This window comes from Variovorax defluvii (assembly GCF_039541515.1).
GTDB lineage: Bacteria > Pseudomonadota > Gammaproteobacteria > Burkholderiales > Burkholderiaceae_C > Variovorax > Variovorax defluvii.
Window position 1 is genome coordinate 1 of sequence record NZ_BAABGJ010000079.1, and the last position, 56402, is coordinate 56402.

General features: G+C 67.7%; 51 protein-coding genes (1 of these 51 running past the window's edge). 21 read left to right on the forward strand and 30 right to left on the reverse strand.

The features are described from left to right. On the reverse strand, positions 1 to 620 hold a 620-nt coding region (locus ABEA07_RS22305; RefSeq protein ID WP_345540615.1), incomplete at its 3' end, for a porin. A gap of 252 nt (positions 621 to 872) precedes the next feature. After that, positions 873 to 1445: a DUF2889 domain-containing protein gene (locus tag ABEA07_RS22310; protein ID WP_345540617.1), complete on the reverse strand. Its 573-nt coding sequence runs from the start codon at positions 1443 to 1445 to the stop codon at positions 873 to 875. Positions 1446 to 1523: 78 nt separating this feature from the next. Between ABEA07_RS22310 and ABEA07_RS22315 the strand changes: the two genes are divergently transcribed. Beyond that, entirely contained in the window at positions 1524 to 2312 is a 789-nt protein-coding gene (locus ABEA07_RS22315; protein ID WP_345540619.1) for an enoyl-CoA hydratase-related protein, read from the forward strand. 45 nt (positions 2313 to 2357) lie between these two features. Here the strand turns inward: ABEA07_RS22315 and ABEA07_RS22320 are convergent, their stop codons facing one another. The 6 genes from ABEA07_RS22320 to ABEA07_RS22345 form a co-directional block, all read right to left on the reverse strand. Beyond that, complete coding sequence (locus ABEA07_RS22320; protein WP_345540621.1) at positions 2358 to 3209, reverse strand: HpcH/HpaI aldolase/citrate lyase family protein; 852 nt, start codon at positions 3207 to 3209, stop codon at positions 2358 to 2360. A gap of 9 nt (positions 3210 to 3218) precedes the next feature. After that, positions 3219 to 4100, reverse strand: a complete 882-nt coding sequence (locus ABEA07_RS22325; protein ID WP_345540622.1) for an HTD2 family dehydratase — start codon at positions 4098 to 4100, stop codon at positions 3219 to 3221. Continuing rightward, positions 4093 to 5274, reverse strand: coding sequence for a CaiB/BaiF CoA transferase family protein (locus ABEA07_RS22330; RefSeq protein WP_345540623.1), 1182 nt, complete (start codon positions 5272 to 5274; stop codon positions 4093 to 4095). Before ABEA07_RS22330 ends, ABEA07_RS22325 begins: the two co-directional genes overlap by 8 nt. 12 nt (positions 5275 to 5286) lie before the next feature. Next, positions 5287 to 6036 (reverse strand): SDR family NAD(P)-dependent oxidoreductase, encoded by a 750-nt coding sequence (locus ABEA07_RS22335; protein ID WP_345540624.1) that lies wholly within the window; start codon positions 6034 to 6036, stop codon positions 5287 to 5289. Between the two features lie 63 nt (positions 6037 to 6099). After that, a complete protein-coding gene (locus ABEA07_RS22340; RefSeq protein ID WP_345540625.1) occupies positions 6100 to 7107 on the reverse strand; it encodes an NADP-dependent oxidoreductase in 1008 nt (335 codons plus the stop codon). A gap of 2 nt (positions 7108 to 7109) precedes the next feature. Continuing rightward, positions 7110 to 8519, reverse strand: a complete 1410-nt coding sequence (locus ABEA07_RS22345) for an MmgE/PrpD family protein (RefSeq protein ID WP_345540626.1) — start codon at positions 8517 to 8519, stop codon at positions 7110 to 7112. Positions 8520 to 8610: 91 nt separating this feature from the next. On the opposite strand from ABEA07_RS22345, the gene ABEA07_RS22350 reads away from it, so the two are divergent. Then, on the forward strand, positions 8611 to 9372 hold the full coding sequence (locus ABEA07_RS22350) for an SDR family NAD(P)-dependent oxidoreductase (protein WP_345540628.1): 762 nt from the start codon (positions 8611 to 8613) through the stop codon (positions 9370 to 9372). Between the two features lie 39 nt (positions 9373 to 9411). On the opposite strand, the gene ABEA07_RS22355 is transcribed toward ABEA07_RS22350, so the two are convergent. After that, positions 9412 to 9933 carry a nuclear transport factor 2 family protein gene (locus ABEA07_RS22355; RefSeq protein WP_345540629.1) on the reverse strand — a complete coding sequence of 174 codons (522 nt, stop codon included), beginning with the start codon at positions 9931 to 9933 and terminating at the stop codon, positions 9412 to 9414. Positions 9934 to 10066: 133 nt separating this feature from the next. On the opposite strand from ABEA07_RS22355, the gene ABEA07_RS22360 reads away from it, so the two are divergent. Beyond that, positions 10067 to 11488, forward strand: a complete 1422-nt coding sequence (locus ABEA07_RS22360; protein ID WP_345540630.1) for an MmgE/PrpD family protein — start codon at positions 10067 to 10069, stop codon at positions 11486 to 11488. 173 nt (positions 11489 to 11661) lie between these two features. On the opposite strand, the gene ABEA07_RS22365 is transcribed toward ABEA07_RS22360, so the two are convergent. Further along, positions 11662 to 12621, reverse strand: a complete 960-nt coding sequence (locus ABEA07_RS22365; protein WP_345540631.1) for a Bug family tripartite tricarboxylate transporter substrate binding protein — start codon at positions 12619 to 12621, stop codon at positions 11662 to 11664. 170 nt (positions 12622 to 12791) lie between these two features. Next, positions 12792 to 14174 (reverse strand): MmgE/PrpD family protein, encoded by a 1383-nt coding sequence (locus tag ABEA07_RS22370; protein ID WP_345540633.1) that lies wholly within the window; start codon positions 14172 to 14174, stop codon positions 12792 to 12794. Positions 14175 to 14374: 200 nt separating this feature from the next. On the opposite strand from ABEA07_RS22370, the gene ABEA07_RS22375 reads away from it, so the two are divergent. From ABEA07_RS22375 to ABEA07_RS22390, 4 genes are all read left to right on the forward strand, one after another. Next, positions 14375 to 15247, forward strand: a complete 873-nt coding sequence (locus ABEA07_RS22375; protein ID WP_345540635.1) for an LLM class flavin-dependent oxidoreductase — start codon at positions 14375 to 14377, stop codon at positions 15245 to 15247. 3 nt (positions 15248 to 15250) lie between these two features. Continuing rightward, positions 15251 to 17653: a 5-amino-6-(D-ribitylamino)uracil--L-tyrosine 4-hydroxyphenyl transferase CofH gene (gene cofH / locus ABEA07_RS22380; protein WP_345540636.1), complete on the forward strand. Its 2403-nt coding sequence runs from the start codon at positions 15251 to 15253 to the stop codon at positions 17651 to 17653. 11 nt (positions 17654 to 17664) lie between these two features. After that, the gene (gene npdG / locus ABEA07_RS22385; protein ID WP_345540637.1) at positions 17665 to 18357 is read left to right on the forward strand and encodes an NADPH-dependent F420 reductase; all 693 of its coding nucleotides are present in this window, start codon (positions 17665 to 17667) and stop codon (positions 18355 to 18357) included. Positions 18358 to 18604: 247 nt separating this feature from the next. Continuing rightward, the gene (locus tag ABEA07_RS22390) at positions 18605 to 19507 is read left to right on the forward strand and encodes a LysR family transcriptional regulator (RefSeq protein ID WP_345540639.1); all 903 of its coding nucleotides are present in this window, start codon (positions 18605 to 18607) and stop codon (positions 19505 to 19507) included. 212 nt (positions 19508 to 19719) lie between these two features. Here the strand turns inward: ABEA07_RS22390 and ABEA07_RS22395 are convergent, their stop codons facing one another. Beyond that, positions 19720 to 20628, reverse strand: a complete 909-nt coding sequence (locus tag ABEA07_RS22395; protein ID WP_345540640.1) for an alpha/beta fold hydrolase — start codon at positions 20626 to 20628, stop codon at positions 19720 to 19722. A 459-nt stretch (positions 20629 to 21087) separates the two neighbouring features. Between ABEA07_RS22395 and ABEA07_RS22400 the strand changes: the two genes are divergently transcribed. The 5 genes from ABEA07_RS22400 to cofC all read left to right on the forward strand — a co-directional run bounded on the left by ABEA07_RS22400 (position 21088) and on the right by cofC (position 25195). Continuing rightward, a complete protein-coding gene (locus ABEA07_RS22400) occupies positions 21088 to 22056 on the forward strand; it encodes a Bug family tripartite tricarboxylate transporter substrate binding protein (protein WP_345540642.1) in 969 nt (322 codons plus the stop codon). Between the two features lie 154 nt (positions 22057 to 22210). Further along, a complete protein-coding gene (cofE, locus tag ABEA07_RS22405) occupies positions 22211 to 22978 on the forward strand; it encodes a coenzyme F420-0:L-glutamate ligase (protein WP_345540644.1) in 768 nt (255 codons plus the stop codon). A 2-nt stretch (positions 22979 to 22980) separates the two neighbouring features. Continuing rightward, on the forward strand, positions 22981 to 23643 hold the full coding sequence (locus tag ABEA07_RS22410) for a nitroreductase family protein (RefSeq protein WP_345540645.1): 663 nt from the start codon (positions 22981 to 22983) through the stop codon (positions 23641 to 23643). Then, positions 23640 to 24605 carry a 2-phospho-L-lactate transferase gene (cofD, locus tag ABEA07_RS22415; protein WP_345540646.1) on the forward strand — a complete coding sequence of 322 codons (966 nt, stop codon included), beginning with the start codon at positions 23640 to 23642 and terminating at the stop codon, positions 24603 to 24605. The genes ABEA07_RS22410 and cofD overlap by 4 nt, the downstream gene beginning before the upstream one ends. Next, positions 24602 to 25195, forward strand: a complete 594-nt coding sequence (gene cofC / locus ABEA07_RS22420; protein ID WP_345540647.1) for a 2-phospho-L-lactate guanylyltransferase — start codon at positions 24602 to 24604, stop codon at positions 25193 to 25195. The genes cofD and cofC overlap by 4 nt, the downstream gene beginning before the upstream one ends. 12 nt (positions 25196 to 25207) lie before the next feature. Here cofC and ABEA07_RS22425 read toward each other — a convergent pair whose 3' ends face one another. The 4 genes from ABEA07_RS22425 to ABEA07_RS22440 form a co-directional block, all read right to left on the reverse strand. Further along, on the reverse strand, positions 25208 to 26023 hold the full coding sequence (locus ABEA07_RS22425; RefSeq protein ID WP_345540648.1) for a GntR family transcriptional regulator: 816 nt from the start codon (positions 26021 to 26023) through the stop codon (positions 25208 to 25210). Positions 26024 to 26102: 79 nt separating this feature from the next. Then, the gene (locus ABEA07_RS22430; protein ID WP_345540650.1) at positions 26103 to 27263 is read right to left on the reverse strand and encodes a CaiB/BaiF CoA transferase family protein; all 1161 of its coding nucleotides are present in this window, start codon (positions 27261 to 27263) and stop codon (positions 26103 to 26105) included. A 20-nt stretch (positions 27264 to 27283) separates the two neighbouring features. Further along, complete coding sequence (locus tag ABEA07_RS22435) at positions 27284 to 28042, reverse strand: SDR family oxidoreductase (RefSeq protein ID WP_345540651.1); 759 nt, start codon at positions 28040 to 28042, stop codon at positions 27284 to 27286. Between the two features lie 13 nt (positions 28043 to 28055). Next, complete coding sequence (locus ABEA07_RS22440; protein ID WP_345540652.1) at positions 28056 to 29246, reverse strand: CaiB/BaiF CoA transferase family protein; 1191 nt, start codon at positions 29244 to 29246, stop codon at positions 28056 to 28058. Between the two features lie 125 nt (positions 29247 to 29371). Between ABEA07_RS22440 and ABEA07_RS22445 the strand changes: the two genes are divergently transcribed. From ABEA07_RS22445 to ABEA07_RS22470, 6 genes are all read left to right on the forward strand, one after another. Continuing rightward, positions 29372 to 30055: a glutathione S-transferase family protein gene (locus tag ABEA07_RS22445; RefSeq protein WP_345540653.1), complete on the forward strand. Its 684-nt coding sequence runs from the start codon at positions 29372 to 29374 to the stop codon at positions 30053 to 30055. Next, on the forward strand, positions 30052 to 31251 hold the full coding sequence (locus ABEA07_RS22450; protein ID WP_345540655.1) for an MFS transporter: 1200 nt from the start codon (positions 30052 to 30054) through the stop codon (positions 31249 to 31251). Before ABEA07_RS22445 ends, ABEA07_RS22450 begins: the two co-directional genes overlap by 4 nt. Before the next feature lie 69 nt (positions 31252 to 31320). Continuing rightward, positions 31321 to 32277: a Bug family tripartite tricarboxylate transporter substrate binding protein gene (locus ABEA07_RS22455; RefSeq protein WP_345540657.1), complete on the forward strand. Its 957-nt coding sequence runs from the start codon at positions 31321 to 31323 to the stop codon at positions 32275 to 32277. A gap of 16 nt (positions 32278 to 32293) precedes the next feature. Then, complete coding sequence (locus tag ABEA07_RS22460; protein ID WP_345540658.1) at positions 32294 to 33730, forward strand: MmgE/PrpD family protein; 1437 nt, start codon at positions 32294 to 32296, stop codon at positions 33728 to 33730. Next, entirely contained in the window at positions 33727 to 34293 is a 567-nt protein-coding gene (locus tag ABEA07_RS22465) for a nuclear transport factor 2 family protein (protein ID WP_345540659.1), read from the forward strand. Before ABEA07_RS22460 ends, ABEA07_RS22465 begins: the two co-directional genes overlap by 4 nt. Beyond that, complete coding sequence (locus ABEA07_RS22470; protein WP_345540660.1) at positions 34290 to 34802, forward strand: nuclear transport factor 2 family protein; 513 nt, start codon at positions 34290 to 34292, stop codon at positions 34800 to 34802. Before ABEA07_RS22465 ends, ABEA07_RS22470 begins: the two co-directional genes overlap by 4 nt. Positions 34803 to 34845: 43 nt before the next feature. Here ABEA07_RS22470 and ABEA07_RS22475 read toward each other — a convergent pair whose 3' ends face one another. The 12 genes from ABEA07_RS22475 to ABEA07_RS22530 form a co-directional block, all read right to left on the reverse strand. After that, entirely contained in the window at positions 34846 to 35805 is a 960-nt protein-coding gene (locus ABEA07_RS22475) for a Bug family tripartite tricarboxylate transporter substrate binding protein (protein ID WP_345540661.1), read from the reverse strand. Between the two features lie 118 nt (positions 35806 to 35923). Beyond that, positions 35924 to 37573: an acyl-CoA dehydrogenase family protein gene (locus ABEA07_RS22480; RefSeq protein WP_345540662.1), complete on the reverse strand. Its 1650-nt coding sequence runs from the start codon at positions 37571 to 37573 to the stop codon at positions 35924 to 35926. A gap of 20 nt (positions 37574 to 37593) precedes the next feature. Beyond that, on the reverse strand, positions 37594 to 38811 hold the full coding sequence (locus tag ABEA07_RS22485) for a CoA transferase (RefSeq protein ID WP_345540664.1): 1218 nt from the start codon (positions 38809 to 38811) through the stop codon (positions 37594 to 37596). A 51-nt stretch (positions 38812 to 38862) separates the two neighbouring features. After that, positions 38863 to 40074 carry an acetyl-CoA C-acetyltransferase gene (locus tag ABEA07_RS22490; protein ID WP_345540665.1) on the reverse strand — a complete coding sequence of 404 codons (1212 nt, stop codon included), beginning with the start codon at positions 40072 to 40074 and terminating at the stop codon, positions 38863 to 38865. Between the two features lie 37 nt (positions 40075 to 40111). Beyond that, positions 40112 to 41986 (reverse strand): AMP-binding protein, encoded by a 1875-nt coding sequence (locus ABEA07_RS22495; protein ID WP_345540667.1) that lies wholly within the window; start codon positions 41984 to 41986, stop codon positions 40112 to 40114. Between the two features lie 93 nt (positions 41987 to 42079). After that, on the reverse strand, positions 42080 to 42607 hold the full coding sequence (locus tag ABEA07_RS22500; protein WP_345540669.1) for a MaoC family dehydratase: 528 nt from the start codon (positions 42605 to 42607) through the stop codon (positions 42080 to 42082). A 34-nt stretch (positions 42608 to 42641) separates the two neighbouring features. After that, positions 42642 to 43529 carry an HpcH/HpaI aldolase/citrate lyase family protein gene (locus tag ABEA07_RS22505; RefSeq protein WP_345540670.1) on the reverse strand — a complete coding sequence of 296 codons (888 nt, stop codon included), beginning with the start codon at positions 43527 to 43529 and terminating at the stop codon, positions 42642 to 42644. 142 nt (positions 43530 to 43671) lie between these two features. Beyond that, complete coding sequence (locus tag ABEA07_RS22510; RefSeq protein WP_345540671.1) at positions 43672 to 44472, reverse strand: GntR family transcriptional regulator; 801 nt, start codon at positions 44470 to 44472, stop codon at positions 43672 to 43674. 47 nt (positions 44473 to 44519) lie between these two features. After that, positions 44520 to 45302, reverse strand: a complete 783-nt coding sequence (locus ABEA07_RS22515; RefSeq protein WP_345540672.1) for an SDR family oxidoreductase — start codon at positions 45300 to 45302, stop codon at positions 44520 to 44522. Positions 45303 to 45947: 645 nt separating this feature from the next. Next, positions 45948 to 47426: an aldehyde dehydrogenase family protein gene (locus tag ABEA07_RS22520; RefSeq protein WP_345540673.1), complete on the reverse strand. Its 1479-nt coding sequence runs from the start codon at positions 47424 to 47426 to the stop codon at positions 45948 to 45950. Positions 47427 to 47473: 47 nt separating this feature from the next. Then, entirely contained in the window at positions 47474 to 48895 is a 1422-nt protein-coding gene (locus ABEA07_RS22525) for an MmgE/PrpD family protein (protein WP_345540674.1), read from the reverse strand. A 61-nt stretch (positions 48896 to 48956) separates the two neighbouring features. Then, positions 48957 to 49943, reverse strand: a complete 987-nt coding sequence (locus ABEA07_RS22530; protein WP_345540675.1) for a Bug family tripartite tricarboxylate transporter substrate binding protein — start codon at positions 49941 to 49943, stop codon at positions 48957 to 48959. A 180-nt stretch (positions 49944 to 50123) separates the two neighbouring features. On the opposite strand from ABEA07_RS22530, the gene ABEA07_RS22535 reads away from it, so the two are divergent. From ABEA07_RS22535 to ABEA07_RS22545, 3 genes are all read left to right on the forward strand, one after another. Further along, positions 50124 to 51158 carry an amidohydrolase family protein gene (locus ABEA07_RS22535; protein WP_345540676.1) on the forward strand — a complete coding sequence of 345 codons (1035 nt, stop codon included), beginning with the start codon at positions 50124 to 50126 and terminating at the stop codon, positions 51156 to 51158. A 120-nt stretch (positions 51159 to 51278) separates the two neighbouring features. Continuing rightward, on the forward strand, positions 51279 to 52013 hold the full coding sequence (locus tag ABEA07_RS22540) for a Crp/Fnr family transcriptional regulator (RefSeq protein ID WP_345540677.1): 735 nt from the start codon (positions 51279 to 51281) through the stop codon (positions 52011 to 52013). Between the two features lie 438 nt (positions 52014 to 52451). Next, a complete protein-coding gene (locus tag ABEA07_RS22545; protein WP_345540679.1) occupies positions 52452 to 53237 on the forward strand; it encodes an SDR family NAD(P)-dependent oxidoreductase in 786 nt (261 codons plus the stop codon). Between the two features lie 2 nt (positions 53238 to 53239). Here ABEA07_RS22545 and ABEA07_RS22550 read toward each other — a convergent pair whose 3' ends face one another. Next, complete coding sequence (locus tag ABEA07_RS22550; protein WP_345540680.1) at positions 53240 to 54502, reverse strand: anaerobic sulfatase maturase; 1263 nt, start codon at positions 54500 to 54502, stop codon at positions 53240 to 53242. A 19-nt stretch (positions 54503 to 54521) separates the two neighbouring features. Continuing rightward, a protein-coding gene (locus ABEA07_RS22555) for an arylsulfatase (protein WP_345540681.1) crosses the window boundary here: on the reverse strand, positions 54522 to 56402 show its 3' portion. 390 nt of this gene lie beyond the right edge of the window; the window shows 1881 of its 2271 coding nt (coding positions 391-2271); its start codon lies beyond the right edge, outside the window; the stop codon is at positions 54522 to 54524.

Here is a 56402-nt window from a genome sequence, read left to right on the forward strand (position 1 = left end):
CCGTAGATGCCGCCGAGGTTGGGCGGCAGGAAGTAGCCGATGGTGTTGCTGGTACGAACGTAGGAGTCGGAGCCGCCCAGGCTGATGGTGCCGGGGTTGGCGGTCGTGGCCGCGCCGCGCACGTTGGCCAGGTTCTGGAAGACCGAGTTGATCAAACTGATGCCGGTGCCCACGCCACCCAGCGGATCGAACACGGTGTCGTTCCAGAACGAAGGGGTGTAGTCGCGTCCGAGCCGAAGCTCACCGAGCGAGTTCGAGGACAGGCTCACGGTGGACCGGCGTGCAAAAGTCTGCACGCCACGCGCGCCGTCGTCCGGCGTGATCGGAGCTTCGAGCCAGAAGCTGGCGGCAAGGCCGCCGCCGAGGTCTTCGGTGCCGCGGAAGCCCACGCGGCTCGGGGCCAGGTTGCCCTGGGACAAGGCGGTCTGGCTTCTCTTGACGCTGTCCGGCTGCCCCACCGGCGGCAGCAGAAAGGGATTGGCAGTGTTGTTGTACCACTCGCTCTTGACGCTGTAACGGCTGACGGCGACGTCGACCACGCCGAACAAGGTGACGGAGGATTGCGCTGATGCTGCGGTGGCCACTGCAGCGGCGGCCATCGCGACCAAGGATCTCTTCATCGATCTCACTCCTTTGTTGACACTTCCGGCGAACCCGAAGGTCCGGGGAAGGCCCCATGTCTGCTTATGTTGAAAGGAAGCGCCGCGGGCATGCGGAATGTCCGGGCATCATATGCAGTATGCAAACTGCATTATGCATTATTTGCGGATACCGATAATGCATTATTTAGGGTTAACCCTTCGGTGTGGCGCTGGGACAACTGCCTTGCCGCGGGGGTGACATGGGTCGCTGCAGCAGCCGCCTGCCGGGGCTCAGGCGCCTGGCGCCTTGTGAAAGCGGGGCCAGCGCTGCAGGACGATCTCGCCATCGGCAGCGTAGGCGTAGCAGCTGTCGATCTGCAGCGGCCGTCCCTGGGCGTCGCACCGCTCCGGCTGCGTCATCCGCAGCGGCCCGAGGGCCTGGAAGGCCGCGGTCGCCATCGGCATCAGGATCTCCATCAGGTGCGTACAGGCGGCGGCGCCACGCAAGCGCGCTCGGACCTCGCGGCTCCAGCCGTCGGCCATCCGAAGACCGTTGATGGATTGCAGCGCGTGCGCCCCTCCCGGGCAGGCCGGGTAGGGAAAACGGTTCGTGAAGGTCTGCACGTCTCGAACCACCATGTCCGCATCGAATACCAGCCTCACGCCCATGTCGTGGACGAATTCACCCGCGGGTACCCTGCGCCCCGGCGCGGGGTGTTCGAAATCGTGGGTCTTCTGGTCCGTGAGGCGTCCTTCGACCTCGAACAGGCCGTCGCCGCGGCGGAAGCCGCGCATGTCGATCCGGCGGAAATGAAGTTCCTCGCGGGTGACCGCGGCGTCGGCGGGGACGGGACCGGTTGCCATTCGACGGCTCTCTCTGCTGGTGCTACATTATGCATTCTACATTCTTCGCCAAGAACCACCAGCCACAGGAGCCAAGCGATGTCCAGCCAACGCAAGTTCGAGACCATCCTCTACCGCGAGGAAGGCCCGGTCGGAATACTCACCCTCAATCGTCCGCACGACGGCAACATGTTCACCGCCACCACCTGCGAAGAGGTGCGCGACTGCATCGAGGACGTCCGCCGCGAGACGCGGACCCGCGTGCTGGTGCTCACGGGTGCCGGCGACAAGTACTTCTGCATCGGCGGGCATCACGAGCCGTCGGACACGCGCCTTTATCCCGCTGCGCCGCGCACCCTGGAGATGTACGACGCCATCGAGCGCCTGCAGAAGCCAGTGATCGCTTCGGTCAACGGCTTCGCCGTCGGCGGCGGCCACGTGCTTCACGTCGTGTGCGACCTCACGATCGCGAAGGAAAGCGCCATCTTCCGCCAGGTCGGCCCCATGGTGGGCAGCTTCGACGCGGGCTACGGCACCTGGTACCTGGAAGACCTGGTCGGCAAGAAGAAGGCCAAGGAGATCTGGTTCCGCAACCCGAAGATCACGGCGCGCGAGGCACTCGAAATGGGCCTGATCAACAAGGTCGTGCCGGACGCCGACCTCGAACGCGCGACCATGGAGATGGCGCTGGAGATCAGCGAACGCGGTTCTGTCGCGCTTGCGGGCATCAAGGCGGCCTTCGGCGCGCGCCACCAGGGTGTCGGCGGCCTCGCTCGTCTCACGCACGACTTCATGCTGCCGCACTACTACGCCTCCGAGGAGGCGAAGGAGCTGGCAGACGCCTTCAAGAACCGCCGCAAGCCCGACACCGACAAGTTCGGGCACTGAACGGCAGGGAGGCCGGCAGGCGCCGGCGCCGCCGGGCGCGTCCGGTCAGCGTGCTGCCCCGGCCTGCCCAAGCATGGTTCGCGCGAGACGGATGACCGGCAGATCCACCATGCGGCCGTCCATGCTGAAGGCCTGGCCCCCGCTCGATCCGGCGCCGGCGAGGACACGGCGCGCCCAGTCGAGCTCGCTCGCCGACGGGGAAAAGGCTTCGTTGACGCCCTGCACCTGCGCCGGATGGATACACAACTTGCCGCGAAATCCCAGCGCGCGCGCACGCTGTGCGTCCTTCAGCAGGCGTTCGCGGCTGCCGGTGTCCGTCGTCACACCATCGACCGGCGCCGGCAGCTGCGCACGGCGCGACGCGGCCACCAGCGCGAATCTTGCTGGCACCAGCTCCGGCTCGTCGGGGGTACAGCGCATGTCGAGATCGAGCTGGAAATCGAGGTGCCCGAACGCGAGGCGCGCCACCTGGGGCGCGCGCGTGATCAGGTCCAGCGCGTCAAGTCCTTCGAGGGATTCGACCAGGGGCACGAGCGCCGCGCCGACGCCCAGCGCCGCCGCCGCCGCATTCAGGACCGATGCAGCCGAGGACTTGGGCACCATCGCACCGGCCAGGCCGCGCGGCGTCCATTCCCCGAGCAGGCGCAGGTCGTCCTCGTGCCACGGCGTGTCCGCGGCATTGATGCGCACCAGGATGCGGGCGAGCTGATCGCGGCCGAAGCCGGGCAATCGCTGCGCAAGGTGGTCGCGCGCCGCGCCCTTCTGCTCCGGTGCGACGGCATCCTCCAGATCGAGGATCACGCAGTCGGCCCCGGCGGACAGCGCCTTCTCGAAGCGCTCGGGGCGCGAGCCGGGAACGAAGAGGAAGCTGCGCGCAGATCCGATGAGAGTGCTCATGTCCTGTTCCTACTGGAATTTCACTTCGGCCTGCATGGCCAGCAGCCCTTCATGGTCCTTGGCCCACAGTTGCGCACTCTTTCCGTCCGCGGCCGGCCTGCCGCAGACGTGAAACGGATGCAGGTCGAACAGCGGTCGCACGGCCCTGAAGCTAAAGGCCGCAAAGCGCTGCCGTGGACACTCGCGGCGGACCAGGTCCGCGAGCAAGGTCGCGATCAGCGGGCCATGCACGACCAGCGCCGGGTAGGACTCCTGCTCGACCGCGTAGCGCCGGTCGTAGTGGATCCGGTGCCCGTTGAAGGTCAATGCCGAATAGCGGAAGAGCAGCACCGGATCGGGCACGATCTCCCGGCTCCATGCTGCATCGCCGGGCGCCTTCTGCGCCGGCAGCGACGGATCGCCGGGCCGCGGCATGGCGCGGTACACGATGTCCTGTTCCTCGCGCAGGTTCACCGGCATACCTTCGCCTGCCTCCCCGGCGGTGAAATCGTGCCGCACCGTCGTGAACACCAGGTCGCCGCTGCGGCCGGCCTTGTGCGTCACCGAGAGGATCTGCGAGGTCTTGCGCACCTCGTCGCCGATCCGCATCGGCTGCATCCACTGAAGGCGTCCACCTGCCCACATGCGGCGCGGCAGCGGCACCGGCGGCAGGAAGCCGCCACGGCGCGGATGACCATCTTCGCCCAGCGCATGCTGCGGGGCCTGCGGCAGGAAGTACAGCCAATGCCACAAGGGCGGAAGTTCATCGCCGGGCGCGGGCGCGCCGTCCGCCCGGTCCAGCGTGGCCGACAAACCGTTTGCCGGCGCGGCCGTGATGGCGTCGTGCAGCGTCTCGCAGCGCCCTTCCCAGCCGCGCAGCTGCGCCAGCAGCAGCGGATCGATCCTAGACAACGCCCTGCTCCCTCAGCTGCGCGATGCGCTCGGGCGAGCATCCGAGCTCGGCCAGCACCTCGTCGGTGTGCTCGCCCGCCCGGGGCGGGCGGCGCCGTATGCTGGCCGGCGTGCGCGACAGGAAGATCGGCGGCTTGACGATCGGCACCGGGCGCTTCACGCCGGGATAGTCCATCGCTTTGAAGGGGTCCGCGGCAAGGATGGCCGGATCCTGCAGCACTTCCCGCGGAGAGTTGACAGCGCCCGCCGGAATGCGTGCTTCCTCGAGCCTGGCGAGCGCCTCGGCGCGAGTCAGCGGGGCGCACCATTCGCTCATCAGGCCGCTCAGTTCCTCGCCGTGCTGCCCGCGCTGCAGGTCGTCCCGGAAGCGCGGATCGTCGACCAGCTCCGGCTTGCCGATCATGCGGGCCCAGCGCTTGAACATGGCCGGCCCGATCACCTGCGTGATGAACCAGCCGTCCCTGGCGCGGAAGATGTCCGAGGGCGCGTACTGCGCCGCGCGATTGAGCGTCGCCTTGCGATCCACCTGGAGCACGGCTTCCTCGATCAGGCTGGCACTGGAAAAGTTGAGCGCCGTCTGCAGGAGCGAAGCACCGACCTCCTGCCCTCGGCCGCTGGCCTTGCGTTCGTAGAGCGCCATCACCGTGCCGAGCGCGCACGAGAGCGCAGTCGCGAAATCGACCACCGGCACCATGGCCTTCATCGGATGGTCCGGCAGTCCTGCCAGGTGCACCGCCCCGCTGATGGCCTGGCCCACGCCGTCGAAGGCCACGCGGTCGCGCACCGCCGGTGCCGTGCCGAAGGCCGAAGACGCGGTGAGCACGATATCGGGGCGGATGCGGCGCAGACTCTCGTAGTCGAGCCCCATCTTCTCCAGCACGCGCGGCGGCATGTTGGCGATGACCACGTCGCTGCGGCGGACCAGCTCGTGCAGGATCTCCTGGCCTTCGGGCTTGTCGATCTCCAGCGTGATGGACCGCTTGTTGCGATTCACCTGGAGGAACTGCGCCCCCTCCCCTTCCTCGGACACGGGCAGGATCAGCCGGTCCTCGCTGCCGCCGACGCGGTCGACGCGGATCACCTCGGCGCCGTAGTCGCCCAGCAGGGCCGCGCAGAAGGGCCCGGCAATGTAGCGGCCCAGGTCCAGGACCTTGATGCCTTCCAGAACGCTCATTCGTTTCCCTCCTCAGCCGTACCGGCCGCCGGTCACGTGCAGGACCTCGCCGCTGATGAAGCTGGCCCGCTCGCTCGCGAGAAAGGCCACGGCGTCCGCGACGTCGTCGGGCCGCCCCGGCCGCTTGACGGGCTGCATGGCCAGCGCGCGCTCCTTGATGACCTCGTAGGTCGGCAGGGCCTGGATCATCTCGGTTTCCATGAAACCCGGTGCGACGCAGTTGACGGTGATGCCGTACTTGCCCTCCTCCATCGACAAGGCCTTGGCCATGCCGATCAGGCCGGCCTTCGCCGCCGAGTAGTTGGCCTGCGTGGGGTTGCCAAAATGCGCGCGCGAGCTGATGTTGATCACGCGGCCCCAGCCCTGTTCGATCATGCGCGGCATGACCGCCTTGGCGGCAAGGAAGGCGCCCTTGAGCATCACGTCCATGACGAAGCTCCAGTCCTCCTCGCTCATCTTCACGAGGTATTTGTCGCGCGGCGATCCGGCGTTGTTCACCAGGATGTGGACGCTGCCGAAGGTGGCGATGGTCTCGTCCACCAGCCGCTGCACGTCGGCCGCCTTCGTGATGTCGCCGACCACGCAGTGCGCGGCGAGGCCCTCGGCGCGCAGCGCGGCAACCGTCTCCGTCGCGCGCTCGGCCATGATGTCGGTGATCACCACCTTGGCGCCCTCCTGGGCAAGCCGCCGCGCGGTCGCGGCTCCGAGGCCCCGCGCCGATCCGGTGACGATGGCCACCTTGTCCTTCAATCCGAGATCCATCTCAATCCTTTCGTGTCAGCGCGTCCGTTTCCGCGCATGGTCTGTGGAGGCGATCGGGGCCGGTCAGGCGCCGTCGCCGTTGAACGTGAGCACGACCCTGCCCCGCAGCCCGCCCTGCCGCACCTGCGCGTAGGCCTCCCGTGCGTGCGCCATGGGCACGCGCGCAGCGACCTGCGGCTGGAGGGTTCCGTCCCGCACCCTGTCCGCCACCCAGGCCAGGGCTTCGGTGTTGGTGGCCTGCTGCATCACGCCGATGTTGGTGACGCGCACCCGCGTGTCCGCGAAAGCCTGGCCCGTGCGCAGCAGCGCCACGGCGCCGCCCTCGCGCACCAGCGCCGCCGCTGCATCGCCGAGCAGGGCCGCATCCACCAAGCCGTCGACACCGCCGGGGAAAGCGGCTCGCACGGCTTCCGCCATGCCCGGCCCGCGGGGAACGACCTGGTCCGCGCCCGACGCCTGGACCCGCGCACGGTCTGCATCCTTGGCATCGGCGATCACGTGCAGCCCGGCGTGCCTGGCCAGCTGGATCACGTAGCTTCCGACCGCGCCGGCGCCGCCGGTGACCAGCAGCACGCCGCCGGCCGGCAGTCCGAGCGCCTGGAGACACATCCAGGCCGTCAACCCGTTCATCGGCACCGTCGCGGCCGCGGCCGCGCCCTCGTTGTCGGGTGCGGGCACCACCGAGGCCGCGGGCACGCAGACGTATTCGGCCTGCGCCCCGCCGCCCGGGCGGCGCGGATTCACCAGTCCCATCACGGCCTGGCCCACCTGCAGGCCGGTGACGCCGGGGCCCACTTCATGCACTGTTCCCGAGAACTCCATGCCGGCCACGTAGGGCGGCACCAGGCCTTGCATCCGCGCAGCCTGGAGCCCTTCGAGCATCAGGATGTCGGTCGGGTTGACCGTTGCCGCGGAGACCTTCACCACCACCTCGCCGCTGCCTGCGACGGGACAGGGCAGTTCGATCACTTCCATCGCCTCGGGTCCGCCGAAGCGGCGGAATCCGGCGGCGCGGATCACGGCCGGGGAAGCGGCGGACGCCGCACCGCCGGTTGCTGTCTGGGAGGACATCTTCAAGTTTCCTTCTTCGGACCGGGCTGGCTGCGCAGCAGCGCGGTGAGTTCACCCACCGGTGTCGATGCGGGCAGGCGATCGACCAGGTCGAACATCCGCCCCGCGCGCTCGGCGCCGACGACGGCATGCGTGAGCTCGTCCAGCTTGGCCTGGTGCTCCTGCGGCGTGAACGGCTTGTCGGGCCGCCCCGTCACCCGGTCGACGAAGATGTCCTGGCTGCTCCCGTCCTTGTAGCGCACCGTCACGTCCGCCACGAACTTGCGCGGGTACTTCTGGTCCAGTTCGGTCGAGCCGCTCAGCTTGATCCGGCGCGCCATGGCCAGCACGTCCGAGTCCGGGCTGAGCCGCAGCCGGTCTTCCAGCACGTCGCGGTGCGTCTGGTAGCCGTTGCCCTTGCCGAGGACCGACAGTGCCATCTGGGCCGGCAGGGAATACTGCAGCTCCTCGATGTTGCGCGGCGCGTAGATGTGGGCGTTGCGCGTGCCGACGATGGCATCCGACATGGTCTGGATCCGCGCCTCGATCGTGTCGATCTCCGGGGCGCGCGAACGCACGCCGGCCAGGGCCTCGATGTAGGCATGGTTGGCGGCGCAGCAGCAGTAGGCCTTGAACGAAAGCTGGCTGATCTGCAGCGGCTCGCCCGGCAGGAAGTCGGCGCGCGCCTCGTCCCCGACCACCTTGCGGATGAAAGTGCGGTACAGGCCCCGGTCTCCGGTGAGAAAGCGCCGAGGCCCCGTGATGCCGGCGCGCGCCAAGTCGACCGACTCGATGCCGTTGCGCGCGGCCACGCCGGCGTGGGCCCGCTTGATCGAGCCGCCCGTGGATGCGTATTCCGTCGTGCCGCTGGCATGGCTGAGCGCGATGGACAGCGCATGCAGCGTGCGCTCCTCGTCCAGCCCGTGCAGCTTGGCCGCGACCGCGGCGGCGCCGAAGTTCGCCAGCACCGCATGCGGCTGCCAGCCGGCGTTCAGCAGGTCGGGCGAGCCGAGCCGGCCGATGCGGACGTAGGTTTCGTAGCCGGCGACCATCGCCACCACCATCTGTTCCAGCGTGGCGCCGACCGACTCGCCGACGGCCAGCGCGACCGGCACCACGCAGCAGCCGGGGTGGGCGTTGCCTGCGTAGTCGTCGTATTCGAAGCCATGGCCGTAGGTGGCGTTGAGATACGCCGCATCGGCTGCGGCGACCCTCTGCTGCTCGCCGACCAAGGTGGAGGTGCCAGGGCGCAGTTCGCGGGCCGCCCGAACCTGGCGCGACCAGGGCAACTGCGACGCGCCGACCTGGATGGCCAACTGGTCCTTGATCAGGCTCTTGGCGCTCGCGAGGCCGCCGGCGTCGATGCCCGATGCATCGAACCCGACCACGAACTGCGCGACGGTGGATTCAAGGGTGGAGGATTCTGCGGTCATGGCGTGCGTGATCTGCCCGATTTGGTGATGTAATGCATTATGCATTATCGGTGATAATCCGCACAACCTTCTACAGATCGGACCGTTCCCAATGGCATCACTCAACCTCGCTTCCGCACTCGTTCCCGTGACCGGCGCCGCATCCGGCATCGGCCTGGCCATCTGCCGCCAGTTGCGCCTCGAAGGCGGCACGCCGCTGCTGCTCGACTTCGACCGGCAGCGGCTCGACGCGGCGCTCGGCGAAGTCTTCGGCACAAGCGTCGCCGAGGCGCAGCGCTTCGGCTACCTGGTGGACGTCCGCGACTCGAAGGCAGTCGATGCCTGCCTGGCGCAGATCCGGCAGGACCATGGCCTGATCACGCACGCGGTGGCCAATGCCGGACGCAGCCTGGCAGCCCACATCCTCGACATGACGGACGAGCAGTGGCACGGCGTCATGGACGTCAACCTGCACGGCATGCTGTACTTCTGCCGCGCGGCCGCCCGGCAGCTGGCCGAGGCGAAGCGCGGCTCCCTGGTCACCATGGCGTCGATCGCCGGCCTCATGGCCAAGGAGAGCCGCGTCGGCTATGCCGCGTCGAAGGCGGCCGTGGTCAACATGACGCGTGCGCTGGCCCTCGACCTGGGTCCCTTCGGCGTTCGCGTCAACGCGGTGGCGCCCGGTGTCATCGACACGCCGCTGCAGACCAACCCCAGCTACCAGGAACCCGTAAAGCAGCGCGCCGCCCTGCGCAGGGTGGGGAATGCGGACGAGATCGCCAGCGTCGTGCTGTTCCTGCTCTCGGACATGTCGAGCTACATGACCGGAGAGACGCTGGTGGTCGACGGCGGCCTGACCGCGCGCTATCTCTGACGGGCACATGGACGGGGCGGGAAGCCTCGTCACCCCGGCTCATCTGCCGAAGATTTCCCGTCGGGCGATGTGCAATGCATCGTCCTCATCGCGTCGGCCCCAGTTGGCCGAGTCGGTGCCTGGCAGCACATTGACCGCTGCCTGCAGCCTCAGATCGACCACGGTGCGCCGATACGCCACGCGCCACTCGGCGCCGCGGCGCTCGAAGCGGTCCACGTAGCGGCCCCACGACAGCACGTAGAAGCCCTCCTGCCCCGACTTGACCTCGCCGCCCTTCGGCGGGCGCGACGCGACGTAGTACGTTTCCACCAGCGCCAGGTTCGCATCGGCGAACTCGATCAGCGAGTTGCCCAGGAAGTGCTGCATCGGCGCATCGTCGGTGAAGCGCTCCTTCAGCCAATGGATGAAGCCGTCCACGCCGCCCTTGTAGGGACCGTGGTCGTCATACCCGTCCGCATGAAAAACGCTGCGCAGCAACTCGAAATCACCGCGGTCGACGGCGCGCGCGTAGCGGCCCATCACGTCGCGGATCGCCACGCGGTCCGAAAGCTCGGTGTCCATCTGCATTTCTCCGAAGGTTGAGGCATCGAAGGACCGCGGAACGATGCCGCGGCAATCCCCAGGCCATGCCTGGGACAAGCGTTGACCTTAGCGCATGCATTATGCATGATCCACTTCTTCAGGAGACCCCTTCATGGCCACGATTGTCGATTCCCTCGCCGCGTTCACCGCGCAACTGCGCTTCGAGCAACTGCCCTCCAACGTCGTGGAGGAAAGCAAGCGCCTGCTGATCGATTCGATCGGCTGCGCGCTGGGTGGCTTGAGCCACTCCAAGGGCACCATCGGCGTCGAGTACGCGCGCCTCATGGGTGCCGGCACGCCGGGCAACCAGGCGAGCATCCTCGGCACGTCCGAGCGCGTCTCGACGGTGGCAGCGGCCTTTGCCAATGGCGAGCTCATCAACGCACTGGACTTCGACTCCATCCTTCCCCCCGGGCATGTCAGTCCCTACGTCATTCCCGGCGCCCTCGCGGTCGGCGAGGCCGGCAAGGTTTCGGGCCAGGAGATGCTCTGCGCAGTGGCGCTCTCGCACGAGATGTCGAACCGGCTGGGCAAGTCGATGGACTACCTGCGCGACATCAAGGACGGCAAGGTGTCGCCGCCGCCGGTGTTCGGCTATGCCTGCACGGTCTTTGGCGCCACCGCGGCGATCGGCCGTCTCAAGGGGCATTCGCAGGCGACGCTGGCGAACGGCCTCGGCCTGGCCGGCAGCATCTCGCCGGTCAACTCTCACTGGACCTGGTCGCAGCACGCCCCGGCCACCACCATCAAGTACACGGCGGCGGGCCCGCTCGCCCAGGCCGCGATGGCTGCGGCGCACCTGGCCGAGCTCGGCCATCGCGGCGACCGGCAGATCCTGGACGACGGCGAGTTCGGCTTCCGCCGCTTCATCGGGAGCAGCCGCTGGGCGCCCGAGAAGATCCTGCCGGACCTGGGCACCGAGTGGTACTTCCCGCCGGAGCAGTCGTACAAGCCGTACCCCCACTGCCGGATCCTGCACGCGCTGCTGGACTGCCTGATCGACATCGTCGAGACCAATGACATCCGTCCGAACGAGATCGAGGCGATCAATGCCTGGGTCGAGGCCTTCGTCATGCAGCCGATCTGGCTGCTGCGCAAGATCGACCACGTCACCGACGCGCAGTTCAGCGTGGCCCACGGCCTGTCCGTCGGCGCCCATCGCATTCCGCCGGGCAAGAAGTGGCAGTCGCCCGAGGTGGTGTTCGATCCGTCGGTGCTGGCGCTGATGGAGAAGGTCAGCTTCGACGTGCATCCGGACTACGAGAAGCTGGTGTCCGGCAACGCCGCCAGCCGCCCGGCGCGCATCGAAGTGCGGGCCCGCGGCAAGTCCTTCATCGGCGAGGCGCGCTACCCGAAGGGCAGCCCGTCGCCCGATCCGAAGAGCACCATGACCACCGAGGAACTGGTCGCCAAGTTCGTGCGAAACGCGGAAGGCGTGCTGTCGGCGGAAAAGACGGACCAGGCCGTGACGCAGCTGCTGAACCTCGACAAGGTCGAGGACTTCGCCAGCGTCATGAAGCTGTTGACGAACTGAACTCGACCTTCTGCAAGAAGACGCCCCGGCGACCCCGGGGATTTTTTTTGCTCGGCGCGCGATCGTCGACGAAGGCAGCGCTGCCTAGCTGCGCCACGGCTCCCTCGCGAGAGAAGGCCCGAGCACCTGCACGCAGGCCGCCACCGCGAGCTTGGGCAAGGGTGCTCGCAACGTCATTGCGGCTCGATGCCCGCCTTGTTCAGCACGCGACGCGTCAGCGACACGTCGTCCGCCAGGTGCCTGGCCATCTCATCGCCGCACAAGGGCAGCAACTGCAGGTCGCGCTTCTCCATGTTCGCCGCGGTCGCGGGCGACAGCAGCGTGCGCTTGAAGGCATCCCGCATTTTCTCGAGCACACCCGGCGGCGTCTTGGCGGAGGCGTAGAAGCCGAACCACGGATGAATGTCGTAGCCAGGCACGCCGGCCTCGCTGGCCGGCGGGACATCCGGAATCGCCTTGTAGCGCTGCTTGCCGGCCACCGCGATCGGGCGGATGCGGCCGTTCTGGTAGGAGGACATGGCGGAGACGTGGTCGATGAAGATCAGGTCCACCTGCCCGCCGGCCACTTCGGTGAGCGCCACCAGGCTCGAGCGGTAGGGCACCGCCGTCAGCTTGATGCCGGCCGCCTGCTGGAACAGCTCGCCCGCCAGGCGCTGGACCGCGCTCGCATAGCCGAAGGTGAACTTGCCGGGCTGGGCCTTGGCGGCCGCGATGAAATCGCCCACCGTCTTGTAGGGGCTCGACGCGGTGATGTTCATCACGTTGCTGGTGCTCGCGAAGGCACAGATGGGTGCGAAATCCTTGATGGGGTTGTAGGGCAGGCCCTTCTTCATCAATGGATCGAGCACGGGCAGCGAGTTGCTGGTGAACATGACCATGTGCCCGTCGGGAGGTGCGTTGAGCACCGAGGACGCACCGATCTGCCCCTCCGCGCCCACCTTGTTGTCGACGACGACGGGCTGCTTCACGATCTCGGAGAGCACCTGGGCGAACTCGCGCGCGTTCACGTCGGTGGTGGTGCCCGGGCTGAAGGGCACCTGGATGGTGATGGCCTTGTCGGGGAAGGCGTGGCTTGCACCGGCGACGGCAATCAGCATGCCGGCGCAGAGCCGGGCAAATGCATTCTTCAACATGTCTGTCTCCTGATGTGAGGTGGGTAAAGGGCTGCATCGACCGACGGTCGTAATGCATCATGCATTATGTTGTATGTCCGCCTTCAATCCAACCATTTCGCCACGCCGGTCGCTTCGCGCCGCGGTCTCGCGTCCAGCAGCACCCACGATTCCCGCCTTTGGCGGGAAGGTCAGTGCCGTATGAGCGCGGCCAGCTCGTGCACCGGAAGCGCCGGGTCGAGTTCGTCGATCAAGGCGAAGAGACGCCGCGCCCGCGCTTCGCCCAGCGGGCCGAAGCTCAGTTCCTCCAGCTTGGCCTGGTGCTGTTCGGACGTGAAGGGCCTGCCCGGCATCCCGAGCGCGTGCTCGACGAACAGGGTCTCGCTGCTGCCGTCCCGATAGCGCACCGTCACGTCGGCCACGAAGTTGCGGGGAAAGCGCTGGTCGAGCTCGGGCGCGTGCTGCAGTTGGATGCGCCGCGCGAGCTGCACGACTTCGCCATCCGGCGACAGCGTCAAGCGCCCGGCGAGAAAGTCCATGTGCGTGGCGTATCCGTTGCCCAGGCCCAGGGCCGAAAACGCCATCTGCAGCTGCGGCGAGAACTGCAGCTCCTCGATCGTCCGGGGGCCATTCATGGCCACCTCGGGGCGCGCGGCGAGGTTCTGGGTCATCGCCTGGACCTTCGCGTCGATCGCCTCCACTTCGCCGGCGCGCGGCCGGATCTGCGCCATGGCGTCGATGTACGGGTGGTGCGCGCCACACGCGCAGTAGGCCTTGAACCATGCCTGTTTCAGCAGGAGCGGCGCATCGGGCCCGAAGGCGGTGGCGGCGGCCTCGGCATCCACAGCGCGTCCGATGAAGGTCCGGTAGAAGCCCTTCTTTCCAGTCAGCCACTGGCGCGGGCCGGTGATGCCGCCGCGCGCGAGCTCCGCCGAGGCGATGCCATTGCGCGCCGCGATGCCCGCATGCACCCGCTTGATCGACCCGCCGGTGGATGTGTATTCCGTGGTTCCGCAGGCGTGGCTGAGGGCGATGCCGAGCGCGTTGAAGATCGTGTTGGGCGCGCAGCGATGCAGCTTGGCCGCCACCGCGGCGGCACCGAAGTGCGCCAGCACCGAATGCGGGTGCCAGCCGCGGTTGACGAGGTCGGGCGAGGCGAGGCGGCCGATGCGCACATAGGCCTCGTAGCCCGCCACCATCGCCTCCAGCACCTCGCCCAGCGTGGCACCCAGTTCTTCGCCGACCGCCAGCGCCACCGGGACCACGCAGCAGCCGGGATGGCCGTTGCCCGCGACATCGTCGTATTCGAATCCACCGCCATACACGGCGTTGAGGTAGGCGGCATCGCCGGCATCCATGCGCTGCGCGTCGGCCACCACGCTCGCCTCCCCAGGCCTCGGCTTCGCCAGGCAGCGGCGCACATCGCGCGACCAGGGCAACTGCGAGGCGCCGGCCTGGACGGCGATCTGGTCCTTCAGCAGGGTCTTCGCGAAGCGCAGCCCCTCCGCGTCGATGTGCTCGCGGCGAAAGCCATACACGTACTGCACGACTGCGCGTTCAAGGGATTCTTCCACGGTATCCGGAGGTTGCTGGGTGATCATGGCGGGCAGTATGCGAGCCCCCCGCGCGGCGCGCCAAGTTGATTCTGGCCTTCGATGGCGCTCATTCGAAATCGCCATTGGACGGGACCTGCAGCCTTTCCTAAGCTGCCGCCCTATGTGAAGGGACGCGCGAACCGCCGCCCGAATCCACGCCAAACCGCAAAGGCCTTCTGATGAAATTTGGTATCGCCACCTACGGCTTCCGTCCCGCCGACATCGTTCCGCTCGCACGCCACGCCGACGATCTCGGCTTCGACGGCATCTGGCTCGGCGAACACATCCTGGAGCCGAAGGAATTCGAGTCCGTCCATCCGCACGACGAGGGCAAGAAGTTCGTGCCGGTGCACACGATCGCACGCAAGATGTACGACATGTGGACCATGGTCGGCGGCATCCTGGGTGCAACCCGCCGCCTGCACGTGACCACCGGCATCTACCTGGTCTCGCTGCGGCATCCGGTCGCGACGGCGCGCGCTGCCATCACGGCGCAGCAGATCGGCAACGGCCGCTTCAGCCTGGGCATGGGCGCCGGTTGGTGGAAGGAAGAATCCGAGAGCCTGGGATACCCCTTCGAGGACCGCATGAAGCGCTACAACGAGGCGCTGCGCGTGCTGCCACGGCTCTTCGACGGCGAGTGGGTGGAGAACGCCGGCCCGGCTTTCCCGTTCAAGGCGCTGCGCGTCACCGAAGAGCCGGTGCGCATCCCGCTCGTGTTCGGCGGCACGGCACCCAAGGCGCTCGAGCGCGCGGCCAAGGTGGGCGATGGCTGGTATGGCCCCATGGTGAAGCCCGAAGAGGCGATCGGCCTGATGCAGCAGGTACGCAAGCTTCGATCGGACATGAGCCTGACGACGCCCTACACCTACCAGGCCCGCGTCTGGGGCGAGCCCACGCTCGAAGGACTGCAGCCCTACATCGACGCAGGCTTCGACACGCTGGTGGTGCCCTCCGAAACCTTCCAGGGCGAACTGGACTGGGGCATGACGCTGGACCAGAAGTTGCGCCGCCTCGAGCAGATCGCCAGGAACCTGCGCATCGGCCGCTGAACCATGCTGCCCATCGACATCCCGGCCGCGACCGCCTCCGAGCTCCTTCAGGCCTTCGAGTCGACTGCGCATGGCGAGTTGCTGGCACGCGGCCGCGCGACCGCCGAAGCCCGGCACGGGGAGCGCATCAGCTATTCGCGCAAGGTGTTCATTCCGCTGACCCGGCTGTGCAGGGACACCTGTGCCTACTGCACCTTCGCCACCACGCCGTCGCGCCTGAAGCAGGCGTACATGAGCCCCGACGAGGTGCTGGCCACCGCGCGGGCCGGCGAGCGCGCCGGCTGCCGCGAGGCGCTGTTCACGCTGGGCGACAAGCCAGAGCTGCGCTACGACGCTGCCCGCGAGGACCTGGCCCGCCTCGGCTACGCGAGCACCGTCGACTACCTGGAGGCCATGTGCGAACTCGTGCTGGCCGAGACCCGCTTGTACCCGCATGTGAACGCGGGCGTGATGACGGCGGAAGAGATCGCGCGGCTGCGCCGCGTCAGCGTGTCGCAGGGCCTGATGCTCGAAAGCGTGTCGCCGCGCCTGTGCGAGCGCGGCGGCCCGCACTTCGGCTCGCCGGACAAGGACCCGCAGCGGCGGCTGGCCATGATCGAGGCGGCGGGCGAGCTCGCCGTTCCGTTCACGACCGGCATCCTGATCGGCATCGGCGAGACGCGCCTGGAGCGCATCGAATCGCTGCTGGCCATCCGGTCCGCGCATGAACGCCACGGGCACATCCAGGAAGTCATCGTGCAGAACTTCCGGGCCAAGGAAAGCACCCGGATGGCCGCGTCGCCCGAGCCCACGCTGGACGACCTGCTGTGGACAGCGGCAGTGGCGCGCCTCCTTTTGCCTCCGGAGGTGCACGTGCAGGTGCCGCCCAACCTCAGCGACAGCCATCACCCGCGCCTGCTGGAGGCGGGCATCAGCGACTGGGGCGGCATCTCGCCGGTCACGCCGGACTTCGTGAACCCGGAGGCACCCTGGCCGGCGATCCGCAAGCTCGAAGAAGCGACCCGTGCCGCCGGCGGCGAACTCGTCGAGCGGCTCGCCATCTACCCGGCCCATGCGCAGGAGGCATCGCGCTGGCTGCACGAGGCACTGGCGCCGCGCGTGCGGCGCGATGTCGATGCCGACGGCTACCTGCGCGTCGACGGCTGGTCGCCCGGCACGATCGCAGCGCCTCCGGCCGTGCTGCCCCGACATGCACAAATGCCGCTGCGGCACGGATTGCAGAGCGCCATCGACAAGGCCCGCGACGGCACCCCACTCGACGAGCAGGAAATCGTCACGCTCTTCTCGGCCCGCGGCGCCGGCTTCGAGGCCGTCTGCCAGGCGGCCGACGACATGCGCCGCGCGACGGTCGGGGACGTGGTGCGCTTCGCCGTCAACCGCAACATCAACTACACCAACGTCTGCCAGCACCGTTGCCGCTTCTGCGCCTTCGCCAAGGGACAGGGACGCAACAGCCAGCGCGGCACGCCCTACGACCTGGAGGGGGGCGAGATCGCGCGCCGCGTCGCCGAAGCCTGGGCACGCGGCGCCACCGAGGTCTGCATGCAGGGCGGCATTCATCCGGACTACGGCGCCGAGACCTACCTGGCACTGTGCCGCACGGTCAAGGAAGCCGAGCCCCGCATGCACATCCACGCGTTCTCGCCGCTGGAGATCCGGCACGGTGCGCAATCGGCAGGACTCGGACTGGAGGACTATCTGCGAAGGCTGAAGCAGGCCGGTCTCGGCACCCTGCCGGGCACGGCCGCCGAGATCCTGGACGACGAGGTGCGCCACCAGATCTGTCCCGACAAGCTGACGACGGACGAATGGCTCCAGGTGATGGAAGCGGCGCACCGGGCCGGCCTGCGCAGCACCGCCACGATCATGTTCGGCCACGTCGAGCGCCCGGTGCACTGGGCCCGCCACCTGATGCGCATCCGCGGCCTGCAGGAGCGCACCGGCGGCTTCACCGAGTTCGTGCCCTTGCCGTATGTGCACATGGAAGCCCCCATGCACCGGCAGGGCCTGTCCCGATGCGGCCCGACCTTCCGGGAAGCCGTGCTGATGCACGCGGTGGCACGCTTGGCACTGCATCCGGTGCTGCCCAACATCCAGGTGTCGTGGGTGAAGATGGGGCCCGAAGGCGTGCGTGCCTGCCTGGCCGCCGGTGCCAACGACCTCGGCGGCACGCTCATGAACGAGAGCATCTCGCGCGCTGCCGGCACCGTGCACGGCCAGGAGCTTCCGCCGCAGCAGATGGAAGCGCTGATCCGCGCGGCCGGCCGCGAGCCGCGCCAGCGCACCACCCTCTACCAGGACGTTCCGCAGGAGCGGCAATGCGCGGCACGTGCTGCAGCGCCGCTCGCGCCCGTGCTGTTGACGCCCGCCGGCCGGCGCGCGCGCCTGCCGGCCCTTGCCACCTGAAAGACATTCGAATGGATCGCCAGAAATACACCATCGCCCTACTCGGAGGCACCGGCGCCGAGGGCAGCGGCATCGCGCTGCGCCTGGCGCGCGCCGGCCACCGCGTCATCATCGGTTCGCGCGACGCCGACAAGGCGGCACGCGCCTGCAGCGAACTGGCCGGGCTCGCGCCCGGCGCGGCCTTGTCGCACGACGCCAACCCCGAGGCAGCCGCGGCGGCGCAGATCGTCATCATGACCGTGCCGCACGCCGGCCAGCAGAAGACGGTCCAGGAAGTTCGGGAGCAGCTCGCCGGCAAGATCCTGGTCGACGCCACCGTGCCGCTCGTGCCGCCCAAGGTGGCACGCGTCCAGCTGCCCGAAGGCGGCTCGGCCGTCGCCGCCGTGCAGCGGCTGCTGGGCGATGCGGTGCGCGTCGTCTCGGCGTTCCAGAACGTCTCGGCCCACCACCTGCGCGACCTCGCCCATGTGCCGGATTGCGACGTGCTGGTCTGCGGCGACGACCCGGAGGCGCGCGAGACCGTCGTCGGCCTGGCGGCCGACATGGGCCTGCGCGCCTGGCACGCCGGCGCGATCGCCAACTCCGCGGCGACCGAGGCGCTCACCTCGCTGTTGATCGCCATGAACATGCGCTACAAGGTGCCCGGCGGGACCGGCATCCGCATCACCGGGCTGGAGGAGACTGCCGAGGCGCGACGCACATGAGACATCCTGTGCCGACCTTTGTCTTGGTGAGGGCGCTGGGCGCTTGATTAAGGCGTTGCGCTTGTTGTGGCGCAGGAGCAAGGCCGCCGGGCCATGACGGCGGTGCACCGGCAGTGGAGCTTCTCGCCGGACGAACGCGAGAGACTCAGGTCCTCCGTCGCCGTCCACTGAGGGAAGTCGATGCCCCAGGGGGGCGGCGATCCTGGCTATTCTTGCCGCCTCACTGCTCTTGGTGCAAACAGCGCCCATGTACGACCTTACCCAACTGAAGACCTTCATCGCCGTGGTGCAGGAGCAGCATCTCACGCGCGCCTCGGAGCGTCTGCACATCAGCCAGCCCACGGCCAGCCATCACATCCGTGCACTCGAAGAACACTTCGGCGTGCCCCTGTTCCGGCGAACCGCCCGCGGACTCGAAGTGACCTCGCACGGCGAGCGCATCGCAGAGTGGGCCGGCAATGTGGTCCAGGCGTCTCATGAGCTCGACCAGCGCGCGCGCGACCTTGCGGGCCTGCCCTCCGGCCGCCTGGCCATCGGCACGATCAGCCACGAGCAGCTCATGGAGCCGCTCTCGGCCGCCGCCCGGGCCGTGCGCGAACGCTTCACGCTGACCGAGCTCGCCATCGAGGCCGGCAACACCTGGACGATCCGGCAGGCGATCAAGAGCGGCGAGCTCGATGCCGGTGTCGTGGTCGGCACCGTGCGCAACGACGAACTCAAGTGCTATCCCCTCGGCACGCTGGACTACGTGCTGACCGGGCCCAGCGCCTGGCGCGATCGGCTCGAGAAAGCCCGTGCGACGCAGATCGCGTCGATGCCCTGGATCGTGACCGGCCGCGGCACGCCCAGCCACGAGCTCATCGAGGGCCTCTTCACGGCGGAGGGACTCGACGTGAAGGTCGCCGTGGAGGTGAACAACGCCGCGCTGCTGCGCGGGCTGGTCGCGGGAGAAGTCGGCATCGGCTTCATGCGCCACGACGAGGCCCTGGCCGGCGTGGAGGATGGCCGCTACTGCATGCTGCCGCGCTTCAGGGCCTCGCTGCCCCTGACCTTCGTGCATCAGCAGTCACGCAGCTCGGACACGGTGCTGTGCGCATTCGTGGAAACGCTCACGGCGCGCTGGGCACAAGCCTGCCGCACGCCGGCCTGAGGCCGCAGCCCGCGCAGGTCAGTGGTCCTGCAGCCGATAACAGACCCGGTACTCCGGCGCGAACCACCCTTGCGCGACCATGCGATCACGCCATGGCGTGTCAAGCGCCGCATCGCGTGCCGGCGACAGGAGCGCGCGCAGGTCGGCCAGGTAGTGCAGGGCCAGGTGCGTGAAGTCATTGCCACGCTCTGCGCGCGGGAAGCCGCGCGTCTTCAGCGCGCCAGGAACGGCCGCACGTGTCCGATAAATTCCTCCAGCTTGTCGTGGAAGACCCAGTGGCCGGCGCCCTGGATGGTGACCGACCGCGCATCGCGAAAGTGCGCGATCGATCCATCCGTTTCCGGGTCGCCGACGAAGGACTCGCCGCCGCGGATCAGCAAGGTCGGGCAGGCGATGTTGGACCACAGTGCGGCGATGTCTTCGCTGCGCAGGGGCAGCGCCTCGCGCAAGGCCTTCGAGGCGACGATGTAGGGGTCGAACTTCCAGCTGAAGCTCCCGTCCTCGTTCTGGTTCATGCCATGGACGGTGAGGTGCCGGGCCTGGTGCTCGCTCAGCCTCGGATTTTCCGAGCGCATGCGCCCGATGGCATCTTCGAGCGCGGCGTAGCGCCTGATGCCGCGCGCCGACAGCGTGTGCAGTTCCTTCACCCAATCGGTCAGGCGCGCCTGGGGCGCAATGGCCTCGCGCCGTTTCATGTCCTGCGGCGGCATGAGGAGGCCTTCCACCACCACGAGCCGATCGACCGTCTCCGGATAGGCGCCTGCGTACAGGAGGCTGCCGACACCACCCATCGAATGGGCCATCAGGGAGAAGCGCTCGAGCTTCTCCTGGCGTGCCAGCTGCGCGATGTCATAGACGAAATCGCTGACCGGGTAGCTCCCACCGGTGGCCCAGGCCGAATCGCCCGAGCCGCGCAGATCGACCGCGATGACGTGGAAGTCGTGCCGCAGGGCCTGGGCGACCCAGTCCCAGCTGCGGCAATGGTCGCGGCCGCCGTGCACGAGAAGCAGCGCAGGAGCGCCCGCATTGCCCCAGTCCACGTAGTGGAGCCGCAGGCGCTGCGAAAAGTAGTAGCGGGAAACGGGCCCGAGGGATTCCAACGCAGTTCCTTGTGAACTCATGGCGATTCTGCGGCAAGCGCGGCGGCATCCGCCTGTGCCGCGCCGGTCGTCGCCGGGATGTGAAGCGGCGAATCGTAGGTACGTCGCCACTCGCCGTCCAATCGGCTTCTCGCATCCGAGGCATCGACATTCGGAATATCGCCGTGCGCCGCGCCGGGTGATCGTCATCTCGAATGCCCGCCATCGAGACGTCGAATCCACTTGGGGCCCTGCGTGGCGCGCCGCATACTCCGCGCGTCCCCGAGCCCTGCAAGACGGCGCGCCAAGGAGTGCTTTCGGGCAAACAGCGAGGAGCGGAAGAAGTTTGCTGGTCGAGCCCCCTGGGGCAAACACAAGCCTCCGCGTGGATTGACGCTTGCTGAGCATTATGCATAATGCATTAAAAGCTATGTCTTTCACGGCTGGCCGCGTCGGCGCGGCCAGCGCTCCTCCATTCCTGACTCCTTTTCCGGTAGCTCCATGCGCAAATTGTTCGCAGCCCTCGTGTCGACCTCCATGATGCTTCCCTGCACCCCTTCAGCCCACGCGCAGCAGCCGCCGGTGCCGCCGCTGATCAAGATCATCGTTCCGTTCGCGCCGGGTGCGAGCACCGACGTGATCGCCCGGCTGGTCGCGAGCCAGCTCGGTCCGCGGCTCCAGACCAATGTCATCGTGGAGAACCGGGCAGGCGGCTCCGGCATGATCGGCGGCAGCGTCGTGGCGAAGGGGCCGAAGGACGGCTCGACACTGCTGTTCACCTCGGTCAGCATGGTGAGCACGGCCGCCACCACCCGCAATGCGCCCTTCGACGTGACGACCGACCTGGTGCCGATCGCGATGCCGGGCGTCGGGCCGCTGGTGATCGCCGTCTCGACCAAGACCGACATCAAGACGCCGGCCGAGTTCGTGGCGGCGGCCCGCGCGAAGCCCGACCAGCTCACGCATGGCACGAGCGGGGTCGGCACCATCGCCCACCTGGCGGCCGAACTGCTGAACGATGCCGCCAAGATCCAGATCAAGCACATCCCATACAAGGGCGCCTCGCTCGCGGTGACCGACACGGCCGGCGGCATCATCGATGCCATGATCGCGGTGAACACGACCTTCGCGTCGCAGATCCAGGCCGGCCGGATGCGGCCAATCGCCATCACCTCGGAGAAACCGAGCCCCGCATTCCCCAACCTGCCGCCCATGGCCACCGTGGCACCCGGCTATTCGGTCGAGCTGTGGACCGCGCTGTTCGCGCCGGCCGGCACGCCGCCCGCACTGGTGAAGCGCATCAACCACGAGGTCAACGAGATCGCCAACTCCAAGGAGATGGTGGAACTGATGCGGGGCGACGGCGCCACGCCGCTGAACGTCACGCCCGAGGAGGCGGCCAAGCGCGTGCGCGACAGCTACGCCACCTGGAAGCGCGTCGCGACCGCGAAGAACATCGTGCTGGAATGAGCTTTCCCCCGGGCTCCCCCACTTCGTGTGGTCCGCCAACCCTCTCTCCGGCGGCAACACCAGCGGCCCGGCAAGGCCGGCTCCGCGGTGTTTTCGAACGGTCCCGGCTTCGCCGGCCGCGCGGCATCGGGCGCGAAGCGCGTCGAGCGACTGAATGAGAAGCGACGAGCTGCGGCTGCGTGCCCTGCCCGGCCTGCCCGAGATCGGGCCCGGCGCGGACCTCTGCACGCTCATCCTCGACGGCCTGGCCGCCTGCAGCGAAACCCTGCAGTCCGGCGACGTGCTCGTCCTGGCGCAGAAGATCGTCTCCAAGGCCGAGGGACGGCTGATCGACTTGCGCGACGTTGCGCCCTCGGCGCAGGCCCACGCGCTGGCCGCCAAGGCCGGCAAGGACCCGCGCCTGGTCGAGCTGATCCTGCGGGAGTCGCACGAGGTGCTGCGTTGCCGCCCGGGCGTGATCATCGTCGAACACCGCCTGGGCTTCGTGATGGCGAATGCCGGCATCGATCAGTCGAACGTCGAGCAGCATGGCGATGGCATGGCGCTGCTGCTGCCGCTGGACCCGGATGCCAGCTGTGCCGCGCTGCGGCAGCAACTCTCGGCCCGCGCGGCCGCAACCCCCGCCGTCGTGATCATCGACAGCCACGGCCGTGCATGGCGGCAGGGAACCGTCGGTGTCGCGATCGGCGTATCGGGCCTGCCGGCCCTGCAGGACCTGCGCGGACAACCGGACCGGCACGGGCGGCCGCTGGAGGTCACCGAGGTCGGCCTGGCGGACGAATTGGCCGCGGCCGCATCCCTGCTCATGGGCCAGGCCCGCGAGGGCCGGCCAGTGGTGCTGGCGCGCGGCGTGCCCGGCGTCCCGGGCACCGGCTGCGCGCGCGACCTCGTGCGCCCGCGCGCGCTCGACCTCTTCCGCTGACCATGAGCATCGTGCTGGAACACCCCGACACGGCGGCCGTGGACCGCGCAGGGCTGGCACGCGCCGTGCAGTTGATCGAGGCGCGGCAGTCCGTGCGGCGCTACGCCGAGCAAGACATCGATGACGACGTGCTCGCGCAGCTGCTCCACTGCGCCACGCGGGCACCCTCCGCCCACAACCGCCAGCCCTGGCGATTCGCCGTGCTGCGCCATGACGGCGCCAAGGCGACGCTCGCCGCGGCGATGGGCGATCGCCTGCGACGCGACCGGCTCGCCGATGGCGACGGTCACGCCGAGATCGACGCGGACGTCGCGCGCTCGGCGGCGCGCATCACCGGCGCGCCGGTGGTCATCCTGGTCGCCTCCTCGCTGGCGGACATGGATGCCTACCCCGACGAGCGGCGCCGAACGGCCGAGGCGGCCATGGCCATGCAGAGCACGGCGATGGCGGTGCAGAACCTGCTGCTCGCGGCCAGCGCCGCAGGCCTGGGCGCCTGCTGGATGTGCGCCCCGCTGTTCTGCCCCGACACCGCGCGCAGGGCGCTCGCCATTCCGCTCGACTGGCAACCGCAGGCCCTGGTGACCCTGGGCATCCCGCACGGCCCGGTGAAGCGGCGGCCCCGGCGTGGCATGCGCGAGGTGGTGCGCCAGGAGGTGAAGCCATGATCCTGGCCCTGGCCGGCGGTGTCGGCGGCGCGAAACTGGTGCACGGCTTCGCGCAGGTGCTGCAGCCGCAGGCGCTGGTGGCAGCCGTCAACACCGGCGACGACTTCGAGCACCTGGGCTGGCACATCTGCCCCGACCTCGACACCGTGATGTACACGCTGGCGGGTGTCGCCAATCCGCAGACGGGCTGGGGTCTCGCCGGCGAGAGCTGGCGCTTCATGGACACGCTCGAGAAGCTCGGCGGCGAGACCTGGTTCCGCCTGGGCGACCAGGACCTGGCGACCCATGTCCGGCGCACCGGGCTGCTGCGCGGAGGTGCCACGCTGTCGGAAGTTACGGCGACGCTGTGCATGGCGCAGGGCATCGGCGTGCGCGTCGTGCCCATGTCGGATGCGCCTGTGCGAACGATGGTGGACACCGATGAGGGCGAACTGCCATTCCAGTCCTACTTCGTGCGGCGGCGCTGCGAACCCGTGCTGCGCGGGCTGCACTTCGCGGGCGCGACGGAGGCGTCGCCCTCCCCCGCCTTTCGAGCCGCTCTGGACGATCCCGGTCTGCAGGCCATCGTCCTGTGCCCCTCCAATCCCTACCTGAGCATCGACCCGACGCTGGCGCTGCCGGGCGTGCGCGACGCGCTGCGTTCGGCCAGCGTGCCGGTCGTGGCGGTGTCGCCCATCGTGGGCGGCCAGGCGATCAAGGGGCCGGCGGCGAAGATCATGCGCGAACTCGGAAAGACCCCTTCCGCGCTGGAAGTGGCGCGGCACTACGGGCCGCTGCTCGACGGCTTCGTGCTGGACCACGCCGATGCCGATGCCGCACGCGCCGTCGCCGCCCTCGGCATCACGCCGCTGGTGACTGCGACCGTGATGAAGGATGCAGGAGATCGCGCCCAACTCGCGCGCGAACTGCTGGACTTCGTCGACCGTCTTGCGAGAACTGCCGGCGCCGGGGCCGCGGCATGACCTGGCTCGTGCTGCCGGTCAAATCGATCGCCGAAGGCAAGAGCCGCCTCGCGCCGGACCTGGCGCCCGATCGTCGCCGGCAGCTCAACCTCGAGCTGCTGGAACGCGCACTCGCGCTGGCGGCGCGCTATCCGGGCGCGGTCCGCACCCTTGTCGCAAGCCGCTGCCCGGAAGTCCTCGCGCTCGCAAGGCGACAAGGCGCTGGCTGGATCGCGGAGAAGCAGCCAGGCTTGAATGAAGCCGTCGCCCAGGCATTCGCCAGCCTCGCCACTCGGGCGGGCGAACAAGTCCTGGTGATGTCGTGCGACCTGCCCCTGGCACGGGAAGACGACCTGCGCATGCTCGTGCGGCCTGGCGAAGCCACGATCGCCAGCGACCGCACCGGCACCGGTACGAACGTGTTATGCCTGCCGGCTGGCGCGCCCTTCCGGTTCCACTACGGGCCGATGAGCCGCGAGCGGCACGCCGCTCAGGCGCTCCGGCTCGGATTGCCGTGCAGGGTGGTGCAAACGCCGTCGCTGGCCTTCGATCTGGACACCCTGGACGACTACCGGGAATGGCAGAAGCGTGAAGCCACAGTCCCTGCCTGAGCCGGCGGCCGCTCAGCGCCGTGCGGCGCGGGCGGGCTTGGCTTTGCGCGAGCTCTTCGCCGCTGCCGTCCGCGCGACGCGAGGTACCTTGGGCTCGGCGACCTCTTCCGTCTCGGGCTCCGCAACAGGTGCGTTGGCCGCCTCCGTCGGCGGGCCCCAGGTGCCGGCGCGCTCGAGCGACTGGATGAGGTGCTCCGCCCCATGCATGATGTGCCGGAACATCAGCGAACGCACGGCCTCCGCATCCTTCATGCGGATCGCATCGATGATGATCGGGTGGTACTTGAGCGTGTCCGTGACCTGGCCCTCGATGCTGGCGTAGAACCTGTTGGGCAGTTGCCTGGACAGGCTGCCGAGCAGCAGCGCCAGGCGCGGCGAGCCGGCGGCGAGGTTGAGGAAGCGGTGGAATTCGTAGCCAAGCTGCACGTGCCGCTCGTCACCGGCCTTGAACGCTTTTTCATGCTCGGTATCGAGCTGCTGAAGTTTCGCGAGGTCTTCCTTGGTTATCTTGAGCGCGGCGCGCGCCGCGAGCTCGGCACCGACGATGGCCTGTGCCCAGAAGATGTCCCGCAGGTCGTCCTTGCTGAAGCTGTTGACGACGAAGCCGCGCCGCGGCAGCAGGCGGACGAAGGACTCGCTTTGCAGGAGCAGAAGGCCTTCCCGCACCGGCGTCGTGCTCACGCCAAGGTCACTGGCGATGGAGTCGATGCGCAGGAACTCGCCCGATTTGAGCTTGCCGGAGATGATCTGCTCACGCAGGTGCGAGGCGACCGAACCGGACAGCTGCAGCCCTACATCCTTGGGCCGAAGGAAAGCTTCAAATTCCAAGAGGTATCGCTCCAGAAAATACAATGGATGATATCTCAAGAATCTGGTAGAAGCCCCCCCTCCTTGCGCCGCCGTTCGTTCAGATCGCGCCCGAACGCTGCAATTGCGCGACATCCTCCTCGCTGAATCCCCAGTCGGCGAGCACCTCGCGGTTGTGCTCGCCGGGCTGCGGGGGAGGACTTTGCACGGCCGGCCGGCTGCGGCTGAAGCGCGGCGCCGGCGCCGGCTGGACGACCCCGGCGCATTCGACGAAGTTGCCGCGGGCGACCTGGTGCGGGTCCCGCGGTGCCTCTGCCAATGACAGGACGGGGGAAAAGCAGGTCTCGGTTCCCTCAAATGCCTTGCACCATCCGTCGCGGGTGCGGCTGCGAAACTTGCGCGAGAACGCCTCCTTCATCGCCGGCCAGCCGTCGCGATCGTGCTGCTCGCCGAAGTCCTCCTCGCGCAGGCCGATCACCTTCATTGTGTTGCGGAAGAAGGTTGCCTCCGTGGCACCGATGGCCACGTGGCGGCCGTCCTTCGTCTCGTACACGTCGTACCAGGGCGCGCCGGAGTCCAGCCGGTTCGAGCCCCGCTCGTCCTTCCAGTAGCCTGCGGCGAAGAGGCCGTAGATCATCGCCATCAGCGAGGTCGCGCCATCGACCATGCCGGCGTCCACCACCTGTCCCCGGCCCGAGGTCTTCGCCTCGTGCAGCGCGCACAGGATGCCGAAGGCCAGGTACATGGAGCCGCCGCCGAAGTCGCCAATCAGGTTCAGGGGGATCGAAGGCGCTCCGCCCTTGGGCCCGATGGCATGCAGCGCGCCGCTCAGCGCGATGTAGTTGAGGTCGTGGCCGGGCTTACTCGCCATCGGCCCGGTCTGGCCCCAGCCCGTCATGCGGCCGTAGATCAGCTTCGGGTTCAGGTCCATGCAGACCTCGGGCCCCAGGCCCAGGCGCTCCATGACGCCAGGGCGGAATCCCTCGATCATCACGTCGGCGTCGCGCAGCATGCGGCGCACGGCTTGCACCGCCTCCGGCTTCTTGAGGTCCAGTGCAAGCGAACGGCGCCCGCGGTACATCACGTCGAAGCGGCGGTCCACCGGCAGGCCGCTCTCGGAGGCATGCTTGCGGTCGATGCGCACGACCTCGGCGCCCATGTCCGACAGCAGCATCGCGCAGAAGGGGCCGGGGCCGACGCCGCCGACCTCTACCACCTTCAGTCCAGCCAGCGGGCCCTTGGCTTTGTTGGCGCTTGTCATTGCTGCTCCTTTGTTCGTCGTCAGCACAGCGCCAGGGTCTGTCCGCCGTCGAGCTGGATCGTCTCCCCGGTGATGAATCCTGCGTGCGCCGAGGCCAGGAAGGCCACCGTGGCCGACAGCTCCTCGGGTTGGCCCACCCGCTTCATCGGCACGGACTGGATCCGCGCCTCGAGGTTGTGGAAGGTCGAGAAGGTGGGCGTGATGACCGTCGCCGGCGCCACCGCGTTGACCGTCACACCCCTGGGGGCAAGCTCCATGGCGAGATGCTTCAGCGCGGCCTGGACGCCGGCACGGAAGATGGTCGACAGCGCGTGCCGCGGCATCGGCTGCTTGATGGATGCGGAGGTAATGGCGACCACGCGTCCCCAGCCGCTCTCCGCGACCAGCGGCACCAGCTTGCGCAGCACGAGCAGCGCCCCGTGCAGTTGCTGCTGGTAGGCCTGCTCCCAGCGCGCATCCTCGTTCTCCTGCAGGAAGTCGCGCATCGGGCTCGGCGGCCGCGGCGTGTTCAGCACGAGGATGTGGACGCCGCCGTTGCCGGCGGCCTGGGCGGCCACCCGGTCGATGTCCTCGGCGCGGGTGATGTCGCCCGCGCACGCGTCGACTTGCACGCCGTGCGCGCTCCTGAGCTGCCCGCAGGCCTCGTCCAGCTTTTTCGAATCGCGCGCGAACAGCAGCAGGTTCACGCCCTCCGCGGCAAGGCGCTCGCAAACGGCCAGGCCCAGGCCCTGGCTTCCGCCGATGACCACGGCACGCTTGCCGGAAATTCCGAGATCCATGGGACTTCCTCCTTCAGTTGCTCGCCGCAGCGATCACGATGTCGCCGGCGGCCGCCAGCGCCTTGAGCTCGCTTTCGGAGCACACCTCGCGCAGCACCTCGTGCGTGTGCTCGCCGACCTCCGCACGCAGCTCGCTCCGCGCGGGACGCGCACCGTCGAAGCGCCAGGGCGGCCGCACCATCGGCAAGCCGCACACCGTGGGCCCCATCAGCTCCAGCCAGCGCGTCTGCTCGTGCTCGGCGACCTCGTGCATGGTCAGTACGGGCGCGAAGGGCACGTCCTCCTCGGTCAGCAACCGTTCCCATTCGCTGCGCGGGCGCTTGGCGAAGGCTTCCTTCACGATGCGCACCAACTCTTCATAGTGCGCAGGGACACGCCTGTCGTCGTAAGTGCGGTAACGCGGATCGTCGATCAGGTCCTCCCGGCCGATCACCCGCGCCAGGGCCCGCCAGAACTTCTGCGACACGGACAGGTGCATCGTGATGCCGCCCCCGTCCGCCGTCTCCAGGCAGAAGTTCTGCGCCTGCGGATGCCGGGAATTGCGCACCGGGTCGGTGTCGGTCTCGTAGGCCTGGGTCATGGCGTCGATCGTAAGTGTCGACATGGCCTCCAGCAGGGAGGTTTCCATCAGCGTTCCCGTGCGGTCCGGGCTGCGCTCGCGGCCCAGCAGTGCCGCGAGAACGCCCATGGCGCTGCTGATGCCCGTGATCAGATCGGCGATGCAGGTCCCGGTGAGGCGCCGGTCATGGGCGTCGTTCATGATCGAGTAGATGCCGCCGATGCTCTGGCCGATGGTGTCGTACGCGGGGCGATCCACCCACGGCCCGCCGCTGCCGAAGCCGGAAATGGAGGCGTAGATCAGTCCGGGGTTGAGCTCGCGGCAGGCCGCTTCGCCGAGCCCGAGCGCGGCCATCTTGCCGGGACGCATGTTCTCAATGAGCACGTCGAAGCGCGGCACCAGCGATTTCACGAGCGACACGCCCGCTTTCGACTTCAGGTTGACCGCGACGCTCTTCTTGCCGCTGTTGTACTGGATGAAGTAGGCGCTGCGGTTGCCCTCGCCGCGGCGGAAGGCTTCGCCTTCGGGCGGCTCCACCTTCACGACTTCGGCGCCGAGCGACGCGAGGATCACGCCGGCATAGGGCGCCGAGATATAGGCACCGACTTCGAGGACCCGGATGCCGGCAAGGGGCTGGGCTTTCATGGGCAGACAGTCTCCTGGGGGGAAGGAAGTTGTTAAACTATCGTGGATAATGCATTATGCATTGACATGCTCGCGGAGTCCAGTCATCCTGTTCTGAACCGTGCGCAGCATGCCCGGAGACATCGATGCTGAAGTTCTACTACACGCTCGCGCCGAACCCACGGAAAGTGGCCCTGTTCCTCGAGGAGGCCGGCCTGCCCTACGACGCCATCCCTGTGGATACCCGCAAGGGCGAGCAGCACACGCCTGAATACCTCGCGATCAATCCGAATGCCAAGGTGCCGGCGATCGTGGACGACGACGGAACGCAGGTCTTCGACAGCAGCGCCGTCCTGTTGTACCTGGCAGAGAAGACCGGCCGCTTCCTCCCGGCGCCGCCGATGCGTGGGGAGCTGCTGTCGTGGCTGATGTTCACCGCCTCGGGCATCGGCCCCTACACCGGCCAGGCCATCCACTTCACGAAGTACGCGCCCGAACGCATCGCCTACGCCGTGCAGCGCTACGAATTCGAGGCCTGGCGCCACTGGCGCATCATCGATGCGCGGCTGGCCGATCGAAGGTGGATGATGGGCGACGACTACACGATCGTCGACATGGCGGTCTGGGGCTGGGGCAAATCGGCTTCGACCGCCCTGGGCGAGAACTGCTGGGAACGCCTGCCGAACCTGAAGCGCCTGCTCGATGCCATCGACGAACGCCCCGCAGCCGCACGCGCAATGGCGCTGAAGGAGCGCTACAGCTTCAAGAGCGAGATGGACGCGCAGGCGCGCGAGGCCATGTTCCCGCACATGAGATCCAAAGCCGCATGACGGCTGGTGGCCGCGGCCCCACCCTGCTGATGCTTCTTGCGACGGCAGGCTTCGTCAGCCTGGCCTCCACGCGCGTGTGCGACGGCATGCTGCCCGCACTGGCGCAGGATTTTGCGACCACCACGACCGAGGCCGCCGCGGCCATCTCCGCCTATGCCGTCGCCTACGGCCTGATGCAACTGGTCTACGGCCCGATCGGCGACCGCTACGGCAAGGCGCGGGTCATCATGCTGGCCACCGCCTGGTGTGCCTTGAGCACCCTGGCCGCCGCTGCTGCGCGATCGCTCGATGCGCTGGTCTGGGCGCGTGCTGCCATGGGCGCCGGCACCGCGGCCATCGTGCCGCTGAGCGTGGCGTGGATCGGCGACACCGTGCCGCTCGCGCAGCGCCAGCAGGTGCTGGCGCGCTACTCCGGCGTGACGGTCTTCGGCCTCATGCTCGGACCGCTGGTGGGTGGCTTCCTGTCCGATGCCTGGAACTGGCGCGCAGCCTTCGTGCTGCTCGCGGCGCTGTTCGCGGCCGTCACTGCGGCTCTGTGGCTGAGTACGCGCAGGGCGACCGATGCGCGCCGCGGCGAAGATGCCGCGCCAGCCCGCCTTCCCTATCTGCGCCAGCTGCGCACCTTGCTGGCGGACCGCTGGGCGCGACGCGTGATGGCCGCCAGTTGCGTCGAGGCCGGGCTGGGCATCGGCTGCCTGGCCTTCGTGCCGACCGTGCTGCACACGCGTTTCGGGCTCTCGCTGCTGGAGAGCGGCGCCGTCGCCGCCGCCTTCGGATTGGGCGGCTTCGCCTTCACGCGCACCGCCGCGCCGCTTCTGCGCCGGCTGCGGCCGACCGCGATGCCGCTGGTGGCGGGCGGCGCCCTCGCCGCGGCTTTCGGCATGCTGGCGCTCATGCCACGATGGGAATGGGGTGCAGCGGGCTGCGTGCTGGGGGGCTTCGGCTTCTACATGATGCACAACGTGCTCAACTGCAGGCCACGCAGCTCGCGGCGGGCGCCACGGGTCTGGCGGTTTCATTGTTTTCCTGCACCATCTTCATCGGCCAGAGCGCGGGCGTCCTGCTCGGCGCACAGGTCGTGGCACGGGCTGGCCCGTCGGTCCTGTTCGCCACGGCTTCGGCAGGACTTCTCGCGTTGGGGATCTGGCTCGCGCGCGCCCTGCGACTGCAAACGGGGGTCGGTTGCCGCTCGGTAGAACCCTGGGCTTGACTCCGCACTCAGCTCCAAAATATTGCATGATGTACCATGCATTAGGAGACACCCCTTGAACAGGCTCATCCGCCCCCTCGCGGCCACCCTTCTCTCGCTGGCGACCTCCGGCGCACTGGCGTTCCCCGACCGCCCCATCACGATCATCGTTCCGTTCAACGCCGGCACGACCAATGACATCAACGCCCGCGACCTCGCGCAGGTGCTGTCCGCCGTTGCGAAACAGCCGGTGTTGGTCGACAACCGCGCCGGGGCCGAAGGCACCCTGGGCGGACAGGCCCTCGTGAACGGCCCGGCCGACGGGCACACGCTGATGTTCAGCAGCAACTCGCTGACCGTCTTCGACCCGCTCCTGAAAAAGAACATCCCTTACGACCCGAACAAGGACATCGTGCCGATCTGCGCCGCCGGCCGCACGAACAACCTGGTGAACGTCTCCGCCACGGGCCCCTACAAGTCGCTCGCCGACCTGATCGCCGCCGCCAAGAGCCAGCCTGGCAAGCTGACCTTCGGATACACCAGCACCTCGATGCGGCTCGCGGGCGAGTTGTTCCAGCAAGCCTCGGGGACCAAGTTGACCGGCGTGCCCTACCGCTCCAGCGTCACCGGGCTGACGGACGTGAGCAGCGGCCAGGTGGACATCACCTTCATCGACCGCGTCTCGGCCCAGGCCTTCTACGACTCCGGCAAGATCCGCCCCCTGGCGGTGTCAGGCCCGAGCCGACTGTCGGCATTGCCCGACGTTCCTTCCGCCAAGGAGCTCGGCCTGCCCGCCTACTCCGTCTTCCCGTGGTTCGGCGTCTACGCCTCGGGCAAGACGCCGCCCGACGTGCTGGCGCAGGTGCGCGAGCTCGTCGCCCGCGCCGTCACGACACCGGAGATGGCGGCGAATATGGAGAAGCGTGGCCTCGAGCCCTTCACGGCCTGCGGCGATGCGCTCGTCAAGCACAAGCAGCAGGAGACCGAGCAGTGGCGCGAGGTGATCCGCAAGGCCGGCATCGAGCCGCAATGACAAGGACCGCCACCGAATGACCCTCATCGAACACCTGGCGGAATTCGCCACCCACACCCGCTACGCCGAACTGCCGCCTCGCGTCGTCGAGGAATGCAAGCGTGACATCCTCGACTCGATCGGCTGCGCGCTTGCCGCTCCCGGCCAGCCCAAGGCCGACATGGGCATCGAATGCGCGATCCGGATAGGAGGCAATGATGGCCCGGCCACCATCATCGGCACCGGCCAGCGCTCTTCCATCTTCGGCGCCGCCTTCGCCAACGGGGAGCTGATCAGCACCCTCGATGCGGATTCGGTCCTGCTGCCGGGGCACGTCAGCCCCTACGTGCTGCCGGGCGCCTTCGCGGTCGCGGAGGTCGCCCGCCGCAGCGGCAAGGAGCTGATCGAAGCCGTCGCCGTGTCCCACGAGATGTCCTACCGCTTCGGCGCGGCCATGAGCCAGAACCGCGACTACAAGGACGGCAAGGCAGCCACCGCGCCCGTGCTCGGGTACAGCAGCACGGTCTTCGGCGCCACCGCATCGGCCGCCAGGCTGAAGCGGCTGACGGCCGACCAGGTGGCCAACGCATTCGGGATCGCCGCCGCGATCACCCCGGTCAACGCGCACCGGGCCTCGCTCAACCACGCGCCACCCGCCACCATCAAGTACCTCATGGCCGGCGCGCTCACGCAATCGGCGCTGACGGCGGCGGAAATGGGCGAGCTCGGCCACCGCGGCGACCTGCAGATGCTCGACGATGCCGAGTTCGGCTATCCCCGCTTCATCGGCACCGTCCGATGGGAGCCCAAGGCCCTCACCGAAGGCCTCGGCGTCGAATGGCGCTTCCCGGACTTCCAGATGTACAAGCCCTACCCGCATTGCCGGGTCATGCACGCACCGCTGGACATCCTCATCGGGCTGGTGCACGAGCACGATCTGCGCCCCGACGAGATCGAGGGCATCACCGCCTATGGCGAAGGTTGGGCCTATGTGCTGCCGAGCTTCATGTTCCGCGAGATCCGACACGTCCAGGATGCGCAGTTCTGCTTCGCGCATGGCCTCGCGCTGGCGGCACACCGGATCGTGCCCGGCCCGAAATGGCAGGACCCGAAGAACGTCTTCGACCCTTCCGTGATGAAGCTGATGGACAAGGTGAAGCTGGAGATCCATCCGACCTACTTCGACGAGATCGCCAAGCATCCGTCCAGCCGGCCCTCGCGTGTGGAGATCCGCGCCCGCGGGCAGACCTTCCGGGGAGAGCGCCTGTTCCCCAAGGGCACCCCCTCCTCCGACCCGGAAAGCTTCCTCACCACCGAAGCACTGGCGCACAAGTTCCGCACCTTCGTCGACGGCCTGATGCCAGCGGCGGCCGCCGAGGAGGTGATCGACGCCGTGCTCCACCTCGAGCAGGTGGACGACTTCTCCACGCTCATGCGCAAACTCGTGAACCAGCCCAAGAAGCGCCGCTCATGACTCTCGACGCACGGACCGAAGCCAGGCTGCTCGCGCTGCTGGACGAACGCGACATCCGCGATGTGCTGCTGCGCTACTGCCGCGGCGTGGACCGCTGCGACACCGAGCTGATCGCAAGCTGCTACCACGACGATGCCATCGACGACCATGGAAACTGGGTCGCCCATGGCCGCGATGCCGCCCGCGGCATCGTCGAGCGTGTCAAGCCCGGCACCGACCCGGCCATGCATTTCCTCGGCAACGTCCGCATCGAGGTGGACGGCGACACCGCCTTCACCGAGTCCTACCTGCTCGCCTTCCGGGCCTTCGGCCGTGACGACAAACGCTACACGCGCACCCGCGCGCTGCGCTTCGTGGACCGCTTCACGCGGCGCAACGGCGAATGGCGCATCAGCGAACGGATGGTGACCGACGATTGGAACCGGATCGACGAAGTCATCGAGGCCATGCAGGAGGCCGACCAGTTCCGCTACGGCTCCAAGGACCGGGACGACCCGGTCTATGCCATTCGCCGCGGGCGCGTCGCGCGCGAGCCGGGCGGCAACGCGGGTGGCACCGCGTGACGCTGCCGCCCGAACTGCAGGCGCTCGTGGATCGCGCGGCGATCCATGACGTGCTCATGCGCTACTTCCACGCGGCCGACAGCGCCGACAAGGCTCTCGTGCGCACCTGCTTCACCGACGACGTGAAGGCCCGGTACCACGGCCGCGCGCCTGTCGAGGGCGCGGATGCGCTGATCGGACAGATCGCGCTCTTCGATGCCTTTGGCTCCGGTGCCTGCAAGATCGCCACGCACTTCGTCGGCAACGTGCAATACAAGCTGATCGGCACGGCGCACGCCGAAACGGAGACCAATGCCTTCGCCTTCCTGGTGCGCCCGGCCCAGCCGTCGGACCAGGTCGCCATGCGCAGCCTGCGCTACCTCGACCGGTGGGTGCGCCAGGCCGGGCTGTGGAAGATCGCCGAGCGCATCCACACACTTGATTGGCATGGCGAGGTGCCGGCCAGCGCAGCCGCCACGCTCGCGCAGCGTGTGAACGCGTTTCCTGCGCCGCCTACCTTGAGCATCTGAATCGCATCGGGACGGTCAGGCATCGGCACCGTCCCTGCATGCATCATTGCGGCTCGATGCCCGCCTTGTTGAGCACGCCGCGCCAAAGCTCGATGTCATCCTTCTGGAACTTCACAAAAGCATCGCCGCAGATGGCCATCGGCTCGAGCCCGCGCTTTTCCAGGTTGCTCGCCACGCCCGGCGACGCCATTGCCTTGCCGACCGCGTCGCGCACCTGCGCGAGGACGGCCGGCGGCGTCTTGGCGGACGCATAGACCGCGAACCACGGCAGGATGTTGTAGCCGGGCACGCCCGCCTCGGTCGCCGAGGGAACGTTCGGCAGCGCCTTGATGCGCTGTGCGCCAGCGGCCGCCAGCGGGCGCACCTTCGAGGTTTCGTAGAAAGGTTGCGCCGATACGTGATCGATGAACATCAGGTCCACCTGGCCGGAGGCAACCTCGGTCAATGCCGTGACGCTCGAGCGGTAGGGCACCCCGCGCAGCTTGACGCCCGTGGTCTGCTGGAAGAGCTCGGCGGCTAGGCGCGTGGTGGCGCTGGAGTAGGCGAAGGTGAGCTTCTCCGGCTGCGCCTTCGCCGCCGCAACGACCTCCGCAGCAGTCTTCAGGGGGCTGCCGGCCGTGATGTTCATGACATTGCTGGTCCGCGCGACGGTGCACACCGGCGCGAACACCTTGACCGGATCGTAGGGCATGGCCTTCTTCATCAGCGGGTCGAGCACCGGCAACGAGCTGCTGGTGAACAGCAGCATGTGGCCATCGGCCGGCGCATTGACCAGTGCCTGCCCCGCGATGGCGCCTTCCGCACCGGTCCGGTTCTCCAGGACGATCGGCTGCTTCACGACGTTGCCGAGGATCTGCGCGAAATCACGCGCATTCACGTCCGTGGTCGAGCCGGCCGCGAAAGGCACGATGAGTGTGATGGGCTTGTCCGGAAAGGCCTGGGTAGCGCCGGCCACGGCGCAGAGCAGGCCGGTGACAACCCAGCGGGTCGATCTCTTGATCATGTTGACTCCAAGTAGTTGCGAAACGGCGGCATGACGAGCGCGACTTCCGTGGCACACGCCGGGACATTCAAGGGTCCCGAACGTCTTGAGCCGCGATCGCGGAGGTTTGCGCGTGCGGCTAGCGCGAGCCGGCCAGCAGCCCGCGCCCGATCACCTGCGCCTGGATCTCCGCCGCGCCTTCGAAGATGTTGAGGATGCGCGCGTCGCACAGCACACGGCTGATCTCGAACTCCAGGGCATAGCCATTGCCGCCGTGGATCTGCAAGGCATTGTCGGCATTGCTCCAGGCCACGCGCGCGGCCAGCAGCTTGGCCATGCCCGCTTCGACGTCGCAGCGGATGCCCTTGTCCTTCTCCTCCGCCGCGAAGTGCGACAGCTCGCGCACCAGCACGGTCTCGGCGATCATGAGCGCCAGCTTGTCGGACACGCGAGGGAACTCGATGATGGGAGCGCCGAATTGCTTGCGATCGCTGGCGTAACGCCAGCCCAGGTCGAAGGCGCGCCAAGCCACGCCGACGGCGCGCGCGGCGGTCTGGATGCGAGCGCCTTCGAAGGTCTGCATGAGCTGCCGGAAGCCCTGCCCGCGCACGCCGCCCAGCAGGCCCTCGGCGCCGATCTCGAAGTCTTCGAAGGCAATGTCGTATTCCTTCATGCCGCGATAGCCCAGCACCGGGATCTCGCCGCCGCTCATGCCCGCCGCCGGGAAGGGCTGCTCCTTCGTGCCGCGCGGCTTGGGCGCGAGGAACATGCTCAGGCCGTTGTGGTCGGAGGTACCGGGTTCGGTCCGCGCCAGCAGCGTCATGAGGTCGCTGCGGGAGGCGTGGGTGATCCAGGTCTTGTTGCCGTCGATGCGCCAGCCGCTGTTGGTGGGCGTGGCGCGCGTGCGCAGCGAACCGAGGTCCGAGCCCGTGTCCGGTTCGGTGAACACCGCCGTCGGCAGCACCTCGCCCGAGGCGATCTTGGGCAGCCACTCGCTCTTCTGCGCGTCCGTGCCGCCGCAGGCAATGAGCTCCGCGGCGATCTCCGAGCGCGTGCCCAGCGAGCCGGCCGCGATCCATCCGCGGCTCAGCTCCTCGGTGACGATGCACATCGCGCGCTTGCCCAGGCCCATGCCGCCGTGGTCGCCCGAGATGCTGACGCCGAAGACGCCCAGCTCGCCGAGCTGTGCGACCACGTCGTCGGGAATCAGTTCGTCGGCCAGGTGCCAGGCGTGGGCGCGCGGAATGATCTCCTTGTCCGCGAAGCGGCGGAACTGGTCGCGGATGACGTCCAGGTCTTCGTCGAAGGCGGTCTCGGTCACGCCGCGGCCGCCGCGGAAGTGCTCGACCAGCGCGCGGCGGGTCTCGGGAGCCGCGGCACGCGTCATCAGCGCCCGCGCACCGCCCTGGCCGGCGAGCGCGGCTGCGGCCTCCTCCAGGCCGAGCTCGGCGGGCCGGAAGGTCTCCGTCTGCGACATCGGGATGCCGTGCGCCAGTTGCGCGAGGTATTCGCCCACGCCCACCGTCAGCACCAGTTCCTCGCCTTCATGGAGCTGGCCGCGCTCCACGAGGCGCTCGCTCCACGAGGCCGCACACGCGACGGCCTCGACCGTGGTGGCGATCCAGGCCAGGCCGTGCAAGGCCCGCTGGTGCTGCTGCAGCAGCCTGGACTCCGCACGGCCGGCGGGTGCGCAGCGCTGCGACACCACGCGCCGCGCCTCGGCCAGGTATTCACGGGCCACCGAGGTGGCGCCCTGCAGGTGCTGGATCAGTTGGGAAGCGTCGCTCATGAAAGTTCTTTCCTTGGGAATCAGGCCGACGCGATCAATCCGGCGTCGTGCAGTTGTCCGATGCGTGTGGGCGACAGGGCCAGCACTTCGGCCAGCACCTCGTCGGTGTGCTCGCCCAGGCGCGGCGCGCGCCGCACGGGCGTGCGTTCGGCGCCGCCGAAGGTGGCGGCTGCGCCGGGCGCCGGATAGCGCAGGCCGCTCGGGTGGTCAAGCATGGCGAAGAGCGGCGTGTCCAGCGACAAACGCGGGTCCTGCGCGATCGCCGCGCTCAGCGTCTGGTAGGTGCTCCAGAGCACGCCGCGCGCTTCGAAGCGGGCGCGCAGCTCCGGCAGCGGCAACGCACCGACCGCGCGCTCGAACAGGGGAAACAACGCCTCCCGATGAATGAAGCGCTGTCCTTCGTCAGCCTTGAACGAGACGCCCAGCGTGGCCTCCAGCGCGGCCACCGGCGCCTGCAGGTCGAGCGATTCGACCAGCCCGGTCCATTGCCGCGACGTGATGGCCACGAGCATCACGTGTTCGCCGTCGGCGCTTCGGAAGTCGCGCCCGAAGGCGCCGAAGAGCGCGTTGCCGTAGCGCGGCCGGTCGCCCGACTGCAGCACCTCCGCGATCTGGCCCATGTGGCCGAGGGAGGCCAGCGCCACGTCGGACAACGCCAGGCTCACCTCCTGCCCCTGCCCGGTGCGGGTGCGGCGGCGTTCGGCGGCCAGCAGCGCGAAGGCGGCATAGGCGCCCGTCAGCAGATCCCAGGCCGGCAGCACGTGGTTGACTGGCGCTTCGCCCTGGTCGGCCGACCCGGTCATGAAGGGCAGGCCGATGGCGGCGTTGACGGTGTAGTCGACCGCCGGTGCGCCGCTGCGCCAGCCGAGCACGCGCACGGTCACCAGGTCGGGCCGGTGGGCGCTCAGGGCTTCATGCGAAAGAAAGCCCTGCTGCGGGTAGTTGGTGACGAACAGGCCTGCATCCGGGCCCGGCGCCGTGATGAGCTCGACGGCAAGCTGCCGGCCCTCCGGGCGCGACAGGTCGATGGCGACCGAGCGCTTGCCCTTGTTCAGGCCTTCCCAGTAGAGGCTGCGCCCGTCGCCTGCGACGGGCCAGCGCGCATGGTCCATGCCGCCGCCGATCGGGTCGATGCGGATCACCTCGGCGCCGAGTTGCTGCAGGTGCAGCGCACACGAGGGCGCGGCGATGAAGGAGGCGCATTCGACGATGCGCAGGTCCTCGAGGATCGGGTACATCTTCGAATGGCTGGGCTGTGGCCGGCGGCTTGCGCGCCTTGGCGAGTCGAGTTACTGCAGGCGCTCGAACACGGCGGCCAGACCCTGGCCACCGCCGATGCACATGGTCTCCAGCGCGTAGCGGCCGCCGCGGCGGTCCAGCTCGCGCAGCATGGTCGACAGGATGCGCACGCCGGTGGCGCCGACCGGGTGGCCCAGCGAGATGCCGGAGCCGTTGACGTTCAGGCGCTCGTAGTCGCCGGGCTGGAACTTCAGGCCGTAGGTGCAGGCGAGCACCTGCGCGGCGAAGGCCTCGTTGAGCTCGATCAGGTCCATGTCCTTGATGGCGAGGCCGGTGCGGCGCATGAGCGCCTCGACCGCCGGCACCGGGCCGATGCCCATGCGCTCCGGTTCGACGCCGGCAACGGCCCAGTTCACCAGCCGGCCCAGAGGCTTCAGGCCCAGGCCGGCCGCCTTTTCGGGCGTGGTCACGATGCAGGCCGCGGCACCGTCGTTCTGCCCGCTGGCATTGCCGGCGGTCACGGTCGATTCGGCGTCGAGCTTGAGGCGCACCGGCGACAGGCCCGCCAGCATTTCCATGGTGGTATCGGCGCGCGGATGCTCGTCCTGGCTGACCTCCTGCACGCCCTTGCGACCCTTCACGGGGACCGGGACGATCTCGTCGGCAAAGCGGCCCTCCTGCTGCGCCTTCGCCGCGTTCTGCTGCGAGCGCAGGGCCAGCTCGTCCTGCGCCTGTCGCGTGACTTTGTACTCGCGGCGCAGGTTCTCGGCCGTCTCCAGCATGCCGCCGGCCACCGGGTGATGCCGGCCGCCCGAGGTGATGCGGCCGCGCGCGATGCGGTCCCAGAAGGGCTGCGAATCGCCCTTGATGCCGAAGCGCCCGCCCAGTACGTAGTGCTCGGACTGGCTCATGCTCTCGGCGCCGCCGGCGATCACCAGTTCGGCCGCGCCGGTCTGCACGCGCATCGCGGCGTCGATCACCGCCTGCAGGCCGGAGCCGCAGCGGCGGTCGATCTGCAAGCCGGGGATGTGCACGCCCAGCCCGGCATCGAGCGCGGCGATGCGGCCGATCGCCGGCGCCTCGCCGTTGGGATAGCACTGCCCGAAGATGACGTCGTCGATGTCCTTGCCCTGGATGCCGGTGCGCTGCACCAGCGCACGCAGCACGGTCTCGGCCAGCGTGGCGGCGGCGATGTCCTTGAAGACGCCGCCGTAGCGGCCGACCGGGGTGCGCAGCGGTTCGCAGATGACTGCCTGTTTCATGTGAAGATGTCCTGTCGGTGATGAATCGCGTCGGTGATCAGGCCCGCGGCGGGATCATGTCGAGCGGGGTCAGCGGATCGTGCGCCGAAAGGTCGCCCAGCTTTTCACCGAGGTAGCGCGCACGGATGGCGCGCCGCATGATCTTGCCGTTCTTGGTCTTGGGCAGGCCTTCTACCACGTGCACGCAGGCGGGCGCCATGGCCTTCCCCAGCATCTTCGTGACGGCGGCCACCAGCGCCTCGGGCTGCGGCAGCTCGGCCTGAGGACGGGCCACGACGAAGGCGACCACCTGCTGGCCCTTCATCTCGTCCGGCACGCCGATCACGGCGGCTTCGGCGATGCCGGGTTGCGCCACGAGTGCCGACTCGATCTCGGACGGGCCCACGCGGCGGCCGCCGATCTTGAGCGTGTCGTCCGAACGGCCGTGAATGTGCCAGAAGCCGTTCGCGTCGACGCTGGCCAGGTCCCCATGCACCCAGGTGTCGGGCCAGCGGCTCCAATAGGTGTCGAGGTAGCGTGCATCGTCGCGCCAGAAGCTGTGCGTCATGCCGATCCAGGTGTTGCGCACGACCAGCTCGCCGATCTCCGAGGTGGATCGGCCTTCGGCATCGGCCACATCGACGTCCATCCCCGGCAGCGGTCCGCAGAAGGACGCCGGCGACTGCGGCGCGATGGTGTAGCACGACAGGATGCCGCCGCCCGTCTCGGTGCCGCCGGAGTAGTTGAGAATGGGCAGCCGCTTCTCGCCGATGGTCTCGAAGAGCCAGCGCCAGGTGGGCTCGTCCCAGGCCTCGCCGGTGGAAGCGAACGCGCGCAGACTCGACAAATCTGCTGCGGGGCGGCCACCTTCCGAACGGGCGCGCAGGCCGCGTGCGGCCGAGGGCGCGATGCCCAGCACGGTGACGCGGTTGCGTTCGACGATCTGCCACATGCGGTCCGGCGTCGGGTGGTCCGGCAGGCCTTCCACCATCGTGATCCCCGACCCGCATTGCAGGCCGCCGAAGATCATCAGCGGACCGAGCATCCAGCCCATGTCGGCGATCCACCCGAGCATGTCGCCGGGCTGGAGGTCGAAGGCGTAGCCGAAATCGATGGCGGACTTCAGCAGGTAGCCGATGTGCGAGTGCACGATGCCCTTGGGCAGCCCGGTGGTGCCCGAGGTGTAGATGATCAGCAGCGGGTGGTTCGGGTCCAGCGCCTCGGGCGGCTCGGGCTCCACGCCCGCGGGCAGCGCCACGGCCACGTCCTGCCACCAGTGGTCGCGGCCCTTCTCCATCGGCACCGGCACGCCGCTCGAGCGGATCACCACGAGGTGCTGAACCGAGGGCGAGGACGCGGCCGCACCGTCGGCGATCGACTTCATCGGCACCGGCTTGCCCCGGCGCGTCGTGGAGTCGACGGTGACCAGCACCTTGGCCTCGGCCGCCTGCAGCCGTGTGGCCAGCGACTCGCTGCCGTAGCCCGAGAAGGCCGGCACGCCGACGGCGCCGATCTTCGCGCAGGCCATCAGGGTCACCGCCGCCTCCGGCAGCGGCGGCATGAACAGGGCCACCCGGTCGCCCTTGCCCACGCCCAGCCGCCGCAGGCCGGCGGCGAAGCGGTCCACCTCGCGCTTGAGTTCGCCGAAGCTCAGGCTGCGGCGCTGGCCCGAATCGCCTTCGTAGACGACGGCCGTCTGCTGCGCCTGCACCGGGTCGGACGCGTGGCGGTCGACGCAGCTCTCCACCGCATTGAGCGTGGCCCCCTTGAACCACTGGGGGAAGACGCGACCACGGGCCTCGTCTCGCACCGTCTCGACCTTTCCGCGCAGCGGGATGCCGAGGTCCTCGGCCGCGGCCGGCCAGAACCATTCCGGGCGGTCCACCGATGCACGGTGGAATTCCTCCAGCGTGGCGAAGCCCCAGCGCTTCATCGCGGCAGCGAGCCTGCTGCGCGCGAGGTGCCCGGCCTCAGGGCGCCACACCGCGGCGTCCGCATTCCCGAAACTTGCGCGGCCCTTCATCGCTCAGGCCGCCTGCTTCTCGGCCGCGGCCTTGCGCTTGGCGGCGGCCTCGGTCTTGATCTTGGCCTGCAGGGCCTCGTAGTCGGCGCGCTTGAGCATCAGGCCGGCGCGCTTGCATTCGCAGACGACCTCGTCGCGCTGGTTGTAGCCGATGTGGCGGAAGAACACGATGCCCGAGTCCGAGCGCTTTTTGGACTCGCGGCGGTCCAGCACCTCGGTCACGACATGGATCGTGTCGCCGTGGAACACCGGGTTCACGAACTTCACGTCCTCGTAGCCGAGGTTGCCGAGCGTTGTGCCGATCGTGGTGTCGATGACGATGACGCCGTTGATCAGCGCGAACAGGAACATGCTGTTCACCAGGGGCTTGCCGAAGATCGTGCTCTTGCAATACTCGTGGTCGATGTGCAGCGGCGCGCAGTTGTAGGTCAGCGCGGAGAACAGGATGTTGTCCGACTCCGTGCAGGTGCGGCGGATGGCGTGCTCGATCGTGAGCCCGGGCGTGAAGTCTTCGTAGCAAAGGCCGGCCATTGTCTGTGCCCTCTCAGGGTTCTCTTGGATGGGATCAGGATGCGTTCTGGGTCAGCAGGCGGTGCAGTTCGACCACCTGGCGCGCCGTCTTGACGTGGGCATAGTCGATGTGCTGCCCCTCGTAGAGGACAGCGGCGTTGCCCTCGGCCTCGCCCTTCTCGAGGGCCTCGATCATTCCCTTGTAGAAGATCACCTCCTGCTCGGAGGGGGTGAAGACCTCGTTGGCGATCGCGATGTGCGAGGGATGGATCATCACCATCGAGGTGAAGCCCAGTTGGCGGTTCTGGATCGCGAAGGCCTTCGCGCCTTCCGGGTCCTTCAAGTCCTGCCAGAGCCCGACCCACGAGAACTGCCGGCCCGCGGCGCGGGTGGCCAGCAGGGCGCGGCTGCGCAGGTACAGGGTCTCGTGCCCGCCCGGCGTGAACTGGAAGCCGATGGAGCGAGACACGTCTGCATCCTTGGCCGTGCCGGCGAAAAGCGTGGCAACGCGCGGCGATGCCTCGAGAATCTTCTCGCAGCTCGCGTAGGCCTGTGCGGTCTCGAGCGAGCAGACGATCTCCACCGTGCCGGGCTTCACGCCATTGCGGCGCTCGAAGTGGGTGATCAAGGCATCGCAGGCGACGAAGTCGCGCGGACCGTAGTTCTTGGGCAGCAGCACGCCATCCAGGCCGGGAATGACGATCTTCTCGAGGTCGTCGCCGGTCAGGCCCGTTTCCAGCGCGTTCAGGCGGACGTACACGCCCACCTTGCGGCTGCCTGCGGCCAGCTTGCGGATCGACTGGGCCACGACCTCGCGCGCCTGCGCCTTCATCGCGGTGGGCACGGCGTCCTCCAGGTCGAGGATCACCCCGTCGGCACCGGCGGCCACGGCCTTGTCAGGCCAGCCTTCCTTGTGCCCGGGAACGAAGAGGATGGAGCGCATCGGTCGCATCTGAGTGGGTCCTTGTCTGCTGGGGTCTGGCTTCGATCGGCGGCCTTCGCCGGCTTCCAAATAATACACAATATATTATCGATGGTCAACGCGGGGCGGCAACACCGCGGATGCGGGCACGGCACTGGTTTCTCTATGCGCGGCCTGCGTCCGCCTGCGCGGCCTCGGTGCCCTCGGCCCATTCCGCTTCGCGACCGTCGGCAGCCGCCCAGACGCCTTGGCGCTCAAGCATCGTGATCAGGTGTTCGGCGCCGCTCACGATGTGGCGGTACATCAGCGAGCGCGCCGCGTCCGCGTCATGCACGCGGATGGCGTTCATGATGATCGGGTGGTAGGCCACCGCGTCCTGCAGTTGCCCTTCGATGCTGGCGTAGAAGCGGTTCGGCAATTGCTTGGTCAGGCTGCCGAGCAAGAGCGCAAGGCGCGGCGCCTGCGCCGCCAGGTTGATGGTGCGGTGGAACTGGTGGCCCAGCCGTGCCGCGGCATCGTTGTCCCCACCCGCCACGGCGGCCTCGTGGCGCGCGTGGATGTCGCCCAGACGCTCGACGTCCGCGCCGGACATGCGCGTGGTGGCCCGCTCCGCGAGCTTGGCCGCGATCGTGGCCTGCGCCCAGAACAGGTCGCGCAGGTCACCCTTGGTGAAGCTGTTGACCACGAAGCCGCGACGCGGAATCAGGCGCACGAAGGACTCGCTCTGCAGCAGCAGCAGTCCCTCGCGCACGGGTGTCGTGCTGACGTCGAGCTGGCGCGCGATTGTGTCGATGCGCAGGAAGGCGCCGGGCTGCAGCTGGCCCGAGATGATCTGCTCGCGCAGGTGCGTGGCCACCGAGGCCGACAGCTGCTGCCGGCCGAAGCTCGCATCCTCCGCGCGCCGGCCGTGCCCCGCCAAACGCTCGAATCCACCGGCCGCGACGGAGAGATTGACTTCTTCCATGCTGACTCCTTCGGATGCTCATCGAAGGCCGTGGCGGTCGGAACGGTTCACAGCAAGGTGGCGTAGCCTCCGTCCACCGGCAGCACGGCGCCCGTCACATAGGCGGCCGCTTTCGAGGCGAGGTAAATGGCGGCACCGGCCATGTCCGGATCGCTCGTGAGGCGCTTCAGGGGGATCGGCTCGACCATGGCCTCCAGGCCCTTGCGCTCGAGCGTGCCCGCGAGCATCTTGCTGGGGAACATGCCCGGCGCGATCACGTTGGCGGCGATGTGCCGCGGCGCGAGCTGCGCGGCGAGGTGCTTGGTGAGCTGATGCAGCGCCGCCTTGCTCGCGCTGTAGGCGTAGGTTTCATGGCCTGGGACGTGGAAGGCATCGATCGAACCCACGTTGATGATGCGCGCCGGGTCGCCATGTTTGCCGCCCGCCTCGAGCAGCGGCAGCAGTTCCTTGATCAGGAAGAAGGTGCCCTTGACGTTGAGGTCGAACACCTTGTCCCAGCCCGACTCCGGGTACTCGGCGATCGGCGCGGCCCACAGGGCGCCGGCGTTGTTGATCATCACATGCAGCGACTTCACCTGCTTCTTCAGTTCGCCGGCGAATCGTTGGCGATCTTCGTCCTTCGCCACGTTGCAGGCCAGTGCGGTGCAGTCGCCAAACTCCGCCAGTTCCTTCGCGAGCGCTTCGCCGCTCTCCAGGTCGCGCGAGCAGATGATCACCTTCGCACCCGCCCTGACAAAGGCCTCGGTGATAGCGCGGCCGATGCCTTTACTGCCGCCCGTCACGAGCACGGTCTTGCCTGCCACGCCAAACAGATCCTTGATCACGTCCATCTCAGTTTCTCCATCTCTTGTGGCTCCCGACACAATCGCCGGAAGCACACGATATTATGCATGATATTGTTTCTAGGCATCGAGAATGGTAGACGGCTGGAGGTGCGGGAGCCGGGCTCCTCCAACGCTGACGGTGCCAACAGATGTTGCATCGTCTCTGGTGCAGCCCTTCGCCTTCCTCCGACATTCCCAAGGAGTGTTGAGAGGAGAAAGGGACAGATCAGTGTTTCTATGCAGGTCAGATTTCCCCGCAATCCGAGGCGGTCGATTTTCGTTGGAATCGACAGGCCCGGCCGTTGCGGCCGCCTCCCCCGCCATAGCGTCATCTGCGACCCCACCAGCCGTCTACTACGCCGACTCACCCGCCCGCAGGCCGAGGCCGGCCAAGGTCGATCTGATACAGCGCGATACGCGCCGGAACGCGCGCGTAGCTGTGAGCGCCGGCAAGTTCGAGGCGGGCGCGCCGAGCACGAGTTTGGGCGGCCGTCCAATCAGGGGGACATGTTCGCTGACAAACTCAAATATGCCCGGGATCTCGGCGCGGTGTCAGAGGCGCGGCGGCTCGCACCAGCCGTGCAGTTCACGCTGCAGCCACCCGACGCAGCCCGAATTCATCGGCCGGCGAAGCCCGGCAGCTGATCACCATTACGCGTTAATGTAGACCGCCTTCTGGTAGAGGAAGCCCTCTGTTTGAGAGGGGCCGCCCTTCCAGCCGTAGCCGCTGTGCTTGAAGCCGCCGAAACCCACGGCTGCGTCGAGCAAGCCATAGCAGTTGACCCAGACTGTGCCCGCCTGGATGCCGTGCATCATGCGGTTCACAGTCGTCACATTGCTGCTCCACACGCCGCTGCCCAGACCGTAGTCGGTCGCATTCGCCAAGGCCAGAGCCTCTTCGATGGTGTCAAAGGGAATCACCGATGCCACCGGGCCGAAGATTTCCTCACGGGCGATCGTCATGCTGTTGTCGACGCTGGCGAAGACCGTCGGCTCAATGAAGTAGCCGTTCGCCAGCTCGCCGCCCAGGCGCTGTCCGCCTGCCACGAGCTTCGCGCCTTCGCGCGCGCCGACTTCAACGTAGCCCAGCACTTGATCGAGTTGGCGTTGCGAGATCACTGGGCCCAGGCGCGTGTCTTTGGCGAGAGGATCGCCCACCTTCAGAGTGCGGCTGAAAGTGGCCAGGCGTTCCACGAATTCGTCCTCGATGGCGCGTTGCACGAAGATGCGGGTGCCGGCAAAGCAAATCTGCCCCGTGTTGTTGAACACGCCCATGGCAACGCCGGGAACAGCCTTGTCCAGGTCCGCGTCCGCGAACACGATATCCGGCGACTTGCCGCCTAGTTCCAGCTGCAGGCGTTTCATATTTCCAGCAGACGCTCGAATGATGGCGCGGCCCGTTGCTGTCGATCCGGTAAAGGCGATGCGGTTGACATCGCCATGCGAACAGAGCGCTTCTCCCGCTTCAGATCCGAGACCCGTCACCACGTTCACGACGCCAGGCGGAAGGCCCGCTTCCATCAGAAGCTCCGCCGTACGCAGCACGGCGAGCGATGCATCTTCCGCAGGTTTGAGCACCACGGTGCAGCCGGTCGCGAGCGCCGGCCCGATGACGTTGAGCTGCGCGAACATGGGGCCGTTCCACGCCAGCACCCCACCGACAACGCCGACGGGTGCCTTGATGATCATGCTGGTGACATTGCCCGGCAGCGAGTTTGGGATGGTCTCTCCGCTGATGTTCCGGGCCTGGCTGCCGTAGTAGAGGAGGTTCTGCACCGCGCCGTTTTTCGCCGGGCGAAGCCGCGTGTGTAAGGGCGAGCCCATGTCAAGCGATTCAAGCAGCGCGAGTTCCTCGAAATGCTTTTCGAACAACTCGGCGAACCGCATGATCACCTGCTGGCGCTGCGCGGGGTTGAAGCGGCTCCACGGACCCTCGAACGCGCGTCGCGCCGCCGTTACCGCCCGGTCGACGTCAGCATGGTTGCCGCGGGCCAGCGTGGCCAGGCGCTGGCCGTCGGCGGGGTTGAAGGTGTCGACCCGGGCGCCCGAATCCCCGCCGCACCATTGGCCGTCGATGAAGTGCTGCTTGTGCGGATCGGACAGAAACGAAGGTGTAGGAATGGATGTCATGGAAGTCCCCGGTTTAGGTGTTCGTAGCGTTGAGCGAACGCGTGCATTCAGGGGCTCAGCAGTTTGATCACACTGGCGACGTCCGACACCTGCTCGAGGTTCAGCAACTGCATGATCGCTTCGTCGGCGGCGCGCGGCGAGAGCACCCCCTCGGCGTTGCGCACGAACTTGGCCACCAGCTCGCTGTCGCTCATCGTGGTGCTAGGGTCTGGCGAGGGGCTGCCGTGCGGATAGCGCTTCTCGCCCACCCAGCTTTGGCCGCGCGCGCGCACCTCTATGCGCGCCGGGCGGCTGGCCGCGTGGCCCGACAGCAGCTTCTCGTAGTCCGGATGAACCTCGAAGTGGATCTTGTCCATCAGCGCCAACACTGAAGGGTCGAATACCACGTCGGGCGATTGCCACTGCTTACCTGGCGGAACGCGGTGCGCGCCGACCGACAGGCCGTGCACCACGCTGAACTGCGCATCGGTCACATGCTCGATCTGGCGCAGCAGCCACAGCGGCTGCATCACAAAGCCCTCGACCCACGCGGTGATGCTCTCGATCTCGCCCGGCTTGATGTCGTTGGCCTCGGTGATCTGGTACAGGCAATCGAGCAGCGCGTGCAGGATGCGGCAGTGTGGATAAGGCTTGTAGGACTGCTCGGCCGGAAAACCCCAGCTGCTGCCCAGGCCGTCGGTGATGTGCTGGGGCTCCCAGCGAGTGCTGCCGATGATCTTGCGAAAGCCGAACTCGGCATCGTCCAGGATCATGCGGTCCCCCCGGTGGCCGAACTCGGCAAGGTGCGCGGCGGCCATGGCCGCCTGCACCATGGGGCCGGCGGCGGTGTACTTGATGGTGGTGGCCGGCGCGTGCTGCGACCAGGCCCAGTGCGAGTTGACCGGCACCGTGCAGCCGGCAATCCCCAGGCCATGGGCGATGGTTTCGCGGCTGTGGCCCTTCAGGCGCCCGATGGCAGCGGTGGCGCCAAACACGGTGCTTGCGTAGCCGTACACGGGCGGAGGCGAGACCTTGCCGTCCTTGATGTCGCGCAGGTAGTCCATCGACTTGCCGAGCCGGTTGGACATCTCGTGCGAGACGGCGGTGGCCACCAGCAGTTCCTTGCCACTGGCGCCGGCGGCTTCTGCCACCGCCAGCGCACCGGGCAGCACGTAGGGGCTCACGTGGCCGGGCGGCAGGATGGAGTCGAAGTCCAATGCGTTCATCAGCTCCCCGTTGGCAAAACCGGCCGCGACGGTGGAGACCTTCTCGCCGGTTCCCAGGATGCTGGCCTGCGCGCCGGCGGCGCCGGCACCCATCAGGCGCGCGTACTGCACGCCGATGGTGCCTTTGGGATGGCTCAGGCCGCCCAGGGCGCAGCCGATGGAGTCGATCAGGAGGCGCTTGCTCTCTTGCACGACGTTGGCGGGCAGTTGCTCGAACTGCGTGTTTGCGCTGAAGTCAGCGAGGGCGTCGACGATGTTGGCCACGGATCTATGTCTCCAGAGTTAAAGTGCAGTTCAAGGGCGTTTGAAAGCCGTGCACCCGTATTTATTGAAACTTGACGCCGGACTTTTGCAGCACCGGCGTCCACAGCTTCACTTCGGAATCGATCATGCTCACGATCTGCTTTGGCGACATGTTGTTTCCGAGATCAGTCATGTTGACCTCGCCCAGCCTGCGGCGCACGACAGGAGACTGCATGGCCTGGTTGAATGCGCTGTTGATTCGCGCGACCACGTCGGCGGGCGTTCCGGGCGGGGCCAGCAGGGTGAACCAGGCCGCCACGTCGACGTCGTAGCCGAGTTCCTTGAGTGTAGGCACTGCGGGGAACGCGCTCCAGCGATTCGCGATCGTCACGGCCAGCGCGTTCAGCTTGCCGGACTCCACTGAAGTCTTGACGGTGGCGCCCGAGATGGTCAGGTCGACGCGGCCCGACATCAGGTCAGGCAGGCTCGAAGCCTGGTCCTTGTACGGCACGATCGACATGTTGGTGCCTGTGATTTCCTGCAGCAGCAACGCGGCGAAGTGGGCGGTCGAACCGGTGGGCACGGCAAAGTTGATCTTGCCTGGATTCGCCTTCGCGTAGGCCACCAGGCCCTTGATGTCGCGGAAGGATACGGACGGGTTAGAGACGATCACCAGGGGCAGCGAGATCAGCGCAGCCACGGGTTCGAAATCCTTGTTGGGCCGCATCGTGAAAGTCGGGTCGATCACCGGCTGCGCCACGTGCACGCTGTCTGTGCCAACGCCCAGCGTGTAGCCGTCAGGCGTGGCGCGCCGCACGGCCAGGGCCGGAAGCCGCTGCAAGGCGCCGGAGCGGTTCTCCACCACGACCGGCTGACCCAGGATCTTGCCGGCTTCCTCGCAGACCATCCGGATCGTCACCTCGATCGCGACGCCCGCACCGAATGGCAGGGATACGGTGATCGGTCTTTCCGGGTAGGCTGCGAAGGCGATGCGCGCGGCACCCAACGCCGCCACGGCGGCGAAAGCGCGCCGGGTGAGCCGGCTGGCGGACAGGCTGGGGACACTCATTGAACGCTCCTGATATTGCTTAGGGCAATTGCACTGCCATAGCTGAAAGCCAACTGTCCGAATCTGGACTAATTCAGGGTTTCCACCAGCCAATCAGGGCCAACGCGCAGGACCGAATGTCAGATTCCTGACCTTCAACCACTTCATCGCCATGTCCAATAAGACGCGAACAAAGCCATCATGAACAAAGCCACGCTCACCACGGTTCCGATGACCCACAAGCTGCACGAAGGTCGCAACGAGCCGATCCTGGATCCGGACCTCGCAGTGCTCGATGCGCATCACCATCTGTTCGATCGCCCCGCGCTTAAGTACCTCATGGAGGACTACTTGCGGGACGCAGGTAGCGGCCATCGCGTGGTGGCCTCCGTGTACGTCGAAACGCGCGCTTTCGCTTGGACCCATGGGCCTGACGTACTGCGGCCACTTGGCGAGGTGGAGTTCGCCAACGCCGTCGGAACCCTTTGCGCGACCGGGGCTTACGGTCCCGCTCGGGTTTGCGCAGCGATTGTCGGCTACGCTGACCTGCGCGAAGGCGATGCGGTGGCCGCCCTGCTCGACCGTGCAATGGCCATGGCACCCGACCGGTTTCGCGGTGTGCGCCAGCCATGCCTGGAATTTCGCAACCCTGACGGTTTGCGCTACGCGCCCAACCCACCCTCTCCCGGAACGCTGGACAGTACGGGCTTCCGGCAGGCTTTCCGGCACCTTGGGATGCGGGGGCTCAGCTTCGATGCGGCCGTGCTGCATCATCAACTGCCGCAGATCGCCGTCTTGGCCGATGCGTTCCCAAACACCACCATCGTCCTGAACCACATCGGCATTGCCGAGGGCATAGGGCTTCACGCCACGGGCCGCGCCGAAGCCATGCGCGAGTGGCGCAAGGAGTTGCAGGACCTGGCCCGGCGTCCGAACGTCATGTGCAAGCTCGGTGGGTTGGGGATGCCCTTCTGGGGTCTGGGGCTGGAGGACCGTACGGAACCGACGAGCTATCTCGATCTCGCCGCAGCATGGAAGCCTTACGTGGAAGCCGGCATCGAATTTTTTGGCCCGGCGCGCTGCATGATGTCCAGCAACTATCCGGTGGACGGACGCAGCTGCGGCTTCGTGCCTCTGTGGAACGCGCTCAAACACATCGTGGCCGGCTGCTCTTTCGAAGAAAAGGCCGCGCTGTTCCATGGCACCGCGGCGCGGGTTTACAGGATCGCACTGTGATCCGATAAGCCGTGCGGCCGCCTTCGAGCTACTGGCTTCCTGCACGAGCCCAAGCCACAATCAGGCTCACGACATCTTGGCTCGCGACGCCGGCGCGCTCGACCGGGGGTCCGGAGACGCATGGAAAAAATTCCACTCGAAACGGGAAGTGGCAATGGCGCAGCTGCCGGAACTGGTGCGCCCGACATGTTGCGCCCGTACGCCCTGGGCCCGCGTACGCGTGCCTGCCTGGAGCGCATTTCCCATGAGCGCAAGTGGCATGACGGCGATGTGCTGCTGCACGCCGGGGATGTACCGCGCTGGGTCATCGGCCTGCAGGAAGGCAGGCTGCGCGTCTCGCGCGTTCGGCCTAACGGCGTCGAGGATTTACGCAAGGGGGCGCGGCCGGGCGGTACCCTTGGTTTGGTGTCCGTAGTGGCGCAGCGGCCTTTCCCCTTCTCCGTCACGGCTACCGGGCCTTGCACGACGCGGCTTTACGATGCTCAGCAGCTCCTGGCGCTTATGCACTCCGACGGTGAAGTGGCGCTGGACCTGGCGCGCATCTTGGCGCTGCGCGCCGCCGAGCTGGAAGAGGCAACGATGGATGATCGCGACGAGAGCCTGCTTGAGCGCGTGCAGGCCGCGCTGCTGCGCCTGCACGCGCTAGGCGCTGGGCGCCCGGTCTTGGGCGGCTTTGCGCTGCGCGTTTCACAATACGACCTGGCGTGCATGGTGGGCAGTTCCCGCCAGTACGTGAACCTGCAGCTGCGGCATTTGCAGGAGCTCGGCATGGTCCGCCTGGGCTATCGCAGCATCGTGCTGCTGCAACCACCCGTGGATAACCCGCAATCAACCCAGGGATTTCCCCTTAAATAGTCAAGATCTCGACTTTCGAGGTGCTGCGCACCTGCTGCAATCTCGCTGGAATCAGAACCAAGAATTCCAGCGAGGCCACACCCCCATGAGCACCCAAGAGGACATCCTTCCGCCGGCGGACCGAAACCTCGGCGGCGGCCCATTCGCCCGGTGGCCGCTCGGCTTGGGCTTTGAACGCTCAAAGCCTTGCATGGATCGCTACCGAGGTAAGTTCGACCAGGGTTGGGACGTGGTGCGAGAGCAAACCCTCGCGCGCCAAACCACACTGGGCATCGTCCCTCAGGAATCGAAGCTGCCAGCGCGCAACCCAGGCATCAAGGCTTGGGCCGAGTTGAGCTTGGCCCTACGACGTAGCCTTCACATTCACCGGCTTGCTGCACGACATCGTGGCGGACGTGCAGCCGGGGCCCCCTATCAACTGATCTGGAGGAACGGAAGATGACAGCAACGGAAATTTCCTTGGCGGTAGTGACCGGCGGAGCCGGCGGGATCGGCAACGCGGTGGCGCGACGCTTGCTCGAAGGTGGTAGCAGCGTGGTGATAATCGATTCGAATCAGGCCGCACTGGACAAGGCGCTCGCCGCGTTCTCCGCTTTCGAGGATCGCGTTCACGCCCGCTGCGTCGATGTGCGCGACCCGACCGCAGTGCAGCAGTGCGCCGATGACGTTGAGGCCAGCATTGGTCCTGTCGACGCCCTGGCCACCTGCGCCGGCGTGACGCGCTCCGGCCCCGCCGAAGCCATGAGCTTCGCCAACTGGAAGCTGGTGCTCGATGTCAACCTGGACGGCACCTTCCTGTGCTGCCAGGCCTTCGGCAAGGGCATGCTGGCTCGCGGCCGCGGGGCCATTGTGACGATCAGCTCCACCGCGGGGCTGGGGGGTGCATCGGGCCGCGCCAACTACAGCGCATCCAAGCATGCGGTGATCGGCCTGACCAAGACGCTGGGCATTGAATGGGGCCGCCGGGGCGTGCGGGTCAACGTCGTCGCGCCAGGCCCGGTCAACACCGAAATGCTGGACCGTGTGCCCGAGCGCGTGCGCTTCGGGACCTACGTCGCACGCACGCCACTGGCGCGCCTGGCAGGCCCCGAGGAAATCGCAGAGACAGTGCGCTACCTGCTGTCACCTGCCGCGTCCTACGTGAATGCCGCGGTTATACCGGTGGACGGCGGATACAGCAGCGGCTTCGCCACCTCGCAGAGCGGGGCCGACTTCGGCGTTTGAACCTACGCGCTTGCCGCAGCGGCCTGAGCCGCTGCGGCCGCCACCATGATCTCGTCTGCGTAGCGCCCTTGCCGCAGCAGCGCCGCCATGGTCTTCATCGGTGCATCGATGTGCGTGAAGAAGGCCTTGTAGCCGGCGCACAGGTAGTTCAGCCCGGGCTCGCCATTCGGCGCTTCGATGAACCGGTTGCGCGGGCATTCGCCGTAGCAGGCGAAAAGCACCGGGCAGTCCTTGCAGTACTGCGGCAGCGTGTCGGACTTGGCGTTGCCGAAGCGCCGCTGCCTTTCCGAGCCCACCAGCGTCTGCAGCGATGTCTCCTTGAGGTTGCCCAGCTTGTGCTCGGGTTCGACGAAATGGTCGCAGGAATAGACGTCGCCGTTGTGTTCCAGCGCCAGCGATGCGCCGCAGGTCGGTGAGACCACGCAGCTGTTGTGCTGGCCCAGCCAGCTGCCAAGTGCCACATCGAAAGTGTTGACGAAGACGCGGCTGACGTCGCGCTTCACCCATTCTTCAAAGATCGCGATCAGGAAGGCGCCGAACTTGTCGGAAGGCACGGAGCGCGCACTGGCCACCGAGCCCTGCTGACGGTACAGCGGCCGGTCCTTGCCCTTCAGCCCGCCCCAGCCCTGGTTGGCGAACCGGATGGTCTGCATGGTGCCGCGTTCCACGATAGGGATCAGCTGGATGTACTGGGCCTGCAGCTCGTCGCGAAAGAAGCGATACACCTCCAGCGGATGGTCGGCGTTGCCCGCATGCACGGTGCAGAGCACGTTCACCTCCACGTCGTGGCGGCGCAGGCAGTTCCAGCCGCGCAGCACCTGCTCGAAACTGCCCTGTCTCTTGCGGTCGACACGGTACAAGTCGTGCAAGGCCTGCGGACCGTCGAAGCTCACCCCGACCAGGAAATTGTTCTCGCGAAAAAACGCGGCCCACTCGTCGTCGACCAGCGTTGCGTTGGTCTGCATCGTGTGCTGCAGCTTCTGGTGCGGCTTGCGGTATTGCTCGGCCAGCGCCACCGCGCGGCGGTAAAAGTCCAGGCCGCGCAGCATGGGTTCCCCACCCTGCCACGAAACCTCAACCTGCGGGCCGGGCGACGAATCCATCAGCTGGCGCAGATAACTCTCCAGCGTGGCGTCATCCATGAGAAAACTGTCCTTCGGGTACAGGTTCTCCTTCGACAGGAAAAAGCAGTAGGTGCAGCCCAGGTTGCACGCCGCGCCCGCTGGCTTGGCCAGCACGTGGAACTCTCGCAAAGGTGGGGCCATGGGCTTGTCCGCAGCGGGTTTACTGCAGCGCGTTCTCGACCCGCGCAAGATCGGCCGGCTCGGCCTTCTTGCCGTCGCCCGAGTCGATGCGAACCCAGTGCACGACACCCGAGAAATGGTTGTCCAGCATCGCGTATTCGTCAGTCACCGGCGTGCCCGGATCCGAGCCTACCGTCAATTCCTCGCCGGCTGGGGTCATGTACCCGATCGAGCGGGTCAGGGTTCCCTTGGCCACCAAGTCACCGCCCACATGCAGTTGCACGTCGGCTTCGCCGCCCAGGGCCGGCCCGCGGAAGGTGAACTGCATCGCTACCTCGTGCCGCCCGGCCGGCAGACGCTCCTCGGCGCGGACATAGTAGCGTTCGTGCCTGCCCAGCGCGTGGCAGTAGTTCAGGATGCCGTCCACACAATACAGGGTCCAGCCGGAGAACAGACCGCCGTGCGAGCAGATCACCCCGTCGGCGCCCTCGCCAACTTCGATGGAGGCCGTGATGGTATGCGAGTGGTTGAACAGCGGCGGCAGTGCGTCCTGGGGCATGCGGCTTGCATTGCTCTTGAGCAAGACGCTGCCGGCCGCGTTCTTGGCCTCGCGCGCCCGGCGGCGTTGGCCGAGCGAGCGGCCGTCAAGCGGCAGCACCTTGTGCTTCTCGGCCTCGGTCAGGAACAGCTGCTTCAGCTCCTCGAGCTTCTCCGGAAAGCGCGCCGAGAGGTCATGGGCTTCGCTGAAATCGTTGCGGGTGTCGTACAGCTCCCACACGTCGTCTTCCCAAGCCTGCTCGCTGGCTTGCAGGAAGTTCCAGGGCGTGGACTTATGCACCGCACAGGCGACCCAACCCTCGTGGTAGATCGCGCGGTTGCCGCCGATCTCGAAGTACTGCGTCCCGTGGGTGCTGGGCGCTTCTGCCTGATCGAAGGAGTAGCCCATGTCGACTCCGTGCATGGCATCTTGCGGGATGCCGTCGATGTGCGCAGGTGCCTCGACGCCGGCCGCGGCCAGAATGGTGGGCGCGAGGTCGATCAGGTGGTGCCACTGGCTACGGATCTGGCCCGCCTTCTCGGCGATTCGGTCCGGCCAGTGGACGACCATGCCGTTGCGCGTCGCGCCGTAGTGCGAGGCAACCTGCTTGACCCACTGCAGTGGCGTGTCCATGGCCACGGCCCAGCCGCGCGCGAAGTGCGGGCAGCTCTCGACACTGCCCGCGAGGTCCAGGTCGGACAGGACCATCTCCACCGTTTCCGATGCGCCGTTGAGAGCACTGTAGTAGCCGCCGACCGTGCCGATGCGGCCGCCTTCGGCCGAGGCACCGTTGTCGCCCAGCACATACACGATGATGGTGTTGTCCAGCATGTCGGAGGCGGCAAGGTAGTCCACCAGCCGGCCTACCTGTGCGTCGGTGTGCTCGGCGAAGCCGGCATACACTTCCATCAGGGCGGCGGCCACTTTCTTCTCGTCGGCCGACAGGTCTTCCCATGCTTCCACGGTCTTGGGCCAGGGGCCCATGTCGGTGTCGGGCGGGACGATGCCCATTTCCTTCTGGCGCGCCAGCGTGCGGTCGCGCTGCACGTGCCAGCCTTCGTCGAAGCGGCCGCGGTACTTCTGGATCCACTCCTTCGGCACGTGGAAGGGCGCATGCGTGGCGCCGAACGGCAGGTAGCACAGGAAGGGGCGCCCGGGCGTGATCGCGCGCACGTTGTCGATCCAGTCCATCGCCTGGTCGACCAGGTCCTCAGAGAGGTGGTAGCCGGGCTGGCCCGCACGCGGCGGCTCGATCGGGGTGGTGCCATCGTACAGCGTGGGCACGTAGTGGTTCATCGAGCCATTGAGAAAACCGTAGAACTTCTCGAAGCCCAGCAGCTGTGTCGGCCAGCGATCGAACGGTCCGACCGGTGTGGTCTCGCG

Coding starts and splice junctions, on each gene's coding strand:
- ABEA07_RS22310 (WP_345540617.1), bottom strand. CDS start 1,445: ATGGCAACCGGTCCCGTCCCCGCCGACGCCGCGGTCACCCGCGAGGAA.
- ABEA07_RS22315 (WP_345540619.1), top strand. CDS start 1,524: ATGTCCAGCCAACGCAAGTTCGAGACCATCCTCTACCGCGAGGAAGGC.
- ABEA07_RS22320 (WP_345540621.1), bottom strand. CDS start 3,209: ATGAGCACTCTCATCGGATCTGCGCGCAGCTTCCTCTTCGTTCCCGGC.
- ABEA07_RS22330 (WP_345540623.1), bottom strand. CDS start 5,274: ATGAGCGTTCTGGAAGGCATCAAGGTCCTGGACCTGGGCCGCTACATT.
- ABEA07_RS22335 (WP_345540624.1), bottom strand. CDS start 6,036: ATGGATCTCGGATTGAAGGACAAGGTGGCCATCGTCACCGGATCGGCG.
- ABEA07_RS22340 (WP_345540625.1), bottom strand. CDS start 7,107: ATGTCCTCCCAGACAGCAACCGGCGGTGCGGCGTCCGCCGCTTCCCCG.
- ABEA07_RS22345 (WP_345540626.1), bottom strand. CDS start 8,519: ATGACCGCAGAATCCTCCACCCTTGAATCCACCGTCGCGCAGTTCGTG.
- ABEA07_RS22350 (WP_345540628.1), top strand. CDS start 8,611: ATGGCATCACTCAACCTCGCTTCCGCACTCGTTCCCGTGACCGGCGCC.
- ABEA07_RS22355 (WP_345540629.1), bottom strand. CDS start 9,933: ATGGACACCGAGCTTTCGGACCGCGTGGCGATCCGCGACGTGATGGGC.
- ABEA07_RS22360 (WP_345540630.1), top strand. CDS start 10,067: ATGGCCACGATTGTCGATTCCCTCGCCGCGTTCACCGCGCAACTGCGC.
- ABEA07_RS22365 (WP_345540631.1), bottom strand. CDS start 12,621: ATGTTGAAGAATGCATTTGCCCGGCTCTGCGCCGGCATGCTGATTGCC.
- ABEA07_RS22375 (WP_345540635.1), top strand. CDS start 14,375: ATGAAATTTGGTATCGCCACCTACGGCTTCCGTCCCGCCGACATCGTT.
- cofH (WP_345540636.1), top strand. CDS start 15,251: ATGCTGCCCATCGACATCCCGGCCGCGACCGCCTCCGAGCTCCTTCAG.
- npdG (WP_345540637.1), top strand. CDS start 17,665: ATGGATCGCCAGAAATACACCATCGCCCTACTCGGAGGCACCGGCGCC.
- ABEA07_RS22390 (WP_345540639.1), top strand. CDS start 18,605: ATGTACGACCTTACCCAACTGAAGACCTTCATCGCCGTGGTGCAGGAG.
- ABEA07_RS22395 (WP_345540640.1), bottom strand. CDS start 20,628: ATGAGTTCACAAGGAACTGCGTTGGAATCCCTCGGGCCCGTTTCCCGC.
- ABEA07_RS22400 (WP_345540642.1), top strand. CDS start 21,088: ATGCGCAAATTGTTCGCAGCCCTCGTGTCGACCTCCATGATGCTTCCC.
- cofE (WP_345540644.1), top strand. CDS start 22,211: ATGAGAAGCGACGAGCTGCGGCTGCGTGCCCTGCCCGGCCTGCCCGAG.
- ABEA07_RS22410 (WP_345540645.1), top strand. CDS start 22,981: ATGAGCATCGTGCTGGAACACCCCGACACGGCGGCCGTGGACCGCGCA.
- cofD (WP_345540646.1), top strand. CDS start 23,640: ATGATCCTGGCCCTGGCCGGCGGTGTCGGCGGCGCGAAACTGGTGCAC.
- cofC (WP_345540647.1), top strand. CDS start 24,602: ATGACCTGGCTCGTGCTGCCGGTCAAATCGATCGCCGAAGGCAAGAGC.
- ABEA07_RS22430 (WP_345540650.1), bottom strand. CDS start 27,263: ATGACAAGCGCCAACAAAGCCAAGGGCCCGCTGGCTGGACTGAAGGTG.
- ABEA07_RS22435 (WP_345540651.1), bottom strand. CDS start 28,042: ATGGATCTCGGAATTTCCGGCAAGCGTGCCGTGGTCATCGGCGGAAGC.
- ABEA07_RS22440 (WP_345540652.1), bottom strand. CDS start 29,246: ATGAAAGCCCAGCCCCTTGCCGGCATCCGGGTCCTCGAAGTCGGTGCC.
- ABEA07_RS22445 (WP_345540653.1), top strand. CDS start 29,372: ATGCTGAAGTTCTACTACACGCTCGCGCCGAACCCACGGAAAGTGGCC.
- ABEA07_RS22450 (WP_345540655.1), top strand. CDS start 30,052: ATGACGGCTGGTGGCCGCGGCCCCACCCTGCTGATGCTTCTTGCGACG.
- ABEA07_RS22460 (WP_345540658.1), top strand. CDS start 32,294: ATGACCCTCATCGAACACCTGGCGGAATTCGCCACCCACACCCGCTAC.
- ABEA07_RS22465 (WP_345540659.1), top strand. CDS start 33,727: ATGACTCTCGACGCACGGACCGAAGCCAGGCTGCTCGCGCTGCTGGAC.
- ABEA07_RS22475 (WP_345540661.1), bottom strand. CDS start 35,805: ATGATCAAGAGATCGACCCGCTGGGTTGTCACCGGCCTGCTCTGCGCC.
- ABEA07_RS22480 (WP_345540662.1), bottom strand. CDS start 37,573: ATGAGCGACGCTTCCCAACTGATCCAGCACCTGCAGGGCGCCACCTCG.
- ABEA07_RS22485 (WP_345540664.1), bottom strand. CDS start 38,811: ATGTACCCGATCCTCGAGGACCTGCGCATCGTCGAATGCGCCTCCTTC.
- ABEA07_RS22490 (WP_345540665.1), bottom strand. CDS start 40,074: ATGAAACAGGCAGTCATCTGCGAACCGCTGCGCACCCCGGTCGGCCGC.
- ABEA07_RS22495 (WP_345540667.1), bottom strand. CDS start 41,986: ATGAAGCGCTGGGGCTTCGCCACGCTGGAGGAATTCCACCGTGCATCG.
- ABEA07_RS22500 (WP_345540669.1), bottom strand. CDS start 42,607: ATGGCCGGCCTTTGCTACGAAGACTTCACGCCCGGGCTCACGATCGAG.
- ABEA07_RS22505 (WP_345540670.1), bottom strand. CDS start 43,529: ATGCGCTCCATCCTCTTCGTTCCCGGGCACAAGGAAGGCTGGCCTGAC.
- ABEA07_RS22510 (WP_345540671.1), bottom strand. CDS start 44,472: ATGGAAGAAGTCAATCTCTCCGTCGCGGCCGGTGGATTCGAGCGTTTG.
- ABEA07_RS22515 (WP_345540672.1), bottom strand. CDS start 45,302: ATGGACGTGATCAAGGATCTGTTTGGCGTGGCAGGCAAGACCGTGCTC.
- ABEA07_RS22520 (WP_345540673.1), bottom strand. CDS start 47,426: ATGACATCCATTCCTACACCTTCGTTTCTGTCCGATCCGCACAAGCAG.
- ABEA07_RS22530 (WP_345540675.1), bottom strand. CDS start 49,943: ATGAGTGTCCCCAGCCTGTCCGCCAGCCGGCTCACCCGGCGCGCTTTC.
- ABEA07_RS22535 (WP_345540676.1), top strand. CDS start 50,124: ATGAACAAAGCCACGCTCACCACGGTTCCGATGACCCACAAGCTGCAC.
- ABEA07_RS22540 (WP_345540677.1), top strand. CDS start 51,279: ATGGAAAAAATTCCACTCGAAACGGGAAGTGGCAATGGCGCAGCTGCC.
- ABEA07_RS22545 (WP_345540679.1), top strand. CDS start 52,452: ATGACAGCAACGGAAATTTCCTTGGCGGTAGTGACCGGCGGAGCCGGC.
- ABEA07_RS22550 (WP_345540680.1), bottom strand. CDS start 54,502: ATGGCCCCACCTTTGCGAGAGTTCCACGTGCTGGCCAAGCCAGCGGGC.